Annotated in this window: 49 protein-coding genes and 2 pseudogenes (1 of these 51 running past the window's edge); 36 read left to right on the top strand and 15 right to left on the bottom strand. The window is 71.0% G+C overall.

The genetic code is table 11. The features are described from left to right. Positions 1-310, top strand: the end of a protein-coding gene (locus C6Y14_RS11570; protein WP_107016514.1) for a COG1470 family protein. It extends 800 nt beyond the left edge of the window; only the last 310 of its 1,110 coding nucleotides appear in the window; the start codon falls outside the window, past its left edge; the stop codon is at positions 308-310. 1 nt (position 311) lies between these two features. Here the strand turns inward: C6Y14_RS11570 and C6Y14_RS11565 are convergent, their stop codons facing one another. Next, on the bottom strand, positions 312-1,814 hold the full coding sequence (locus C6Y14_RS11565) for a helix-turn-helix transcriptional regulator (RefSeq protein WP_107016928.1): 1,503 nt from the start codon (positions 1,812-1,814) through the stop codon (positions 312-314). Between the two features lie 270 nt (positions 1,815-2,084). On the opposite strand from C6Y14_RS11565, the gene C6Y14_RS11560 reads away from it, so the two are divergent. Both C6Y14_RS11560 and C6Y14_RS11555 read left to right on the top strand, forming a co-directional pair. Next, positions 2,085-2,750 carry a cutinase family protein gene (locus C6Y14_RS11560; RefSeq protein WP_107016513.1) on the top strand — a complete coding sequence of 222 codons (666 nt, stop codon included), beginning with the start codon at positions 2,085-2,087 and terminating at the stop codon, positions 2,748-2,750. Between the two features lie 125 nt (positions 2,751-2,875). Further along, positions 2,876-3,232: a hypothetical protein gene (locus tag C6Y14_RS11555; RefSeq protein ID WP_107016512.1), complete on the top strand. Its 357-nt coding sequence runs from the start codon at positions 2,876-2,878 to the stop codon at positions 3,230-3,232. A 113-nt stretch (positions 3,233-3,345) separates the two neighbouring features. On the opposite strand, the gene C6Y14_RS11550 is transcribed toward C6Y14_RS11555, so the two are convergent. After that, the gene (locus C6Y14_RS11550) at positions 3,346-4,251 is read right to left on the bottom strand and encodes an AraC family transcriptional regulator (RefSeq protein WP_213084349.1); all 906 of its coding nucleotides are present in this window, start codon (positions 4,249-4,251) and stop codon (positions 3,346-3,348) included. 287 nt (positions 4,252-4,538) lie between these two features. Between C6Y14_RS11550 and C6Y14_RS11545 the strand changes: the two genes are divergently transcribed. Continuing rightward, entirely contained in the window at positions 4,539-5,810 is a 1,272-nt protein-coding gene (locus C6Y14_RS11545; protein ID WP_225891019.1) for a TolB family protein, read from the top strand. Here the strand turns inward: C6Y14_RS11545 and C6Y14_RS11540 are convergent. Then, positions 5,785-6,234: an ATP-binding protein gene (locus C6Y14_RS11540; protein ID WP_107016510.1), complete on the bottom strand. Its 450-nt coding sequence runs from the start codon at positions 6,232-6,234 to the stop codon at positions 5,785-5,787. The genes C6Y14_RS11545 and C6Y14_RS11540 overlap by 26 nt on opposite strands. A 125-nt stretch (positions 6,235-6,359) precedes the next feature. Here C6Y14_RS11540 and C6Y14_RS11535 point away from each other — a divergent pair, with 125 nt between their 5' ends. Both C6Y14_RS11535 and C6Y14_RS11530 read left to right on the top strand, forming a co-directional pair. Continuing rightward, the gene (locus tag C6Y14_RS11535) at positions 6,360-7,187 is read left to right on the top strand and encodes a helix-turn-helix domain-containing protein (protein ID WP_107016509.1); all 828 of its coding nucleotides are present in this window, start codon (positions 6,360-6,362) and stop codon (positions 7,185-7,187) included. After that, the gene (locus C6Y14_RS11530; RefSeq protein WP_107016508.1) at positions 7,184-7,384 is read left to right on the top strand and encodes a DUF397 domain-containing protein; all 201 of its coding nucleotides are present in this window, start codon (positions 7,184-7,186) and stop codon (positions 7,382-7,384) included. The genes C6Y14_RS11535 and C6Y14_RS11530 overlap by 4 nt, the downstream gene beginning before the upstream one ends. Here C6Y14_RS11530 and C6Y14_RS11525 read toward each other — a convergent pair. Then, a complete protein-coding gene (locus C6Y14_RS11525; protein ID WP_107016926.1) occupies positions 7,359-7,865 on the bottom strand; it encodes a hypothetical protein in 507 nt (168 codons plus the stop codon). The two genes, C6Y14_RS11530 and C6Y14_RS11525, sit on opposite strands and share 26 nt — an antisense overlap. Continuing rightward, positions 7,862-9,607, bottom strand: coding sequence for a PHP domain-containing protein (locus C6Y14_RS11520; protein WP_107016507.1), 1,746 nt, complete (start codon positions 9,605-9,607; stop codon positions 7,862-7,864). Before C6Y14_RS11520 ends, C6Y14_RS11525 begins: the two co-directional genes overlap by 4 nt. Positions 9,608-9,832: 225 nt before the next feature. Between C6Y14_RS11520 and C6Y14_RS11515 the strand changes: the two genes are divergently transcribed. From C6Y14_RS11515 to C6Y14_RS11500, 4 genes are all read left to right on the top strand, one after another. Beyond that, positions 9,833-11,173, top strand: coding sequence for a jacalin-like lectin (locus C6Y14_RS11515; RefSeq protein ID WP_107016506.1), 1,341 nt, complete (start codon positions 9,833-9,835; stop codon positions 11,171-11,173). A gap of 471 nt (positions 11,174-11,644) precedes the next feature. Further along, a complete protein-coding gene (locus C6Y14_RS11510; protein ID WP_107016505.1) occupies positions 11,645-12,271 on the top strand; it encodes a TetR/AcrR family transcriptional regulator in 627 nt (208 codons plus the stop codon). Between the two features lie 51 nt (positions 12,272-12,322). Further along, entirely contained in the window at positions 12,323-13,726 is a 1,404-nt protein-coding gene (locus tag C6Y14_RS11505) for a prenyltransferase/squalene oxidase repeat-containing protein (RefSeq protein ID WP_107016504.1), read from the top strand. 16 nt (positions 13,727-13,742) lie between these two features. Then, entirely contained in the window at positions 13,743-14,468 is a 726-nt protein-coding gene (locus C6Y14_RS11500; RefSeq protein WP_107016503.1) for a hypothetical protein, read from the top strand. Between the two features lie 35 nt (positions 14,469-14,503). Here the strand turns inward: C6Y14_RS11500 and C6Y14_RS11495 are convergent. From C6Y14_RS11495 to C6Y14_RS11480, 4 genes and pseudogenes are all read right to left on the bottom strand, one after another. Continuing rightward, a pseudogene (locus C6Y14_RS11495) lies at positions 14,504-14,932 on the bottom strand (NUDIX hydrolase); the annotation flags it as partial. Positions 14,933-14,993: 61 nt separating this feature from the next. Beyond that, positions 14,994-15,926, bottom strand: a complete 933-nt coding sequence (locus C6Y14_RS11490) for an isocitrate lyase/PEP mutase family protein (protein WP_107016501.1) — start codon at positions 15,924-15,926, stop codon at positions 14,994-14,996. A gap of 154 nt (positions 15,927-16,080) precedes the next feature. After that, entirely contained in the window at positions 16,081-17,139 is a 1,059-nt protein-coding gene (locus C6Y14_RS11485; RefSeq protein ID WP_107016500.1) for a rhamnogalacturonan acetylesterase, read from the bottom strand. A gap of 6 nt (positions 17,140-17,145) precedes the next feature. Next, positions 17,146-18,558 (bottom strand): RICIN domain-containing protein, encoded by a 1,413-nt coding sequence (locus C6Y14_RS11480; protein WP_107016499.1) that lies wholly within the window; start codon positions 18,556-18,558, stop codon positions 17,146-17,148. 260 nt (positions 18,559-18,818) lie between these two features. Here C6Y14_RS11480 and C6Y14_RS11475 point away from each other — a divergent pair, with 260 nt between their 5' ends. The 4 genes from C6Y14_RS11475 (at position 18,819) to C6Y14_RS11460 (ending at position 25,680) form a co-directional block, all read left to right on the top strand. Next, positions 18,819-19,583, top strand: a complete 765-nt coding sequence (locus C6Y14_RS11475; RefSeq protein ID WP_107016498.1) for a maleylpyruvate isomerase family mycothiol-dependent enzyme — start codon at positions 18,819-18,821, stop codon at positions 19,581-19,583. Between the two features lie 165 nt (positions 19,584-19,748). Continuing rightward, positions 19,749-20,696 carry a homocysteine S-methyltransferase gene (mmuM, locus tag C6Y14_RS11470; RefSeq protein WP_107016497.1) on the top strand — a complete coding sequence of 316 codons (948 nt, stop codon included), beginning with the start codon at positions 19,749-19,751 and terminating at the stop codon, positions 20,694-20,696. 356 nt (positions 20,697-21,052) lie between these two features. Beyond that, entirely contained in the window at positions 21,053-23,893 is a 2,841-nt protein-coding gene (locus tag C6Y14_RS11465; RefSeq protein WP_107016496.1) for a PQQ-dependent sugar dehydrogenase, read from the top strand. A gap of 17 nt (positions 23,894-23,910) precedes the next feature. Continuing rightward, positions 23,911-25,680, top strand: coding sequence for a ThuA domain-containing protein (locus C6Y14_RS11460; RefSeq protein WP_107016495.1), 1,770 nt, complete (start codon positions 23,911-23,913; stop codon positions 25,678-25,680). 93 nt (positions 25,681-25,773) lie between these two features. Here C6Y14_RS11460 and C6Y14_RS11455 read toward each other — a convergent pair whose 3' ends face one another. Then, entirely contained in the window at positions 25,774-26,040 is a 267-nt protein-coding gene (locus C6Y14_RS11455) for a helix-turn-helix domain-containing protein (protein ID WP_107016494.1), read from the bottom strand. 95 nt (positions 26,041-26,135) lie between these two features. On the opposite strand from C6Y14_RS11455, the gene map reads away from it, so the two are divergent. After that, a complete protein-coding gene (gene map, locus C6Y14_RS11450) occupies positions 26,136-27,008 on the top strand; it encodes a type I methionyl aminopeptidase (protein WP_107016493.1) in 873 nt (290 codons plus the stop codon). Between the two features lie 231 nt (positions 27,009-27,239). Here map and C6Y14_RS11445 read toward each other — a convergent pair whose 3' ends face one another. Continuing rightward, positions 27,240-28,838: a carboxylesterase/lipase family protein gene (locus C6Y14_RS11445; protein WP_107016492.1), complete on the bottom strand. Its 1,599-nt coding sequence runs from the start codon at positions 28,836-28,838 to the stop codon at positions 27,240-27,242. Between the two features lie 421 nt (positions 28,839-29,259). On the opposite strand from C6Y14_RS11445, the gene C6Y14_RS11440 reads away from it, so the two are divergent. Then, complete coding sequence (locus C6Y14_RS11440) at positions 29,260-30,288, top strand: LacI family DNA-binding transcriptional regulator (protein ID WP_107016491.1); 1,029 nt, start codon at positions 29,260-29,262, stop codon at positions 30,286-30,288. A gap of 433 nt (positions 30,289-30,721) precedes the next feature. On the opposite strand, the gene C6Y14_RS11435 is transcribed toward C6Y14_RS11440, so the two are convergent. Next, positions 30,722-31,444: a helix-turn-helix domain-containing protein gene (locus C6Y14_RS11435; RefSeq protein ID WP_107016490.1), complete on the bottom strand. Its 723-nt coding sequence runs from the start codon at positions 31,442-31,444 to the stop codon at positions 30,722-30,724. Positions 31,445-31,695: 251 nt separating this feature from the next. Here C6Y14_RS11435 and C6Y14_RS11430 point away from each other — a divergent pair, with 251 nt between their 5' ends. From C6Y14_RS11430 to C6Y14_RS11415, 4 genes are all read left to right on the top strand, one after another. Further along, complete coding sequence (locus tag C6Y14_RS11430) at positions 31,696-32,367, top strand: DUF4097 family beta strand repeat-containing protein (protein ID WP_107016925.1); 672 nt, start codon at positions 31,696-31,698, stop codon at positions 32,365-32,367. Positions 32,368-32,528: 161 nt separating this feature from the next. Further along, positions 32,529-33,512, top strand: a complete 984-nt coding sequence (locus C6Y14_RS11425; protein WP_107016489.1) for an ATP-binding cassette domain-containing protein — start codon at positions 32,529-32,531, stop codon at positions 33,510-33,512. Continuing rightward, positions 33,509-34,300, top strand: coding sequence for an ABC transporter permease (locus C6Y14_RS11420; RefSeq protein ID WP_107016488.1), 792 nt, complete (start codon positions 33,509-33,511; stop codon positions 34,298-34,300). The genes C6Y14_RS11425 and C6Y14_RS11420 overlap by 4 nt, the downstream gene beginning before the upstream one ends. 140 nt (positions 34,301-34,440) lie before the next feature. After that, a complete protein-coding gene (locus tag C6Y14_RS11415; RefSeq protein ID WP_107016487.1) occupies positions 34,441-34,848 on the top strand; it encodes a VOC family protein in 408 nt (135 codons plus the stop codon). A gap of 90 nt (positions 34,849-34,938) precedes the next feature. Here C6Y14_RS11415 and C6Y14_RS11410 read toward each other — a convergent pair whose 3' ends face one another. Both C6Y14_RS11410 and C6Y14_RS11405 read right to left on the bottom strand, forming a co-directional pair. Continuing rightward, positions 34,939-35,589 carry a helix-turn-helix domain-containing protein gene (locus tag C6Y14_RS11410; protein WP_225891054.1) on the bottom strand — a complete coding sequence of 217 codons (651 nt, stop codon included), beginning with the start codon at positions 35,587-35,589 and terminating at the stop codon, positions 34,939-34,941. Between the two features lie 128 nt (positions 35,590-35,717). Next, the gene (locus tag C6Y14_RS11405; protein WP_107016485.1) at positions 35,718-36,677 is read right to left on the bottom strand and encodes an AraC family transcriptional regulator; all 960 of its coding nucleotides are present in this window, start codon (positions 36,675-36,677) and stop codon (positions 35,718-35,720) included. An 80-nt stretch (positions 36,678-36,757) separates the two neighbouring features. Here C6Y14_RS11405 and C6Y14_RS11400 point away from each other — a divergent pair, with 80 nt between their 5' ends. Next, entirely contained in the window at positions 36,758-37,594 is an 837-nt protein-coding gene (locus tag C6Y14_RS11400; protein WP_107016484.1) for an NmrA family NAD(P)-binding protein, read from the top strand. 106 nt (positions 37,595-37,700) lie between these two features. Here the strand turns inward: C6Y14_RS11400 and C6Y14_RS11395 are convergent, their stop codons facing one another. Then, on the bottom strand, positions 37,701-38,864 hold the full coding sequence (locus C6Y14_RS11395; protein WP_107016483.1) for a YihY/virulence factor BrkB family protein: 1,164 nt from the start codon (positions 38,862-38,864) through the stop codon (positions 37,701-37,703). Positions 38,865-39,655: 791 nt separating this feature from the next. Between C6Y14_RS11395 and C6Y14_RS11390 the strand changes: the two genes are divergently transcribed. The 15 genes and pseudogenes from C6Y14_RS11390 to C6Y14_RS11325 form a co-directional block, all read left to right on the top strand. Further along, positions 39,656-42,151, top strand: a complete 2,496-nt coding sequence (locus C6Y14_RS11390) for a Pls/PosA family non-ribosomal peptide synthetase (protein ID WP_404828767.1) — start codon at positions 39,656-39,658, stop codon at positions 42,149-42,151. A 53-nt stretch (positions 42,152-42,204) separates the two neighbouring features. Beyond that, positions 42,205-44,601 carry a non-ribosomal peptide synthetase gene (locus tag C6Y14_RS11385; RefSeq protein WP_107016482.1) on the top strand — a complete coding sequence of 799 codons (2,397 nt, stop codon included), beginning with the start codon at positions 42,205-42,207 and terminating at the stop codon, positions 44,599-44,601. Positions 44,602-44,705: 104 nt separating this feature from the next. Further along, a complete protein-coding gene (locus C6Y14_RS11380; RefSeq protein WP_107016923.1) occupies positions 44,706-45,707 on the top strand; it encodes a TauD/TfdA family dioxygenase in 1,002 nt (333 codons plus the stop codon). After that, entirely contained in the window at positions 45,704-46,813 is a 1,110-nt protein-coding gene (sbnB, locus tag C6Y14_RS11375) for a 2,3-diaminopropionate biosynthesis protein SbnB (RefSeq protein ID WP_107016481.1), read from the top strand. The genes C6Y14_RS11380 and sbnB overlap by 4 nt, the downstream gene beginning before the upstream one ends. Positions 46,814-46,884: 71 nt before the next feature. Next, positions 46,885-47,871, top strand: a complete 987-nt coding sequence (gene sbnA / locus C6Y14_RS11370) for a 2,3-diaminopropionate biosynthesis protein SbnA (RefSeq protein WP_107016480.1) — start codon at positions 46,885-46,887, stop codon at positions 47,869-47,871. An 80-nt stretch (positions 47,872-47,951) separates the two neighbouring features. Beyond that, on the top strand, positions 47,952-49,646 hold the full coding sequence (locus tag C6Y14_RS11365; protein ID WP_107016479.1) for an acyl-CoA dehydrogenase family protein: 1,695 nt from the start codon (positions 47,952-47,954) through the stop codon (positions 49,644-49,646). A 272-nt stretch (positions 49,647-49,918) separates the two neighbouring features. Continuing rightward, on the top strand, positions 49,919-51,250 hold the full coding sequence (locus C6Y14_RS11360) for a GAF domain-containing protein (RefSeq protein WP_107016922.1): 1,332 nt from the start codon (positions 49,919-49,921) through the stop codon (positions 51,248-51,250). Between the two features lie 174 nt (positions 51,251-51,424). After that, positions 51,425-52,831: a hypothetical protein gene (locus C6Y14_RS11355; protein ID WP_107016478.1), complete on the top strand. Its 1,407-nt coding sequence runs from the start codon at positions 51,425-51,427 to the stop codon at positions 52,829-52,831. A 65-nt stretch (positions 52,832-52,896) separates the two neighbouring features. Then, the gene (locus C6Y14_RS11350) at positions 52,897-53,466 is read left to right on the top strand and encodes a GNAT family N-acetyltransferase (RefSeq protein WP_107016477.1); all 570 of its coding nucleotides are present in this window, start codon (positions 52,897-52,899) and stop codon (positions 53,464-53,466) included. A gap of 127 nt (positions 53,467-53,593) precedes the next feature. Continuing rightward, positions 53,594-53,677 (top strand): putative leader peptide, encoded by an 84-nt coding sequence (locus tag C6Y14_RS45830; RefSeq protein ID WP_349817346.1) that lies wholly within the window; start codon positions 53,594-53,596, stop codon positions 53,675-53,677. 147 nt (positions 53,678-53,824) lie between these two features. Beyond that, complete coding sequence (locus C6Y14_RS11345) at positions 53,825-55,522, top strand: nitrite/sulfite reductase (protein ID WP_107016476.1); 1,698 nt, start codon at positions 53,825-53,827, stop codon at positions 55,520-55,522. Beyond that, complete coding sequence (locus C6Y14_RS11340) at positions 55,519-55,698, top strand: hypothetical protein (RefSeq protein ID WP_107016475.1); 180 nt, start codon at positions 55,519-55,521, stop codon at positions 55,696-55,698. Before C6Y14_RS11345 ends, C6Y14_RS11340 begins: the two co-directional genes overlap by 4 nt. Further along, on the top strand, positions 55,695-56,432 hold the full coding sequence (locus C6Y14_RS11335) for a phosphoadenylyl-sulfate reductase (RefSeq protein ID WP_225891018.1): 738 nt from the start codon (positions 55,695-55,697) through the stop codon (positions 56,430-56,432). The genes C6Y14_RS11340 and C6Y14_RS11335 overlap by 4 nt, the downstream gene beginning before the upstream one ends. A 47-nt stretch (positions 56,433-56,479) precedes the next feature. After that, entirely contained in the window at positions 56,480-57,031 is a 552-nt protein-coding gene (cysC, locus tag C6Y14_RS11330; protein ID WP_107016920.1) for an adenylyl-sulfate kinase, read from the top strand. Further along, positions 57,028-57,164: pseudogene (locus C6Y14_RS11325) on the top strand (sulfate adenylyltransferase subunit CysD); the annotation flags it as partial. The gene cysC and the pseudogene C6Y14_RS11325, both read left to right, overlap by 4 nt.

Genomic DNA, 57,164 nt, shown 5'->3' with positions numbered 1-57,164 from the left:
CCCGGTCCACGACGTGACCCCCGCCCTCCGCCTCACCGCGAAGGCGACGGTGACCCCGGCCCTGACCGACGCGGCGGGCTCGACGACCTCGCTCAAGCCCGTGGAGGCCACGACGACGGGCTGGGCGGTGCCCTGGACCCTCATCCTGCTGATCGTCATCCTGCTGACCGCGGCCGCGGGCGCGTACGTCCTGCGCCGCCGCACCCGCGCCCGCCGCAAGCAGCGCGAGGACGCGCGGGTGCGCGACGCGGTGGAACAGGCGCTGCAGGACCGCACCCGTGACACTCAGGACGCCCGCGCCACGCGCTGACTCAGAAGTGTCCCGGTCGTTCCGCACCGAGAAGTCGGGTGAGGGCGCCCCGGGATCGGACTCCGAGCTGGCTGAAGACGTTCCGCAGGTGGTACTCGACCGTGCGCGTGCTGATCGAGAGCTTCTGAGCCACTTCGCGGTTGGTCGCGCCCTCCGCCACGGAGCGGGCTATGCGCAGCTGCTGGGGGGTGAGCAGGCCGAGGGAGCCGGTTTCGGGTGCGGTGGTGAGCGTGTCCCCCGCCGCGCGCAGTTCCGCGCGGGCGTGCTCGGCCCACACGTCCGCCCCGCACTGCTCGAATCCCACTACCGCGGCGCGCAGTTGGGGCCGCGCTTCCACGGGACGGCGCCTGCGGCGCAGCCACATCCCGTAGGCGAGCTGGGTCCGGCCGTGCTCGTAGGGACCGTTGGCCTTCTCGTGTTCCGCCAGTGCCTCGGTGAACAGTTCCTCGGTCCGCCCGTCGCTCGACACGAGTGCACGGCACCGCGCCAGCAACGCCGGTGCCTGCGGATCGGCCCCCATGGCCGCCCACACGGCGTACTGGTCGATCAGGCCCGCCGCGTCGACGTCGTGGCCCGCGAGCACGGCGGACTCGACATAGCAGGGGACCACCATCACCCAGAGGCCGAAGTGCCCCTGCCGTGGGCCGTCCTGGACGAGGGGTGCCAGGCGGGCGGCGGCATGTTCGGCGTCGCCGTGCCCGAGGTCGGCGCGGGCCTGCGCCCATTCGGCGAGTGTGCTCGTCTGGCTGAGTCCGTGCGCGTGAGCGGTGCGCAGCGCCGCCTGGGCGTGCGTGGCGACGGTGGCCGGCCCGCCCGCGATCGAGGCGGCCAGCGCGAGCACGGCCGACAGACCGGCCACCACGTTGCGTTGGCCGCCTTCGCCGGCCGCTTCCAGACCGGCCTCGGCGTGCACACGGGCCTGGTGGTAGCTGCCTTCCCGCAGTTCGGCGTAGGCGAGGTGCTCAAGGACGCGGGGTACGAGTGCCGTCGATCCCGCGGCGCGGGCGGTGGCCAGCGCGATGCCGAGCACCTGGCGTGCCGTCGCGAGGTCGCCCAGCATGAGGGCGATCGTGCCGGCCGACATCAGGCCGGTTGCCTCGGACCGGGATGTCAGGACGTCGAGCACGGGACGGAGCAGCGCGTTCGCACGGCGGAAGTCCCCGTTCACCACGCAGCTCATGCCGTCGCGGTAGTCGCGCCAGAGGGCGTCGGCCGGGTCACGGCCGGCCGCTTCGTGCGGTGCGGCGGTTCGGGGAGCTTCGGGGTGCGCGGCGCTCCGGGGACCGGCGGGGTCGCACAGTGCGTCGAGGGCTCTGCGGTATCCGTCGCGGTCGCCGCCCGCCCAGGCCGCGAGCGTGGCGTGTACGCAAGCCGTACGTGACCGGGCCGGGTCGGTCGTGCGCGAGGCGGTGGCGGCGAGGAGGAGCAGGTTGTAGGCGTCGGTGACCGGACCGTCGTGCAGCAGCTGGAGGCCTTGCGTCAACTCGACGCTTGCACCGCTCATGTGCATCACCGTTCCCTGTGGCCCCACTGTTCCCTGTGGCCCCACTGTGCCGAGCGTAACGAGCGACGGAGGTGCTCGGGCGCGATTCCCCCTATTGCCGACCGGCCGTCAGCAGGGTCCCACCGGTGGGCGACCGGTGGGCGACCGGTGATTCCACCGATGCGTACGGGGCGCGGGGCTTTCTACGTTGCTGGTGCGCTCGACGAACGGATCAGTGGAGACGGACCCGTGGAGAGCGCTCGTACCACTGCTCAGGAAAGAGGTACCGCCATGTCTCATCGCGCATCACGTCGCAAGCTGACGATCGTGTCCGTCGGCGTCGCCGGCGCTCTCGGCGCCGCAGGACTCACGCTGCTGCCCTCGATGGCCTCCGCCGCCCCGTGCTCCGACGTCGAGGTGGTGTTCGCCCGCGGCAGCGGCGAGGCCCCCGGGCTCGGCATCGTGGGAGCGCCGCTGGTGAGGAACATCAAGAGCGGACTGCCGGGCACGTCGGTCACCTCGCACGCCGTCGACTACGCGGCGAACTTCTCGCAGACCAGCGCGGGGCCCGGCGCCTCCGACATGACGGACCACGTCAGGTCCACCGCGGCGAACTGCCCCGACACCGCGTTCGTCCTCGGCGGCTACTCGCAGGGTGCCAGCGTCACCGACATCGCCCTCGGCATCCGTACGACGCTGGGCACCGGCCGGACCATCCCCACCGATCTCGCGCCCCGGGTGAAGGCCGTGGTGGTCTTCGGCAACCCGCTTCAGCTGTCGGGCAGGACGATCAACACGGCGAGCGGGCTCTACGGCGCGAAGGCGAAGGAGTTCTGCAACACCGGCGACCCGGTGTGCGGCAACGGGCGCAGCACGGCGGCGCATCTCAGGTACCACGTCAACGGCAGTGTGCAGACGGGGGCGCGTTTCGCCGTCGACAGGATCGAAGCGGGCTGAGCCGCGTCCGGCGTCACCGCGGCGGTCCGCTCCTGACATCTGTCAGGTACGCGCTGCACGGGTCCCTCATACGGTGAGTGACGAACCCAACCACTTACGTCTGACCACTTACGAGGGGACTCTTCATGCGCAGGATCGCCAGGGCCGCGGCGGCCGTGTCACTCGCACTCGGTGTGCTGACCACCGTCGGTTCGACCACCGCCAGCGCCGCCACGGAGCACGGGTGTCAGGACGGGTACGTCTGCATCTACCCGGGCGCCGGATGGAACAACGATCAGCCGTCGCACGTCTACTACGACTACGGGTCCCACAACCTGAGCGGCATGTTCGGCACGTACCGCATCTTCAACAACCAGACCGGTGGGGCGACCATGAGCACCTGTACCGGTTACAACGGCACGGGCTGCGAGGGGAACCTGCCGAGCGGCTGGTTCATCGACAAGAACATGACGCCGATCAACTCGATCACGCTCCAGCCGTAGGTCTGGTGGCGTAGGACGCGTGGCGTAGGACGCGTACCGCGTCACGCGGGAACCACGGGTCGGGCCTCCACGGGGGAAGGCCCGGCCCGCTCCGCGTTCCCGCCGTGCAGCCCTCACCTGTCCAGGCGCAGTTCGCGGGCCGTCCGGCCGTAGTGGGACCTGAGGCCGCGGGCCAGGTGGCGCGGGTCGTGGATACCCCAGCGGGCGGCCACCGCGGCCGTCGTACGGCTGTCGTGGGCCGGATCGAGGAGGTCGCGCCGCACACGGGAGAGGCGCTCGGCGCGCAGCCAGGCCGCGAACGGGGTCCCGGAGCGGGTGAACAGCCGGTGGAGCTGGCGGCCCGAGATCCCGTGGGCCGCCGCGACCGACTCGACGCACAGGGACGGGTCGGAGATGTTCGCGAGGGCGTAGACGCGGATGCGGTCGACCAGTTCGGTGGCCGTGTCCGCGCGGCCGGGCGCCGTCTCGGTGAAGGCGGCGATCAGGAGCGACACCAGGGCGTCACCCACATGGGCCTGTGCGGGACCGGCCAGTTCATCGAGGTGGGTGCCAAGTCCCCGCAGAAACCCGGAGAACACGGCCTGCGCACCGCTGCCGGCGGGCAGCCGGCAGGCCGCGCGGGCAGCCACCAACCCTGCGTGCGGGCCCAGTTCGGTGCGCGAGATGCCGACGGCCAGCACGTCACACCCGTCGGGGACGGCCATGCGGTACGGCCGTGTCATGTCGAGGACCACGAAGTCGCCCCGGTGAGCATGGGACCGGGTGTCGCCCTGGCCCACCGCGGCGGGCTCCGAGGACCCGTGCAGGGTGATCTTCAGCAGTTCGGGATCCGTGGACGAGATGGCCCGGGTCGACCGCCGGACCAGATGCGCCGAGCCCCGGATCCGCGCCACCGCGGCCCGCCCGACCGCCGCCGCGTCGATGTCGGCCCGGAACGCGCTCGCGTGCCCCACGGCATCCGGAGCCGCGACAGCCGTCACGGCCAGCGGAGCGAGCACCGTGGACGCGGCGGTCTGCAACTCACCGACACTTGCCTGGTGTACGTGTAAAGCGCCACCGTTCATGGGGCCGCTCCCTGCTAGCCGGGCATGTACCGGTATATCGACCGGTCGCACCCGGAAGTCACTTGGTACACGGGGCGCGAAGAGGCGACGCCCCCGGCAGGAAGTGGAGACTTCTCACGCCCCCTCCCCCTTACCTTCTTCTCGGGGGAGCGACGTCGGCTGGAACCCTCACCACAGTTCCAGCCGACTGCTCGCCATCGGAGCGGACGTGGCTTGTCAGTGGGCACAACTACGCTGCCGCCGTGACGGATCTTGAGAACGTGGCACAGGTACGTGGTGGCGACGGGCGCTGTGTGGAGCGGCTGGTGTGCCACCCACGGCTTCCCCTGATCGCTGGTCTGGACTCGGGACGTCCGGCGGTCCACATCTGGGACGGCGGGGCCGGGGAACTGCGCGAACTCGGTTCTGTCGGCGCCGGGTCGGAGGCCTACGACGATGCCTTCGGCTGGAACCGGCACAAGCGGACACCCGCCATGGCATGGCATCCGGTCCAGCCGCTGCTCATGGTGGCGAATGAGGACGGCGTGGTGCGGTGGACCCCCGCCGGGCTCTTCGATCTGGAAGGTCCGCCACCGACCGCCGACTGTCGCAGTCTGGCATTCAGCCCGGACGGCCGGACGCTGTGGGCCTCACCGTCGTCGGGCGGGGACGACGACGCGTGGGAGCGTTCCGACGCCATCGACCTCGCTTCGGGAACCGTCACCACCGGCCCTCGGTGGGACACCGGGGTCGCTGAGCATCCCGGCGGCGGCCTGGTGGTGACGCTCTCCAGCGACCAGGGCGCGACGCACGGCCTCTTCGCTCGGGTCGACCAGGAGACCACGCCCGCGGCGATGCGCGTGCTGCGCCGGGCGCTGATCCTGGACGCCGACGGCTATGAGACACCGGTCTTCAGCTCGGACGGACGCCATTTCGCGGTGCGGGGCAACGCGTACGGCAACTCGCTGGCGGTCTTCGAGTTCCCGTCGCTGCGCCGTGTGCTGTCGACGACCCTCGGCGAACCCAGCCCCGGCTACCCGTACCCGCCGGAGTGGCTCGCCCAGCAGCGCGCCTGGTCGCCGCACAACACCGCGTTCGGAAGCCGGCCAGGCGTGCTCTGGGTCGGTACGCCGGCCGGGACGCTCGTCGAGATCGACCTCGAAGCACAACATGCCGTCGAGCACGATGTGCTGAGCGGGTCGCGAGTGTCCGCGCTGAGCACGACGTCCGCAGGGGAACTGGTCGTCGCCGGCAGCGGAGGCGAACTCGCCCTCCTGACCGTTCGCTCCGGCACGCTCAAGTCCCCTGACAAGCGCGGCGATACGGCGACCTCCGCGGTGACCGCGGTGACCGCGTTCCTGGAGGCCACTTCCGAGGTTCCCGACGACGGCGACCCGGAGCCGCACCTCGTCGTCACCGACGGAGCCCGCGACTGGGAACCGGACGATCTGGCGACCGTGGCCACCGCGTCCGAAACGGATCCGACGTGGCTGCGCCTCCGAGCAGCGATCAACTCCGTGGACCCGGCACCTTGATCTCCGCCCACACGCTTTTGTACGCCCCTCCCGTGCAGAGGGCCGTCCCCCACCGCTCGGCCAGCGCGTCGACCAGGAGGAGTCCGCGTCCGCCCTCGTCCTCCTCACCGGGACCGGGTGACTCCCGCAGTACGGGGAGTCGTTCGGTCAGGCCGTCGGCCACTTCCACCCGTACGGTGTCCTCGCCGGCCCGCATCAGCAGCCGTACGCGGAAATCGCGGCCCTTGACCCGGCCGTGCGTCACCGCGTTGGCCGCCAGCTCCGCGACTACCAGGGTGACGGATTCGCTCGCCTCACTGTCGTAGGCGAACCCCCATACGTCCATCCGGTTCGCGACCAGTCTCCGCGCGAGCCGGGCCCCTCGCGGGGTGCAGCTGAAGAGCTGGGTGAACGTACGTACGGTGACGGGGACTTGGACCCCCATGTGTCCTTGCATGGGTCAAAGGTCCCGGGCGGCGGGGCCGTCGACCAGCACCGACACTCGTACGGTGCACCCCGTACGAGTTCACTCTGTGGACAGTCGGAGTGACTTTCCGTGACCATGAGCTCATGACCAACAGCACGGCGAACGAGCCCGAACCGTCGGACAGTTTGAAGACGTTCGGTCTGGTCCACAAGGCTTTCCGCAAGCGGGCGGGGCTCACACAGGAGGAGTTCGCACCGCTGGTGCGGTACCAGCCGGGGACGGTGGCGTCGATCGAGCAGGGGAGACGGCTGCCGCCGAGGGTGTACGTCGAGCGCGCGGAGGAGGTGTTGGATGCGTTCGGAGTGCTCCGGGCGGCGGCGAAGTATGCGACCAGGCAGCCGGGCCTGGCTTCTTGGTTCCGCAGATGGGCAGACCTGGAGGAGCAGGCCATCAGCCTCTACACGTTCGAGAATCGGCTGGTGCCGGGGCTTCTTCAGACGGAGGAGTACTCACGCACCCTGTTCAACGAGCGGCTGCCGGTACTGACCGATGCGCAGATCGAGGCTCAGCTCATCGCTCGGGCGGAACGCCAGCGCCTGCTCACCGAGCTGCCCAACACCGTGTTCAGCTTCATCATCGAAGAGCACATCATCCAGCGGGGTACTGGAGGGCCGGAAGCTACTCGCGCACTGATCGACCACGTCCTGGCTGTCACGGAACTGCGCAATGTGGAACTCCAGTTGATGCCCGCGTCCCGGCGCATCCACGCTGGCTTGAACGGCCCGCTCCAGTTGCTGGAGACCAGCGACAACGAATGGTTCGGCTACTGCGAAGGCCAGGAAAGCGGTCAGTTCGTGGCCAGTCCGAAAACGATCAGTGTTCTGCACATGCGCTATGCGAAACTGCGATCACAGGCTCTCACCCCAGACGAATCCCGGAGCCTGTTGGAGCGGATGCGAGGAGCGCTATGAGCACCACCGGGCTGACCTGGTTCAAGAGCAGCTACAGCGGAGACAGCTCAGGCGACTGCGTCGAGGTCGCCGTCTGCCCCTCCGCCACCATCCACGTTCGTGACTCCAAGAACTCCCGCGGGCCGCAGCTCGCCCTCTCCCCCAGCGCCTGGGCGGGATTCATCCTCGACCTCAGTGGTCCGCGCAGCACGGCGTAGGGTTCGGGACCTCGAACGGGACCAGTACCCCGCCCACGGCCGGCTGCAGGGTCAGGACCAGCTCGCCGTCCTGCCACTGCGGGCGTACGTGGTCCCGCGTCACCACCTGCTGTGAAGGCGGCGGCTGGCCGGGGGCGCCCAACACCACCACCCTGCCGATCGCGGAGCGAGCCAACAGCTCCGCGATTGTCAGCGTGCCGGTCAGCTGCGTCGAGCCCGGGTAGACGACGGCCCGGCCCACCTCGTCGGGCGCGCCGGTCGTCACCTCGTAACCCTTGGCCGACAGGAGTCGCGCGGTGTCCTCCGTCGGCGTCGTGAACGACAGGACCACCCTCGGGCGTTCACCGCGTACCAGGTGCGTGCAGCCGAACAAGCCCTCTGGGGGGCCGAGTTCGGCTGCCAGCTCCAGCAGTAGGTGGTCGGCCGCGCGCAGCTCGCGTACGTCGGCGTCGATCGTGCTGGTGTGAGACGGACGGTTCACGCGGGGAGGACCCACACCGGGTTCGAGTAGAACCACAGGTCCTTCCACGGGTCCGCGTCGCCGACTACGTCGATCGCGGGGCCCGCGGGGTCGACGGCCGCACCGCGCGCGCCGACGGCGGACCGGTTGCCGTCCGAGCCGCGCAGGCGCAGGTACAGCGGGCGGTCGACGCGGCCGAGGGAGTACGTGATCCGGACCGCGCCGGTCGTCTTGTTGACCTCGTACGACTTGACGACCTTGGTGGTCGGCGCGACGAGCGTGTCCTTGTCGGCGGCGGGACCGGTCACGTCACCCTGGATGACGTCGACGCGGGCCAACTTCGGGATGAATCCCGCCCAGTTCGCGTCCTGGGCGAGCGCGATGTCGACCGTCAGCGTGACGTTCGTACCCTTCTTGACGTGCAGCGCGCCGCCGAGCGTCGTCCAGCGGCTGCCGCCGGAGACCCGGACGTCGAGGCCGCTGATGAGCTGACCGTGGTCGACCCAGACCCGTCCGGCGCGGATGCCGTCCATCACTGCGGCGTACGAGAAGTCCTCGGCGCCGACGTGGGTCCTGCTGTACTGGCCGGGCCAGTAGTCGCCCTGCGTCACGTCGATCTGGCCGTTGTACACCGGGTCGCCGTAGCGGCCGTCCGTGTTGAAGTCGCCGCCACCGCGTGCCGCCGTGTGCGCGTACACCTGGTGGGAGTCGGAGTTGGCGCTGATCCACCAGGCCTTGCCCTCGGCGAGCAGGCTGTCCCACAGGCCTCCGACCGTGGCGGTCATCCAGTCGAAGCCGCCCCAGGTGCGGTAGCTCTCCGCCGGGTAGCCGGGGAAGGAGTTGGCACTCGGGTTGTTGTCGTAGATGCCGCGCGCGCGGCCCATGCCGAGCGGGGCGGGGAGGCCGGCGGCCTGGTGGCCAGGGGCGCCCTCGAAGCCGACGGCTATCTGGTGGCGCGCGGAGGTCGCGTCGCGCCAGGCGCGGATCTCGTGCGGGGAGTCGACACCGCGGCGCGCCGGGTGGTTGGCGAGCATCAGCGCGTCCTTGACCTTGCGGCGCTGGACCTGCTCACCGAGGAACGCGAGACCGGCGACGGCGAGCGCCTCGTTGGCGGGCGTCGAGTCGGACGCGTTCTTCACGCTACCGTCGTAGTCGGTCTCGAACTGCTTGAGGACGGACACCTCGTTCTTGCCGGGGTGCACGAAGACCGTGCCGTGCTCGGCGCCGGGGATGTTCCATTCGAGGCCCTGGAAGACGAGGGTGTCCTCGTAGGCGGCACGGGCGGCCTTGATGTCCGGGTTGACCTTGTCGACGCCGATCTTGGCGTGCGCGACGCTGCCGTGGTCGGTGATGACCAGCCAGTCCATGCCGTGTCTGGCGCCCTGCCGGACCTGGTCGGCGACGCGGTACTTGCCGTCGCTGCTGTACTGCGTGTGAATGTGGTGGTCGCCGGCCAGCCAGAGGAAGCCGTTGCCCTTACGGCCACCGGACGACGAAGGCCGGGCGCCGGTCGCGGTCTGTGCGGCGGCCGTTCCGCCGGCCGCCGCGCCGAACGCTCCCACCGTGGCCAGACCCGCGCCGAGCAGGCCCGCGCGGCGGAGCATGGAACGGCGCGACTGCTGCTCGGGGGTCAGGGCCTCGTCGGGTACGGAGGTGTCGAAGGCGGCGGGGAGCGGCGCACTGCCGTGGTCGTGGCTGTGCCCATGGTCGTGGTCGTGACCGTGGTGGTGATGCCCGTGCCCGTGACTGTGTCCGTGCCCCATGTCGGCCTCCTGTGTCCGGCGCCGCCGCCGGTGCGGTCGCGCGCTATGGAGACTCGATGCGAAACATGAACGCTGGTCGACGTGGGGGTGAGCTGCGGGCGACTCCGGCACGGCAGCTCGCCTCTGCTGACACTGTTCCCCCAACTGCCCCTGTAGAGCAGACTAGTTGACTTCTCCGTTCCGCTGTATCCCCGTTTTCTCTGTTGCCTGGAGGCATCCCCCACCATGAGAAGACTCATCGGCACGTTGATGGCAGGCGCGCTGGCCGTCGCCGGGCTCACCACGGCCGCCTCGGCCGCCGCCTCACCCGCACAAGCGGCTGCCGCGGCCCCCTCCTCCGGCACCTTCAACGTCCTTACGTACAACGTCGCGGGCCTGCCCGAAGGGCTCAGCTCCGGCAATCCGGAGGTGAACACCCCGCTGCTGGCGCCGCGGCTGGGCGCGTACGACATCGTGAACGTCCAGGAGGACTTCAACTACCACGCGGCGCTGTACGCGGGTGACAACCACCCGTACCGCACGGCGACCAGCGGTGGCGTGCCCTTCGGTGACGGCCTGAACACCCTCTCGGACTACGCCTTCGAGGACTTCGAACGGGTGCGGTGGGGGGCCTGCACGGGCACCAACTGCCTGACACCGAAAGGGTTCTCGCTGGCACGGGTGCGGCTCGCGGAAGGCGTCTTCGTCGACGTCTACAACGTACACACGAACGCGGACGACACGGACGACGCCCTCGCCGCGCGGCGCGCCAACATCGAGCAGCTCTCGGACTTCGTCCAAGCCAACTCCGCGGGTAACGCGGTCGTCGTCATGGGCGACACCAACACCCGTTACACCCGCTCGGGCGACAACATCCGTACGCTCGCGAGCGAGAACGGGCTGACCGACGCGTGGGTCCAGCTCGTGCGGGGCGGGAGCGCGCCCGCGCAGGGCAGTGACGCGATCGTCTGCCCGACCGTGGCGCCGACCAACTCCTGCGAGGTGGTCGACAAGGTGCTCTACCGGGGCAGCGGCCTCGTGAACCTCTCCGCGAGCCGTTACAACAACGAGTGGGCGAAGTTCCTGGACTCGGCCGGGGGGAACCTCTCCGACCACTTCCCGCACACGGTCGACTTCTCGTGGACGCTTGCCTCAAAACTCCGGGCGAGCGACTTCTTCGGGGGGCCGCATGGCACGGCGTTCAACGACGCGGACGACCTCGCGGGCGCGACCTCGCCCCGGACGCTCACCCTCCGCGGCGGCTCCCGCCTGGACTCCGTGTCGCTCACCCTCGACGGCGGTACGTCGCTGACGCACGGGGGGTCTGGCGGTACGGCCGCGTCCCTCACCCTGGCCGGCGGCGAGCATCTGACCTCGGTGAAGCTCACGCAGGGGCAGAAGGACGGTCGGACGCGGATCTTCTCGGCGGCGTTCACGACGGACAAGTCCCGGACGTTGTCGGCCGGATCGGCCACGTCGGACTCGGTGACGTTCACGGCTCCGGCCGGGTGGCAGATCGTGGGCTTCACGGGTCGGGCGGGCACGGAGATCGACAAACTGGGAGTCCTGTACGCCCCGATCGGCTGACGCCCCGGCGGGGCTGAGCTCAAGGATTGCGCAGTTCCCCGCGCCCCTGGGTGCGTGGGGGCGAGCCTTACCGATTGCGCAGTTCCCCGCGCCCCCAAAGACCAAAAGACTGCGCCGTTCCCCGCGCCCCTAAAAACCAAAGGACTGCGCCGTTCCCCGCGCCCCTGGGTGGGACGGGCCGCAGCCCCTCCCCGAGGGGCTCGGGGGCGCGGGGAACTGCGCACAGGGGGCGAGAGGGCGCAGCCCTCCGCCCGTCAGGGGCGCGGGGAACTGCGCACAGGGGGCGAGGGGGCGCAGCCCTCCGCCCGTCAGGGGCGCGGGGAACTGCGCAGCGGGGGTTCGGGGGCGGAGCCCCCATGTGGTGACGGGGTGGGTAGGGGCGGCGGGGGCGGAGACGGGGTGGGGCCAGGGAGAGTCGCGTGCTCGCTATTGTTGAGGGGCCGTCCCCCACCCCAGGAAGGAGCCCCAAGAATGGCCCGTGCCGGCCTCACCACCGACCGGGTCGTCACCGCGGCAGCAGACCTCGCAGACGAGGCAGGCTACGACCACGTCACCCTCTCCGCCCTGGCGAGAAGGTTCGGCGTCAAGGACGCAAGCCTGTACTCCCACGTCAAGAACCTGCACGACCTCCGCACCCGCATGGCCCTCCTCGCAGGCGGCGAGATGATCGACCGTATCGCCGACGCCGTGGCAGGACGAGCCGGCAGGGACGCCCTGGCCGCTTTCGCCGGCGCCTACCGCCAGTACGCCCTGCAGCACCCCGGCCGATACGCCGCCACCCAGATCCGTATCGATCAGGGCCTCGCGGCCACCTCCCCCGCCTTCGTCCGCACCGCCGAGGTCACGCACGGAATGCTGCGTGCGTACGGCCTCGAAGAGCCCGACCTCACCGACGCGGTGCGCCTGTTGCGCAGCACGTTCCACGGCTACTGCGCCCTGGAGGCGACCGGAGCCTTCGGCGCCTCCAGGGACGTACGGACGTCATGGGACCGGGTGGTGGAGGCCCTGCACGTCACGCTGGAGCACTGGCCCCGCGAACAGGCGGCTTCTCCCCCGGCGCCCGGCGGAGCGACCCCACACGTCCCGCCCACCACTTAGACTTGAAGCTTCGCAGGTGCCACGTGCCGCCTCGGGGGGAGGAAGCGGACCTTGTCCCAACCGCAGCTCCGGCGCGGCCCGTTGAGACCGGATCCCGAGCCGCACATACCGCACGGGCCGCGGCCCGCCCGGCTCGTCCGCCGGCTGGGCGGGGTCGGCGCCGCCGCCGCGGGCTACGCGGTGTTCCAGTCCCTGGTGGGTGTCCTGCCGGACAACATCGGTGGCCAGACGGCCCGTTACAGCATCGCCGTCGTCAGCGGGCTCGGCACTGCTCTCGCGGCCTGGCTGTCGGCGGCACTGCTCCGGGCCAGGAGTGAGGGCAACTCACCCGCCGCAACAGGCCAGTTGGCGGCGTCGGGGTCGTCACCCTCCGGCCCCGGACCGCTGCCCGACCTCTTCTCCGCAGCGTACGGCACGCTCGCCGAGCAGATCTGCGTGGTCGACGACCCCGTACGCGGACGTCTCACCGGCTGGCCGCACTCCCTCGGCGAGAGCGGCCCCGGCCGGCCCACCTCCATGGGGACCGCGTACGGCCTGCACATCATGCTCGACCTGGGGATGCCGGAGGGGCGGGTCGGCGCGGGCGACCTGATCGACACGTTGTGGCGGCTGCGCCTGCCGGACGGCGGCTGGTCGGCGCGTACGCAGGGCTCCCGGGCCCGCCCGGAGGTGACCGCCCTGGTGCTGGGCGCGCTGGCGCGGGCCGGCGCCTCCCAGGAGCGGCTCGCCGAGGAGGTGGCGCACTGCGAGGCGCGGTTCACCCACGAACTCGACAGCACAGGGCGGGAGTTGACGCACGTCCTGACGACCGTGCTGCGCGGCCTGTTGCGTGCGGCGCCCGACTCCGCGGTGCTGCCCCTGCTGCGCGACGCCCTCGTCGAGGGTGCGGTCACCGATCCGCGCCGCCGGCACCACCGCTGCTGGGGTTACCGGCTCGCGCCCCTGCACGGGGCGCCGTCCGCGCTGCACACGGCGCAGGCGGTGGTCGCCCTGGACCGCGCGGCCCGTGTCCTCGGCGGTGAGAGCGTCAACGCGTGCGCCGCCCGCGAGGACGGTGTGCGCTGGCTGCTGGCCTGCCCGGACGCCGCGCACGACGCCTGCCTGGACCTGGCCAACCTCCGCGAGGACGTACGCAGGCCGCGCATCGACGACCCGACCCGCCACGAGGTACTGAACGTACGGCACTTCACGGCCTCCTGGATCGTCCGCGCGCTCCTCACCCCGGGCGCGCGCGACGTGGCACGCGCGGACGGCATGGAGGAGGAGTGGCGCGAGCGGCTGAACGGCGCGGCGAGCGCCGTGTACGCCGGGCAGAGCGACGGCATATGGACGTGGGTGCGCGACGACACCAACGAGCTGCGCCGCCCCATGTGGATGACCTATCAAGGCCTATCGGCACTGCGGGCGCATGCCGTATGGATGTATCAACCGTTGATCCACCAAGCGAATGGCTGAGCCGGGAGGAACGTGCATGGGTGGCCGACAGGTCCTGGCGGCACGGCAACTGCTGACGGAGACGCTGGACGGCGAACTGCCGGAGCACGAGCGGCTGCCGGCGGCCCGCTCGGTGGTTGCCGAACTCGGCTCTCCCGAGCGCCTGTTGGAGCTGATCGCCGAACTCGCCTCCGGTGAGGGCGATCCGCACGGCTGCGCCCGGCTCTCGTACCGCCATGTCCTCGGTTTCGACAAGCTCCTGCTCATCGACGACGGTCCGCGCCACATGCTGCGCGCCCATCTGTGGCATCCGGGGCGCGGCGCGATCGGCAAGGAGGACATCCACAACCACCGTTCCCCGCTCGCGTCTTCCGTCGTACGGGGGCGACTGGCGATGGAGCTGTACGCGCCCCGCGGTGACGGCGGGGTGGAGGCGGACCGCTATCTGGAGTCCCTGGCGGACGGTTCGGCGGACTGGCTGCTGGAGCCCACGGGCCCGGCCCGGCTGCAGCTGACCCAGGTCGCGGAGTACGCGGCGGGCAGCACGTACGCCCTGCCCGCGCACACCCTGCACCGGGCGTGGTGCGACACGTCGGAACCGACGGTGACGCTCTTCCTGGAGACGGGGAACGGACGGCGGCGGCACACCGACGTGTTCACGGCGGCGGGGCCCCACCCGGGGACCGTACCGAAGGTGCCGCTGGATGTGGACGACTACCTGAGCGAGCTCGACGCCCTGGCGGAGCTGCTGCGAAGTTCGTGAGGTTCCGCGGGGTCCGGAGCCGTGAGGTGCAGGAAGTTCGTGAGGGCCTGACGCACGATGTCGACGTTGTAGTCGTCGATGTCGACGGTGTGCAGTTCGTCCGGGCGCAGCCAGCGGTGTTCCTGGTCCGGCTCGGGGAGGGTGATGTGCCGGGAGAGCGGCCTGACCAGGAAGTTGTCCTGACAGTTCTTGATCTCCTGCCCGCGGTACACGCTCGTGAAGGACGATTCGCCGACCTTCCGGACGACCTCACCGAGCAGCCCGGTCTCCTCCTTGAGCTCCCGCAGCACACCGTCCTCGGGGCTTTCGCCGGGCTCCAGCTTTCCGCAGGGGACGCCCCACACCCGGGGCAGGAACCGCTCGGTCTCACTGCGGCGCACCAGCAGGACGAGGCCCTTGCGCATCACGACGGCCGCGGCCAGTCGCTTCCCGCCCGTGTTGCCCGTACTACCGGGGATGTCCATGATTCCTGGGTCCCTCGCCGGTCGGAGTCCACAGAGTTGCATACCCACGAAAGCATCAACGCTACCAGGAAGCACCCTCGGACGGGGCGGCTCCGGGCCGATCGGGTACGGGTCCCGGCCGATCGGGGACGGGTCCCGGCCGACCGGCGCCGTGCGGCAGCAGCACCAGCGCCTGCACCTCGTCGTACGTCGGCGCGGGCCCCTCGACGGGCAGCCCCGCCCTGATCAGCGCGGCTGTCTCCACGGCCGCTCCCAGGGCCCGCCGGTAGAGGAGAGACCCGAGGCTGACACGGCGAACCCCCAGCTCGGCGAGGGCCGGAAGGGGCGGCCCCTTGGGCGAGTAGAGGATGTTGAGGGGTACGTCGAGGGCTTTGACCAGCCAGGCGATCCGGGCGGGGTCGCTGAGACCGGGCACGAACACACCGTCGGCGCCCGCCAGTTGATAAGCGTCGAGGCGCCGGACCGTCTCGCGTCCGAGTCCGAGTCCGAGTCCGAACCCGGAACCGCTTCCGTCGCCGTCGCCCCCGCCATCGCCCCCGCCGTCGCCCAGCCAGTGAGTGTCCGTGCGGGCGTTGACGAACAGCCCCGGCACGGCGGCCTTCACCGCGGTGATCTTCTCCGCGTGGAGCTCGGCAGGGACCAGGGTTCCGTCGGCGCGGCCGTCCTCCAGATTGATGCCGACCGCCCCGACGGCGGCGAGCTCGCGGGCGATCTCGGCGACCTCGGCCGGGTCGTCGCTGAACCCGCCCTCGGCGTCGACCGAGAGCAGGAAGGGTCCCTGGCCCAGCGCCAGGGCCAGTGCCAGGGACGCGTCCCGGGTCGCCGCCGAACCGTCGCGCAGGCCCGCGGCGGCGGCGACGCCGAGACTGGTCGTACCGATCGCCGCGAAGCCCTGCGCGGCCAGGGCCGCCGCCGAGGCGTGGTCCCAGGCGTTGGGGAGGAGCAGCGGGGTGCCGGCGTCGGGGTGATGAAGTGCGGCGAAGGTGGAGGCCATGACGCAACGCTAGGCCGGAAAAGCTTCGGCCCCGGCCGAACCGTCCCGACCGCCGCGCACGGCCTCGGAGGCCGGGCGTGTACATCCGTGGGGCGACCCACGGATGTACACCTGAGACGCCCCGGTTCCGGTCGGAACGCCCCAGGCGTCAAGCTCACCTCACAAGACGCTCGGGCACCAGGCCTTGGGCAAGGAGTTCGTCGCGGACGAGTCCGGCGTACGCCGTCGCGCCCCGTGCCGAGGTGTGGGTGTTGTCGCGCTTCTCGTCGTACAGGTACAGCGCCTTGGAGCCCTCGACGCCCAGCGACTCCACCAGGGCCTTTGTCCTGGTCGTGAGGTCGATGAGGGGGACGTCGTGGGCCGCGGCGACCGAGCGGGTGACGGCCGGGTGGTCCACTCCGAGGCCGTTCACCAGCAGGGCTGTGCCGTTGTTCAGTGTGCCGTCGCTGTTGAACCAGCGACGGACGACGGGAGTGACCAGAACCGGACGGCCACCCTTTTCCCGTACGCCCGCGACGAGCGTTTCGAGATTCGCGCGGTACGTCGGCTCGTCCGTCTGCTTGTCGTTGTGGGCGAGCTGGATGAGAACCAGGTCGCCCTTGCGGATGAGCGGCCGGACGGTCGCGAAGAGCCGTGGATCGGCCAGGTAGGTGACCGTGCTCTCCCCGGAATCGGCGTAGTTGGCGACGGAGATGCCCTTGCGGAGGTACTGCGGAAGCTGCTGGCCCCAGCCGGAGTAGGGGTCGCCGGGCTGGTCGCAGACCGTGGAGTCGCCGACGAGGAAGATCTGCCGGGTGTGCCGGCCGGCCGCCGGGGTGACGCGGATGCCGGCGAGCGCGGGCGCCGAGCCGCCGACGGCCAGGTCGAGGCCTGCGGTGCCGTCGGGTCCGGTGGGCTCGCCCTCGGGGGTACGGACGTTCACGGTGAAGCTGCGGGTCACGGGCTCGCCCGCCTCGGTGGGCGTCTCGGCGAGCAGGCTGCGCCGGGTCTCACCGCTGATGCCCGTACTGGCCGCGGCCTCGCCGCCGAGTCGCACCCGTACGTCGTACGTGCCGGGCGGCACATCGAAGTGGCAGACGCCGGCGGTGCAGTTCTCCAGCCCCGGCCCCGGCCCTGTTCCCGGCTGCTGCGTCCGCGCATGCGCCGGGGTGACGGACAGGGCCGCGGCGAAGGTCAGCGCGGCCAGCAGGGTGATCGGCAAGCGTCTCGCCATGGTCCCTCAACTCCCTCGGGTCCACTGCTGGTTGGTCGCGCCGTTGCAGGTGTACGTGATGAGTGCGGCGGAGTCGGCGGTGGATCCGCCGTTCACGTCCAGGCACTCGCCGGTGGCGCGGGACTTGATGGTCACGTAGGAGCCGGTGGTGGTGAGCGACCACTGCTGGGCGGTCGACGAACTGCCGCAGTTCTCCTGCGTGACGGTGCTCGCGTTCTCCTGCACGCACAGGGAGCTGCCCCGCACGGCCAGCTGGTAGTAACCGCTGCCGACCGACTTGAACCAGAACTTCTGGTTGGTACCGCCGTTGCAGGTGTACTGCTTGATCTGGGCACCCGCCCACAGCGACTGACTGGTCACGTCGGCGCACTTGGCGGAGTGGCGGGCGATCAGCGAGTTGTACGTGGCACTCGCCCCGGTGACCGTCCCGGTGGCCGTGTCGACGGTGACCTCCGGCGACCAGGCCATGGACATCGTGGTCGAACTGGGGAAGGTCAACGGCAGCCAGACGTAACGGGAGTCGTTGACCGTACCGCCGAAGGAGTTGCCCCAGCGGTCACCCATGTAGAGGTAGGAGGTGCCCGAACTCCCCTGCACGGGCAGGACGAAGGCGGTCTGCGAGTTGTACGTCGTCGAGTCGCCGACGTTCGCCATCGCGGTCCAGGGGCCCGCGATCGAGGTCGCCGTGGCGTACTGCTGCTGGTTCGCACTCCAGCCCGTCGCCCCCGAAGTCAGCATGAAGTAGACGCCGTTGCGCTTGAAGAGGGCCGGTGCCTCACGGTGGCCTCCGTGCCAGGGGTCGGCGACGAGAGCGGCGATACCGGTGTAGTCGGCGGTCAGCCGGTAGATCTGCAGGTCGTAGTTCTCGCGGGCGGCCGAGACCATGTATCCCGCGCCGTCCGTGTCGACGAACACCGTGATGTCACGGGACATGTGCGTGCCGAGCGGCCGGAAACTGCCCTGCCAGGTGTAGTTGCCGTCCACCGTGTCCGACACGGCTACCGCGGCGCGGGCCTCGCCGTAGTCGACGCCGTTCTCCTTGTGCATCCACATCACGAACTTGCCGGTGGAGGCGTTGTACATGACCTTGGGCCGCTCGATGTTCGCGGTCGCCAGCTCCGGGTCGCTCGCCTCGGTCAGGACGTGGTTGCGGAACTCCCAGTTCTTCAGGTCGGTGGAGCGGTAGGCGTCCACGTAGCGGAAGGTGTTGTCGGAGTTCCGGTTCTCCCCGAACCAGTAGTAGTACGAGCCGACCTTGACGACTCCGCCGCCGTGGGCGTGCACCGGGCTGCCGTTGGTGTCGGTGAACTGCGTGCCGTTCGCGACGGTCTGCGCGGCGGCCTGGGCCGGGCCCGCGGTGGCGAGGGCACCGGCGAGGGCCAGACAGAGGGCGAGGAGTACGGCGTACAGGCGTCTCATCTCAAGCACGCTCCTTCAGGAGGATGGCGGTCTCGGGGTGGGGGGACACAAAAGCGAACAGAAATGTTCGGCATTTCGCACAACATCTGCCATCCCGAACGCCGAAAAGGTAAGGGCGTGTTACGGGGAGGTCAACGGGTCGGGAGCGATCCGGAAGAACCTCAGCCGGAATCGGCCTCGGCCCGGTAACGGCCGGGCGCGGCCACACGCGGAACCGCGCGGCCAACGCCACTGTCAGTGGCGGGTGATAGGAAACGGGGATGACCCAGACACTCTCGTTCGAAGACCTGTTGGCCTTGATCGAGGACCGCTCCGCCGCCCTGCGCGACAGCGTCGCCGGTTCTCCCGATCTGGATGTCCGCGTGCCCAGCTGCCCCGACTGGTCGCTGCGCGAACTCGTCGAGCACGTGATCGAGGTGCACCGGTTCTGGGCGGCGGCGGTCGCGGCCGGGCCCAGCGAGAAGCCTCCGGCCGTGGCGCCGGACGCCACCGGGTCGGATGACGCGCTGCCGACCGACCTGTTGGCGCGTTCGGCCGCGGCCACCGAGGAGCTGATCGTGGCCCTGCGAGCCGCGGGTTCCGCGGTGGGCTGCTGGACGTGGTGGGGCGACTCCGACGTGGTCGAGAACAGCGGTTCCGTGGCGCGCCATCAGGTCCAGGAGGCCGCTGTGCATGCCTTCGACGCCCAGCTGGCCACGGGAACTCCCCTGCCCGTCCCGGCGGTCGTGGCGCTCGACGGCATAGCCGAGTTCATCGGCGTGAGCCACGGCACCGCCGGTCCCTGGCCGCACGCGCCTGCCCGGATCGGCCTGCACGCTTCCGAGGGCGAGTCGTGGCTCCTCGACCTGACGGAGTCGGGGTCACGCCTCGTCACCGACGACGGACGGGACGCGGACGCCGCACTCCACGGCTCCGCGAGCGAACTACTGCTCACCCTGCACGGCCGCCTCCCCCTGGACCCCGCACGAGCCGAGGGCGACCGCCCGACCCTGCAGAACTTCCTGACCTGGCCTGACCTGAGTTGACGCCGGACGCACACGGATCGCGCATCCCACCCCACGCGGAACCGCCGCCGTCCCGGCTGCCGGTGACGCCGTCCGTCGGGTGGTGGGCAAACGCCTTGCCTCCGACCCGTCGCAACGGCACCGCGAAGACCCTGCGTACAGCTGCGTTTCGGTTAGCGTCGGCGTATGACCAGCAACAGCTCTCCCGGTGCAGCGGCCCGTTCCCTGGCCGACGTCCTCACCTCCGGCGCCGGCACCGTCGTTCTCGACGGTGGGCTGTCCAATCAGCTGCGGGCCGCCGGGCACGATCTGAGTGACGAGCTGTGGTCGGCCCGGCTGCTCGTCGAGCAGCCCGAGGCGATCGTTGAGGCGCATCTCGCCTACTTCGAGGCCGGTGCGAATGTTGCGATCACTTCCAGTTACCAGGCGACCTTCGAGGGCTTCGCGCGGCGCGGTATCTCCCGGGAGCGTGCGGCCCGGCTCCTGGGGCTGAGCGTCGGGCTCGCGCGGGAGGCCGCCCGGCAGGCCGGGACGAAGGGTGTGCGCGGGCCGCTGTGGGTGGCGGCGTCCGTGGGGCCGTACGGGGCGATGCTCGCGGACGGGTCCGAGTACCGGGGGCGGTACGGGCTGAACGTGGATGAGCTGGAGCGTTTCCACCGGTCCCGGGTGGAGGTGCTGGCCGGGGCCCGCCCCGATGTCCTGGCCCTGGAGACCGTGCCCGACGTCGACGAGGCGCGGGCCCTGGTGCGGGCGGTGCGTGGGCTCGGTGTGCCCGCGTGGCTGTCGTACAGCGTCGCCGGGGGGCGGACGCGGGCCGGGCAGTCGCTGGAGGAGGCGTTCGCGGTGGCCGCCGACGCCGACGAGGTGATCGGGGTCGGCGTCAACTGCTGCGCCCCCGAGGAGGTGGACGCGGCGGTGGCGACGGCCGTGCGGATCACCGGGAAACCGGTCGTCGTCTATCCGAACAGCGGGGAGACGTGGGACGCGGGGGTGCGGGCCTGGAGCGGGCGCTCCACGTTCGCGCCGGAGCGGGTTGTGGGCTGGGAGCGTGCGGGGGCGCGACTGGTCGGCGGGTGTTGTCGGGTGGGCCCGGAAGCGATTTCGCGGATCGCGGCCGTGGTGGGCCCTGCATAGGCAGGGGCCCACCTAGGTAGGGCTCCGCCCGGGGGCGGGTGGACCTGTCGTCGCGGGTCTGCGGGCCCGTGGGGGCCGGTCGCGCAGTTCCCCGCGCCCCTATCGGGGCCCGGCCGGACGTCTGCACCGCCCCGCGGTCCTTTCGGGTCGGGGCACTTTGTCCTCGGTGGGGAAAAAGTGTTGGGAAGTTGTGCTCGATGGGTTACGGGCGTCGACAAAGGTCGCTAACTTCCTTGAAATGAACCGGTCATAGCGCTCGCTGCGACCGGTCACGACGGCGCGACGGCGCGCGCCTGTGCACCGCTTGGCAGTCCGCTCAGGGCTGTCGTCATCCCACCCCACCATGGGAGACCTCTGTGCGCACGAAACCGCTCGGACACAGACGTGTCCGTCACCTGCTGACCGCCGCGGCCGTAGCCGTCGGCTGTCTGCTGCCCATCTCCCCCGCCGCCGCGGACCCGGCCGGCGGGTCGAAAGCCGCCGCCGTCGAGTTCCAGCAGGTCACGCTCGCCAAGGGCGTGGCCGAGACGGGCGAGCCGATGACCCTGGCGGTGCTGCCGGACCGCTCGGTCCTGCACACCTCCCGGGACGGCACGCTCCGTCTGACGAACGCGGCCGGAACCACCTCCGTCGCGGGCAAGTTGAATGTCTACAGCCATGACGAGGAGGGGCTCCAGGGCGTTGCCGTGGACCCCGGGTTCACCTCCAACCGGCTGGTCTATCTCTACTACGCGCCCACGCTCAGCACGCCCGCCGGTGACGCCCCCTCCGACGGCAGTGCCGCCGACTTCGCCCCCTTCGACGGGGTCAACCGGCTGTCGCGGTTCGTCCTGAAGACCGACGGCACCCTCGATCTCGCCAGCGAGAAGAAGATCCTCGACGTGCCCGCCTCGCGCGGTCTGTGCTGCCACGTGGGCGGCGACATCGACTTCGACGCGGCGGGAAACCTGTATCTGTCCACCGGCGACGACACCAACCCGTTCGCCTCGGACAGCTACACCCCCATCGACGAACGCCCCACCCGCAACCCCGCGTTCGACGCCCAGCGCTCCGCGGGGAACACCAACGACCTGCGCGGCAAGGTCCTGCGGATCAAGGTCAACGCGGACGGGTCGTATTCCATACCCAGCGGCAACCTCTTCCCCTCCGGGACCGCGAAGACCCGGCCCGAGATCTACGCGATGGGCTTCCGCAACCCCTTCCGGATGAGCGTCGACAAGGCCACCGGCATCGTCTACCTCGGCGACTACGGCCCCGACGCGGGCACCGCCAGTCCCACCCGCGGCCCCGGCGGGCAGGTGGAGTTCAACCGGATCACCAAGGCGGGCAACTTCGGCTGGCCGTACTGCACCGGCAAGAACGACGCCTACATCGACTACAACTTCGCCACCGGTGCCTCCGGCTCCGCCTTCAACTGTGCGGCGCCCACGAACAGTTCGCCGAACAACACCGGTCTCACCAGCCTGCCCGCGGCCCAGCCCGCCTGGATCCCGTACGACGGCGGTTCCGTCCCGGAGTTCGGCAACGGCTCGGAGTCCCCGATGGGCGGCCCGGTCTACCGCTACGACGCGAACTCCACCTCCGAGGTGAAGTTCCCGCAGGAGTACGACGGGGACTTCTTCGCCGGTGAGTTCGGCCGCCGCTGGATCAAGCGCATCGAGGCGAGCGGCGACGGCACCGTGCAGTCCATCAACTCCGTCCCCTGGACCGGCACCCAGGTGATGGACATGGCCTTCGGCCCCGACGGCGCCCTGTACGTCCTCGACTACGGCACCGGCTACTTCAACGGCGACGCGAACTCCGCGCTGTACCGCATCGAGCACGTCACGGGCGGCCTCGCCCCGACCGCGCAGGCGAAGGCGAACGTCACCTCGGGCAAGTCACCGCTGGCCGTCGCGTTCTCCTCGGCCGGCAGCACCGACCCGGACGGCGACGCCCTGAGCTACGCCTGGAACTTCGGCGACGGCTCCACCTCGACCGCCGCCAACCCCTCCCACACCTACACGACCAACGGGCAGTTCACCGCCACGCTGACGGTCACGGACAGCACCGGCAAGTCCGGCAGCGCCTCCGTGCAGATCACGGTGGGCAACACCGCGCCCACGGTGAAACTCGATCTGCCCCTGGACGGCAGTATTCACGACTTCGGTGACGCCATCCCGTTCAAGGTGACGGTGACCGATCCCGAGGACGGCACGATCGACTGCGCCAAGGTGAAGGTCACCTTCATCGTCGGACACGACAGCCACGGGCATCCGCAGACCTCGGCCACCGGCTGCACCGGCACGCTGCAGACCCTGGCGGACGGCGAGCACGATCCCAACGCCAACATCTTCGGCGTGCTCGACGCCGAGTACACCGACAAGGGCGCCGGTGGCCAGCCCGCGCTGACCGCGCACGACCAGCACGTCATCCAGCCCAGCCACCGCCAGGGCGAGCACTACGGCGACTCCTCGGGCGTCGACGTCGTCTCCCACACCCCCGCGCACGGCGGCAAGACCGTCGGCAACATCGAGAACAACGACTGGATCTCCTTCAAGCCGTACGCCCTCGGCAACGCGACGCGGTTCACCGCCCGGGTCTCCTCGGCGGGCGCGGGCGGCACCATCGAGGTCCGCGCCGGTTCCACGACCGGCACGCTGCTCGGCACGGCGACCGTGCCGGTGACCGGCGGCTGGGAGACCTTCCAGGACGTGACGGCCGCGCTGAGCAACCAGCCGACCGGCTCCACCTCCCTGTACCTCGTCTTCAAGGGTGGCAGCGGCGCGCTCTTCGACGTGGACGAGTTCTCCTTCACCACCTCGGGCGGCGCAGCCCGCACGGGTGAGGTGAAGGGCGTGAACGGCAAGTGCCTGGACATCGACAACGCCCAGACCGCCGACGGTACGAAGGTGCAGATCTGGACCTGCAACGGGTCCGCCGCCCAGAAATGGACCGTCGGAACCGACGGCACGCTGAAGGCGCTCGGCAAGTGCCTGGACATCAGCGGCGGAGGCAACGCCGACGGTACGAAGATCCAGCTCTGGACGTGCAACGGCTCCGGCGCCCAGACCTGGGCCGCCCAGTCCGACGGCACCGTCCGCAACCCCCAGTCCGGCAAGTGCCTCGACGCGTCCGGCGGCACCTGGAACGACGGAACCGCCGTCCACCTGTGGACCTGCCACACCAACGCCAACCAAAAGTGGACCCTGCCGTAGGAGGGAGGAGACCGACCATGCGTACTTCTGTGCACACCTGCCTGAAAGCTGTCCTCGGCCTGTTCGTCGGTGCCGCGCTCTGTCTGACCCCGCAGGCCGCCGCGCTGCCCGGCGCGGTGAGCCCGTCCGTCACCGCCGAAGCACCGCCCCTCGCGGCGGCCGACCCCGCGTACAAGATCCTCGTGTTCTCCAAGACGGCGGGCTTCCGCCACGACTCGATCGACGAGGGCATCGCCGCCCTGCGCGGCCTCGGCGGCGCGAACAACTTCACCGTGGACGCGACCGAGGACGCCGCGGCCTTCACGACCGGCAACCTCGCCCAGTACAAGAGCGTCGTCTTCCTGTCGACGACGGGCGACGTGCTGAACGCCGCCCAGCAGACGGCCTTCGAGGGTTACGTGCAGGGCGGCGGCGGTTACGTCGGCATCCACGCCGCCGCCGACACCGAGTACGACTGGCCCTTCTACGAGGGGCTGGCGGGCGCGCTCTTCCACTCGCATCCGGCGATCCAGTCCGCCACGGTCAAGGTGGAGGACCGGGCGCACGACGCCACCGCCCACCTGGGCAGCACCTGGCAGCGCACGGACGAGTGGTACAACTACCGCACCAATCCCCGTACCACCGCCCGTGTCCTGGCCTCGCTCGACGAGTCCAGCTACTCGGGCGGGAACATGTCCGGGGACCATCCGATCGCCTGGTGCAAGGACTACCAGGGCGGCCGGTCCTTCTACACCGGCGGCGGACACACCGCCGAGTCGTACGACGATCCCGCGTTCCGGCGCCACCTCCTCGGCGGTGTCCGCTGGGCCTCCGGGATGACCGACGCGGACTGCCGCCCGGAGACCGGCTACACGTCCCTGTTCAACGGCTCGTCCACCACCGGCTGGAAGCAGGCGGGACCGGGGCAGTTCAGCCTCGCGGACGGCACCCTCACCTCCGTGGGCGGTATGGGGCTGTTCTGGTACAACGCCCAGGAGTTCACCGGGGACTACTCCCTCAAGCTCGACTGGAAGATGGCCGGGGACGACAACTCCGGGATCTTCATCGGCTTCCCGGCCTCCGACGACCCGTGGTCCGCGGTGAACAACGGCTACGAGATCCAGATCGACGCCACCGACTCGGCGGACCGCACGACGGGTTCCGTGTACGGCTACAAGTCCGCCGACCTCGCAGCCCGGGACGCGGCGCTGAATCCGCCGGGCGAGTGGAACACTTACGAACTGCGGGTCACCGGTGAGCGGCTGGAGATCTTCCTCAACGGGCGGAAGATCAACGACTTCACCAACACCGATCCCGTACGGAGTCTGCGGCAGGGGCACATCGGGCTGCAGAACCACGGTGACGGCGACGACGTGTCCTTCCGCAACATCCGCGTCAAGCGCGCCGGCGGGCAGGAACCCGGCCCCCGTACGGGCGAGGTGAAGGGCGTCAACGGCAAGTGCCTGGACATCGACAACGCCCAGACCGCCGACGGCACCAAGGTCCAGATCTGGACCTGCAACTCATCCGCCGCCCAGAAATGGACCGTCGGAACCGACGGCACGCTGAAGGCGCTCGGCAAGTGCCTCGACGTCAGCGGCGGAGGCAACGCCGACGGTACGAAGATCCAGCTCTGGACGTGCAACGGCTCCGGCGCCCAGACCTGGGCCGCACAGTCCGACGGCACCGTCCGCAACCCGCAGTCCGGCAAGTGCATGGACGCCTCGGGCGGCACCTGGAACGACGGAACCGCGGTGCATCTGTGGACCTGCCACACCAACGCCAACCAGAAATGGACCCTGCCCTGACCGGATCTCCTGACCGGACCTGACACGCCCCGGTCCACCTGAAGTCTTCGCCCCGCTCACCGCTGTGAGCGGGGCGAAGGCGTGTCCACGGGATCAGGAGGCCGCGCTGAGAGCGGGGTCCGTGCGCCAGATGCTGGCGAGCTCCGGCAGCGGTACACCCAGCACCTCGCTGAGCCGGACGATCGTGCCGAACGCGGGCGTCGGCATACGGCCGGTCTCGATCTTGCGGAGCGTTTCGGGCGAGATCTCCGCCGCCGCGGCGACTTCGGCGGGACTGCGGCCGGCCCGGGCGGAGCGCAAGGCCGCCCCGAGACGACGGCCCGCCTCGATCTGTTCTGGGGCGAGCGGATGGCGGACCATCCGCACATGCTAGAGGCGGTGGCGTCCGGCGGGCAACCATCCCACCCTCTGGTATAAATATACCGGTCGGCCGCCCCGGGGAAACGAGGAACGCAGTGATCGAGCACAAATCTCCCGCAGACATCGAGCGCATGCACGTCACCGGACAGTTCCTCGGTCAGGTGCTGGGCGAACTCGGTGACCTCGCGGCGGTCGGGGTGAACCTGATGGATCTGGAGCACCACGCCCGCCGCCGGATCAAGGAGCGCGGCGCGGAGTCCTGCTACTGGGACTACGAGCCCTCCTTCGGCAAGGGCCCGTTCCGCAACGTGGTGTGCCTCTCGGTCAACGACGCCGTGCTGCACGGGCTGCCGCACAGCTACAAGCTGCGCGACGGGGATCTGCTGACCATGGACATGGCTGTCATGGTCGACGGCTGGGCCGCCGACTCGGCGCTGTCCGTCGTCGTCGGCACCCCGGCCGCGGAGGACCTGCGGCTGATCGAGGCCACCGAGGTCGCCCTGGAGGCCGCGATCGAGGTCGCGCTGCCGGGCAACCGGCTCGGGGACATCTCGGCGGCCATCGGCGGGGTCGCCAAGGAGTACGGGTACCCGGTGAACCTCGAATTCGGCGGTCACGGCATCGGCCGCACGATGCACGAGGAACTGCACATCCCCAACGACGGCCGCCCCGGCCGCGGCTGGAAGCTGCGTCCCGGACTGACGATCGCGATCGAGCCCTGGTTCGCCGCGGGCACCGACAAGATCGTGTACGACCCCGACGGCTGGACGATCCGCTCCGCCGACGGCTCGCGCACCGCCCACTCCGAGCACACGGTCGCCATCACGGAGAGCGGCCCGCTCGTCCTGACCCGGCGCCCGGAAAGCACCAAGCGCCCCACGGGCAGCACGAGCAACACGAGCAGCAAGGGCAACAAGGGCAACAAGGGCCGGGAAGCTCAGCGACAGTCGGCGACGACCGAGCGCTGACGCAGTCCCCGGGCCGGCCCCGGTCGGGACCTGGGCGGGCCGGGACCTGGGCGGGCGGAGTCGGGACCTGGGCGGGCCGGGTGGCTTGCGTATAGCGCATGGCTGGGCCGCCATGCGTGGCCTGCACGGCTCGCGTGGGCTGCACGGCTCGCGTGGCCTGCGCCGCTGGCGTGGCTCGGGCGGCTCGGGCGGCTCGCGTGGCTCGGGCGGTTTCGGGTGCGGAGGTCGCCGTCAGATCCTGCGCGTGGCGCCCGGCCTGCGGAGCCGGCTCACCACCGTCCTCGGCACCGCGCCCGGCGCGGGGGACGCCGGGTTGCGGGCGGTTCCGGTGGGAGCAGGGGACCCTGCCTCCCACAGGGCCATCTCCCGGTCCCGGAGCCCCCGTACGATCTCGGGCCCGCCCGACCCGAAGACCCGTACGGGATGAGTGTCGTCCCAGACGGGCCAGCCCGGGTCGCCCGTGACGGCGAACCGCACCCAGGCCGAGTGCATCTCGTCGGCGAGGGTCTGCGGCGCCCCGGGACCCGCGAGCATCGCCGCCTCGGGTACGCCGGTCGTGTCGAAGACGAAGCCCAGCTCCAGGGCGTGGCAGGCACCGAGGCCGGGTACGTTCGACGGCCAGGCGAACTCGTACACGTGCGAGCGCGCCCGGTGGGTGTCCGCGAGCCGGTGCAGCGGCACGCGCAGAAGGAAGTCCGTGACCAGCTGCCCCACCAGATCGGCCGTGCTCGCCCCGGGCCGGGCCAGCCGGTAACCGCGCGGCACCTCGGGACCGCAGCGGCAGCGGGCCCTCGCGGCGGTCAGGGCGACCGGGCCGAGCCGGTCGAGGCGTTCGACGAGTCCGGTCGGCGCGAGCCACAGCCGGTACTCCTCGCTGGTCCAGCCGACGAGCAGTTCCACGTCCTTGGCCACATCGCCCTCGATCAGCGCCTCCAGCGGATCGCGTGGCACCAGATCACCGTCCACGACGATGCCGAACGCGGGCCCGCCGACGACCGGGCTCGCCCGGCGGCCGGCCTCCGCCTGCGCCGCGGCCAGGGCGCCGCGGTCGGCGACGGCGAACGCCCGCGCGGTCGCCGGGATCCTCAGCCTGGCCGCCATACGCCGCACCAGGCGCCGCACCTTGTCCCGTTCCGTCACCTCGGGCGCCCCGCTCTGCAGCACAGCGCGCCGGAACAGCCCCTGGGCGCGAGGGCTCGCCAGCAGTGCGCCGATGCTGATCGCCCCGGCGGACTCGCCGAAGACGGTCACCCGGTCCGGGTCGCCGCCGAACTCCGTGATCGAGTCCCGTACCCACTCCAGCGCGGCGAGCTGGTCACGCAGGCCCGGGTTCGCGGGAGCATCCGGGAAGAGACCGAACCCCTCCACGCCCAGGCGGTAGTTGAAGGAGACGAACACCACGCCGTCCCGGGCGAAGGACCGGCCGTCGTACACCGGGATCGCGGACGAGCCCCGGGTCAGCGCTCCGCCGTGGATCCACACCATGACCGGCAGGCGGGCGCCGGGACCCGGCTCCGGGGTCCACACGTTCAGGTTCAGGCAGTCGTCGCCCGGTACGACCGGATCGGCGAGCAGCTTCGCGAAGGCCTCGGAGTACGGCGGCTTGGGCGGCGTCGGCCCGAAGGCGCCCGCGTCGCGCACGCCGGTCCAGGGCTCGGGCGGGACGGGCGGCCGGAAGCGGCGGGGGCCGAAGGGCGGGGCCGCGTAGGGGATGCCCCGGAAGACGGCCAGGCCGTTCTCGTAACGGCCGCGCACCGGCCCGTAAGGGGTGCCGACCACGGGGTCATCCGCCGCGCCGGGATCCTCGGTCACCGCAGGTACCTCAGCCATCCGAACCCCTCCTCACTGCAACGACCTGCCGCCGCGGACCGCGCTGCACTGCTTCACCGCTTCACCGCTTCACCGCTTCACCGCTTCACCGCGATCCCGCGATCCCGCGATCCCGCGATCCCGCGATCCCGCGATCAGGGTCAGCGCATCACAGAACCCCCGTGTTCCGCAGCCCCGGGGTGCCGAAGCCGGACGTGTCGCCCGCCCCGGACCGCCCGGGGAACCGACCCTGAGATCGCCCGGGGAACCGCGCACGACCAGCATGTCCGGCATTTCGAGACTTTCGGCTCCGGGGAATTCCACCGAGTACCCGCTCTTCCACGGTGAGTTCGGGCGGCCTTACTGTAGGGACCGCTTTAGGAAGCGCTTTCTACCCGAAACTTTCGCGGGCCCTCGGGACGGGGCCGGAGAGGTGGGCTCCATGGTGCGTACCGGGAGCGTGGCGGGGCCGACCCTCGCGGTCGTCGCCCGCGAGGCAGGAGTGTCCGTGCCCACGGCCTCGAAAGTGGTCAACGGCCGTGAGGACGTCGCGCCGGAAACCCGCCGCCGGGTCACGGAGGCACTCGACCGGCTCGGTTACGTGCGCAGACCCCGGTTCGACGCGGCGAAGTCGCCGGGGCTCGTCGACCTCGTCGTGCACTCGCTGGAGAGCTCCTGGGCCGGGGCGATCCTGCACGGCGTGGAGGAGGCCGCGCAGGACGCGGGACTTGAGGTGGTGGTCTCGGCGGGGCTGACCCGGACGCGGGGGGACCGTCCGGAACGGGGCTGGCTGGACAAGCTCGCGAGCCGGGGCTCGTCCGGGGTGCTGTTCCAGCTCTCCGAACTGACCGTCTCCCAGTACGCCTGGCTGGAGCAGCACCGGATTCCGTTCGTGCTGATCGATCCGGCGCTCGAACCCCCTGCGGGCGTCGTGTCGGTCGGCGGGGCCAACTGGCACGGCGGGGTGCTCGCCACCGAGCATCTGCTCTCGCTCGGCCACGAACGGGTCGCCGTCATCGCGGGGCATCGCCGCAAGACGTGCGCCGGGGCGCGGGTCGCGGGGTACCGGTCGGCGCTCGCGGCGGCGGGGGTGCGGCACCGGGGCGAGTATCTGCGGTACGGCGGGTTCGACGAAGGCTCCGCGTACCGCAGGATGCTGGAGCTGCTCGATCTGCCGGAGCCGCCGACGGGCGTTTTCGTCTGCTCCGACCTGATGGCGCTGGGCGCGTATCGCGCGCTCGCGGAGCGGGGGTTGTCCGTACCGGACGATGTGAGCGTGGTGGGGTTCGACGATCTGCCCGAAGCGCGGTGGGCGTCGCCCGCCCTGACCACTGTCCGGCAGCCGGTCTCCGAGATGGCGGGGGTTGCGCTGCGGCTGCTGGTGCGGTTGATGGCTGGGGAGCAGCCTGAGGGGACTCGGACGGAGTTGTCGACGCGGTTGGTTGTGCGGGCGAGTACGCGGGGGCGGTGATTTTTTGGGGGCGGGCGCCCGTGGGGAGTGTGCGGGTGCGTCGTGGCTGGCCGCGCAGTTCCCCGCGCCCCTCAAGGGCACTGGCGGGCGCCGTGCGGCAGGTGCGGGTGCGTCGTGGCTGAGCGCGCAGTTCCCCGCGCCCCTCAAAGACTCCGGCGGGCGCCGCATGACACGTGCGGGAGCGTCGTGGCTGAGCGCGCCGTTCCCCGCGCCCCTCAAAGACACCGGCGGGCGTCGCATGACACGTGCGGGAGCGTCGTGGCTGAGCGCGCCGTTCCCCGCGCCCCTTTAGGGCGCTGGCCCGCACGGGGCTTTTAGGGGCGCGGGGAACTGCGCGGCCAGCCACGACGTGCCCGCGCGTCACAGACAACCCCTCGTGCCGATCCTCGCGGTGCCTGAAGGTGGCGGCGGCCGTCGGGAAAAGTCCAGGTCTCTAGCGCGGCGGCTCCGGCTTCGCGTACAGGACCTCGCGTGCCTGTTCCGCCGCGCGGGTCATCCCCTCGCCCACGAAGTCGACGAAGCGGGCGATGCCTTCGAGGCGGGCGGCGGCCGGGGAGTCGGCGCCGAGGACGCTGACACCCTGCCGTGCGGTCTCGGCGAGCTGGGCGTGGGACTTGGCGGCGGCGATCATCCCCGTGTACCAGACGTCGTTGTCGACGACATAGCTCTCGCGGCGGCGCTCGTCCCGCTCCCGCCGGATGAGGCCCTGGCTCTCCAGGAGCGTGACGGCCTTGGAGATGGACGCGGGGCTGACCTGGAGATGCTGGACGAGTTCGGACGCGGTGAGGCTGCCCGCGTCGGTGGTGTAGAGGTGCGCCAGCACCCGGGACGTCATCTTGGGCAGGCCCGACTGCATGAGGAGGGTGGTGAACACCTCCACGTACGCGCGTACGGCTTCGGCGTCACGGCCGTGGGCCTGCGGAGGTGCCGCCTGCCCCTTGGGCGCGGCCTCCCTGCGCCGGTGGGCGCGGTGTTCGGTGGCGCGGTGTGCCAGGTCCGCGCGGTAGGCGAGGGGGCCGCCGTTGCGCATGACCTCGCGGGTGATCGTCGAGGTCGGGCGGTCGAGGCGTCGGGCGATCTCCGCGTACGCGAGATCGTCGGCCAGCCCCAGCGCGATCTGCTGGCGTTCCTGCTGAGTGAGCCTGCCTCCCGGCATCGCGGTCTCCTTCATGGTCCTAGGTCGTACCCGGCGCGTCGAGCATAGCGTTCACTTTAAGCACATTGCAACGACGATGAGGTTCATTGTTGCGTTAGATGCTCATCCAGCGCAACGAATTACAGCGCTTTACCTGCAATTATCACATCCAAGTGCAACAGACTTGTTGCCGCATCCATGAACGCAACGTAGCTTTTCCAATGTCGGAAACGCCGAACGGGCGAACGGACAACCACACCGAGGAGAGCACGATGCAGAAGTTCGACACCACCAACCAGGTCTCCGCCGTCCTCGACATCCCCGCGGGACGCATCCGGTTCATCGCCGCTGACCGGGCCGACACCACGGTCGAGGTCCTGCCCGCGAACGCCTCGAACAGCCGGGACGTGAAAGCCGCCGAGCAGATCAAGGTCACCTACGACGACGGCGTCCTGCGCATCGAGGCCGCACCGGCGAAGAACCGGATCCTCGGCAACTCCGGGTCCGTCGAGGTGACCGTCCAGCTCCCCGCCGGCTCCCACGTCGAGGCGAAGACGGCCGCCGGCGAGTTCCGGGGCGTCGGACGGCTGGGCGACGTCGCCTTCGAGGGCGCGCAGGGCTCGGTCAAGCTCGACGAGACCGCGGAGGCCCGCCTCACCCTGCTCGCCGGTGACATCTCGGTCGGCCGTCTCGGCGGCCCGGCGGAGATCAGCGTCCAGAAGGGCGACATCCGCATCACCGAGGCCGTGCGCGGCACGGTCGTGCTGCGCACGGAGTCCGGGGAGGTGTCGGTCGGCGCCGCCCGCGGAGTCTCCGCCTCCCTGGACGCCGGTACCGCCTTCGGCCGCATCGACAACGCGCTCAAGAACTCCGACGGCGCCGCCGCCGCTCTGAACATCCGCGCGACCACGTCGTACGGCGACATCACCGCCCGCAGCCTCTGACTCGCGGCCCACGCAGCCCGCACAGCCCGCACAGCACATACGGCCCTTACGGCCCTTACGGCCCTTACGGCCCTTACGGCCCTTACGGCCCTTACGGCCCTTACGGCCCACGATTCTTACCCCGCAGTCCCCGATCCGCAGTTCTCGAAGGAGCATTCCTCATGACCGATCCGGCCATCGCGGCGAACGGGCTGCGCAAGTCCTACGGCGACAAGGTCGTGCTCGACGGCATCGACCTGGTCGTCCCGGAAGGAACGATCTTCTCCCTGCTCGGCCCGAACGGGGCCGGCAAGACCACCGCCGTCAACATCCTCTCCACGCTCGTCTCCCCCGACCCCGCCTCCGGCGCGATCCGCGTCGGCGGTCACGACCTCGGCGCCGACCCGCAGGCGGTCCGCGCAGCGATCGGCGTCACCGGCCAGTTCTCCGCCGTGGACGGCCTGATCACCGGCGAGGAGAACATGCTCCTCATGGCCGACCTGCACCACCTGCCGAAGAAGGAGGGCCGCAGGACCGCCGCCGAGCTCCTGGACCGCTTCGACCTCACGGAGGCCGCCAGGAAGCCCGCGTCCACCTACTCCGGCGGTATGAAACGCCGCCTCGACATCGCCATGACCCTGGTCGGCAGCCCGCGGATCATCTTCCTCGACGAACCCACCACCGGCCTCGACCCCCGCTCCCGCCACAACATGTGGCAGATCATCCGCGAACTCGTCACGGACGGCGTCACCGTCTTCCTCACCACCCAGTACCTCGAAGAAGCCGACCAGCTCGCCGACCGCATCGCCGTCCTCAACAACGGCCGCATCGCAGCCGAGGGCAGCGCCGAGGAACTCAAGCGCCTCATCCCCGGCGGACACGTCCGGCTCCGCTTCACCGACCCGCACACCTACCGCTCCGCCGCCGCCGCGCTCCACGACACCGCCCGCGACGACGAAGCACTCGCCCTGCAGATCCCCAGCGACGGCAGCCAGCGCGAACTGCGCTCCATCCTCGACCGGCTCGACACCGCCGGCATCGAAGCCGACGAACTCACCGTGCACACCCCCGACCTCGACGACGTCTTCTTCGCCCTCACCGGCAGCACCGCCGTCCCCAGCCAGACCGCCGACCAGGTCCACCAGACCAAGGAGAACGTCCGATGAGTACCCTCTCCCTCGCCGTCCGCGACTCGTCCACCATGCTGCGCCGCAACCTGCTGCACGCCCGTCGCTACCCGTCGCTCACCCTGAACCTGCTGCTCACCCCGGTCATGCTGCTCCTGCTCTTCGTCTACATCTTCGGCGACGTGATGAGCGCGGGGATCGGGGACGGCGGCGCCGACCGCTCCGAGTACATCGCGTACATCGTCCCGGGCATCCTGATGATGACCATCGGCAGCACCGTGATCGGGGCCGCGGTGTCCGTCGCCACCGACATGAACGAGGGCATCATCGCCCGCTTCCGCACCATGGCGATCCACCGCGGATCGGTGTTCATCGGGCACGTCGTCGGCAGCGTCCTGCAAGTGCTCGCCAGTCTGGTCCTCGTCGGGGCCGTGGGTGTGGCCATCGGCTTCCGGTCCACCGACGCCACGTTCATCGAGTGGCTGGCGGCGTTCGGGCTGCTGGCCCTGTTCTCCCTGGCGCTGACCTGGATCGCGGTCGGGATGGGCATGGCCAGCCCGAACGCCGAGGCGGCCGGCAACATGGCCATGCCGCTGATCCTGCTCCCGCTCATCTCCAGCGCGTTCATCCCGGCCGACACCATGCCGGGCTGGTTCCGGCCGATCGCCGAGTACCAGCCCTTCACCCCGGCCATCGAGACCCTCCGCGGGCTGCTGCTCGGCACCGAGATCGGGTACAACGGCTGGCTGGCCGTGGCCTGGTGCCTGGGCCTGGCGGCGCTCGGCTACTGGTGGTCGGCCTCGCAGTTCAACCGCGACGCGAAGTAAGCGCCATGGCAACGCGGGCCGGCCCCCGCACCTCGTTCCGCCCAGGGCGGCGTACCCCGACAAGGCGTCGGAGTGCGCCGCCTTGCCCGTACGTCCGATTCCTTCAAGACCCGCGCCCCCACGATCCCTACGGTGGTCCCATGACTCCACGAACCACTCCACGATTCGACCTCATCGGCCTCGTCGTCTCCGACATGGCCGCGTCGCTCGCCTTCTACCGCCGTCTCGGTCTCACCTTCCCCGAGGGCGCCGAGAGCTTGCCGCACGTCGAGGCGGAACTGCCCGGCGGTCTGCGCTTCGCACTCGACACGGAGGACACGATCCGCTCGTTCCACCCCGACTGGCGACCACCGACAGGCGGAGGCCGGGTGGCCCTGGCCTTCCTGTGCGACAGCCCCGCGGACGTGGACGCCACGTACGAGGCGCTGCTGGCCGCGGGCCACACATCGGAACTGAAGCCGTTCGACGCGCCTTGGGGCATGCGTTACGCGGTCGTCCATGACCCGGACGGCAACGGGGTGGACCTCTTCGCCCACCTGGGCCGGTAGCGGCCCCTCTTCTGGGGGTGCAGCCCCCGGAGCCTGCGGGGGGTACGTGCGGGTCCGGTGGGGGCTGGTCGCGCAGTTCCCCGCGCCCCTTCAGAGGCGCAGCAGCACCCCCAACGGCGCCCCCGCCAACTCCCTCACCTCCCGCGCCAGATGAGCCTGGTCCGCGAACCCCGCAACCACCGCCACCTCCGCCGCGGCGCCCCCACCCCGCACCATCGACAACGCCCGCTGCAAGCGAAGAACACGAGCGAGCATCTTCGGCCCGTACCCGAACGCGACCAGCGCCCGCCGGTGCAACTGCCGCTCGCTCCAGCCCACTTCCTCGGCCGTCGAGGCGACAGCCGCCCCCGCGGACAGCGCCGCCACGACGGCCCGCAGCCGCGGATCGGGCGCCCCGGTCCCGGCCGCCCGCTCCAGGGCGACCGCCTCCAGCGCGACGGCCGGATCGGCCGCCGCGTCGACCCGCTCGGTCAGCCGCCGCACCTCGCTCCCGTCCCACAGATCCGCGAGGTCGACACGCAGGTCCCGCAGTTCATGGGCGGGTACGCCGAGATAGGAGGGCGCGGTGCCGGGAAAGAACCGGACTCCCGCGTACCGCCTCGGACCGCCCGGTTCGTCGCTCACGTACGCCCGCGTGTCGGGTCCCGCGACGAACAGCCGGCCCTCGGTCCACAGCAGGTCCATGCAGCCGTCGGGCAGGACCGGCGCCGCGTCGCCCGGCACGGCGGCACGGGTCCACACGACCGCGCCGGCGAGTCGCGACGCCCGCTCCCGGTACGGCGACGGCGCCGGTGACGGCTCGCGATGCCGTTCGGCGTACGGCTCGGCAGACGGCTCGACGTACGGCTCGGCAGACGGCTCGGACACGGTCAGAAGGCTACGCCGACCGCCGGCCGGGCCGCCCGCGTCCGGTGTTCCTGCGGGCTGACCCCGTACACCCGTTTGAAGGCGCTGGACAGGGCGAACGCGCTGCCGTAGCCGACCTGGCGGGCGATGGCCTCCAGGGTGTCGCCGGTGTCGCGCAGCCGGTCGGCGGCGAGGGCGAGACGCCAGCCGGTCAGGTACGTCATCGGGGGCTCGCCGACGAGTTCGCTGAAGCGGCGGGCGAGGGCGGCCCGCGAGACACCGGCCTTCGTGGCGAGGGAGGCGACCGTCCAGGGGTGCGCCGGGTCGTCCTGGACGAGCCGCAGCACCCGGCCGACGACCGGGTCGGCCAGGGCCCGGTACCAGGCGGGCGCCTCGGCCTCCGGGCGGGAGAACCAGGCCCGCAGCGCGGCGATGACCAGCAGGTCGAGCAGCCGGTCTAGGACGACCTCCTGGCCGGGCTCGTCGCGGACGATCTCCTCCATGAGCAGCGGGGTCAGTGGACACTCCCACACGTCGGAGGTGAGCGTGAGCACCGGTGGCAGCGCGTCGAGGAGGCGCCCGCTGACCTCGCCCTGCACCGGGTACGTACCGATCAGCATCACCATGGAACCGTCGAGGCGCTGCCCCCAGGTGCGGACGCCGAGGTCCATGTGGCCGCGCATCGAGCGCCCGTCGGGGTAGGTGCACTCCTGTCCCGGCAGGATCACCGCGATGGGCGGGGTCGCGGGGTCGTCGGCGCAGGTGTACGGGTCGGGGCCGCGCGCGATGGCGAGGTCGCCGGCCCGCAGCAGCACGGGCTCGCCCCGGTCGGGGGTGATCCAGGACTCGCCGCGGATCATCAGCATGACGGTGAGCGGGGCGCGGTCCTCGATCCGCAGGGACCAGGGGGGTTCGAAGCACGCCCGGATCATGAAGGCGCCACGCGCGCGTGGACCCTCCAGAAGCCCTGCGAGTGCGTCCATGGCCCCAGAGTAGACGCGCTCTTATGGGAACGAGAGGTTCAGCGATGTTCCCTTTCGGCGTCCGGTCGTTGACTGGGCGCATGACGGAAAACACGCGCAACGGGACGGTGTTGGTGACGGGCGCCTCGGGGAAGACCGGGCGTCAGGTGGCGGAGGCGGCGAAGGCCGCGGGGTTCGGCGTACGGGCCGCGTCGCGCGGTGGTGACGTGCGCTTCGACTGGTACGACCCCTCGACGTGGGACGAGGCGCTGCGCGGGGCCGACGCGGCGTATCTGGCGTACGCGCCGGACGTCGGTGCGCCGGGCGCGGCCGGGAACGTCGCCGCGTTCGCCCGGCGGGCCCAGGATCTCGGTGTGCGCCGACTGGTGCTGCTGTCGGCGCGGGGGGAGCGTCAGGCGGAGCCGACCGAGCGGGCGCTGCGCGAGTCGGGGGCCGCGTGGACCGTGGTGCAGGCCGACTGGTTCTTCCAGAACTTCAGCGAGGGCCTGCTGCTGGACGGCGTACGCGGCGGTGAGTTCGTCTTCCCGGCGGGCGAGGTGCCGGTGCCGTTCGTCGACGCGCGCGATCTCGCGGAGGTCGTGGTGAAGGCCCTGTCCGACTCGTCGTACGCGGGGCGGACGCTGGAGATCACGGGGCCGCGGCTGCTGTCGTTCCGGGAGGCCATGGCGGAGATCTCCACCGCGGCGGGCCGGGAGATCCGGTACGTGCCGGTGCCGACGAAGGAGTACGGGCAGATCCTGGCCGGGTTCGGGCTGCCGGCCGAGGAGGTCGCGTTCATGGAGGAGGTCTTCGACGGGCTGCTCGACGGTCACAACGCGAGGACCACGGACGGCGTGCGGCAGGTCCTGGGGCGTGCGCCGCGCGACTTCGCGGACTTCGCGCGGGAGCACGCGGCGGACGGTGTGTGGAAGGTCTGACGCCTTGCGCCCCCGGATGCTCTCTGACGCCCCGCCGCGGTCACCGCGGCGGGGCTGCCGCGTCACTGCGGCGGAGGTGGCTCGACACACCGGCGGAGGCGTGTCGTCACAGCGGCGGTGGCGTGTCGTCGCTGTTCTTGGGGGTGGACTTGGCGTGGGTGCGCAGCCGGGAGGTCACGTCCTCGGGGGGCAGGAAGCGGGACCAGCGCTCCGGGAACTCGGAGGGCATGTCCGGGTCGTCGGGGTCGTCGTAGCCGTCCTCGGCCTGCGCGGCGCGGGCCGCCGCCGCGCGGGCCACGAGGTCGGCGGCCTGCTCGGCGCGCAGCCGTTCGTTGACGGCGCGGGCGGCGGCGGTGGCCGCGGCGGGCCAGACGCGGTCGATGGCCGCGTTGACGGCGGCGCCCACGAGGACGGCGAAGGCGGCGACACCGATCCACAGGAGGACGGCGACGGGCGCGGCCAGGGAGCCGTAGATCGTGGGGCCCTCGACGGTGTTCGTGAGGTAGATGCGCAGCAGGAGGCTGCCCAGCACCCACATGGTGAGCGCCACGAGGGCGCCGGGCACGTCCTCGATCCACGGTGAGCGCACCGGTACGGACACGTGGTAGAGCGTGGTCAGGAAGACGATGGACAGGACGATGACGACGGGCCAGTAGAGCACCTGTACGACGGTCGTCGACCACGGCACGACGTTCACCACGGCGTCGGGGCCCGCGACCATCAGCGGCAGGGCGACCGAGCCGATCAGCAGGGCCACGAGGAAGAGCAGGAAGGCCATCAGGCGGGTCCTGACGATGCCGCGCACCCCGTCGAGGCCGTACATGACGGTGATGGTGTCGATGAAGACGTTCACCGCGCGGGAGCCGGACCACAGGGCGAACAGGAAGCCCAGGGAGATGACGTCGGGCCGGCCGCCCTCCATCACGTCGTGCAGGAGCGGCTCGGCGATCTGTGCGACGCCCTTGTCCGTCAGGACCGTGCGGGACGCCTCCAGGAGGCTGGTCTCCACGCTGGCGATGGTGTCGGCGCCGGTCCAGTCGTCGACGTAGCCCAGCAGGCCGATCATGCTCAGCAGCAGCGGCGGCACGGACAGCAGCGTGAAGAACGCCGCCTCCGCCGCGAGTCCGAGGATCCGGTACTCGATGCACGAGTTGACGGTGTCCTTGAGCAGCAGCCAGGCGGTCCTGCGCTTCGAGACGTTCCGATAGAGGGCACGCGCCCGGTGGAGACGACCGGACGTCCTCTGAGGGGGTTCACTTGCTGGCTGCACGCCCTAAAGGTATCCGCCGCGCGGGGTCGCACTCATCCCCCGGTGCCGTGATGGGAGCGGGTGTGGCGGGAGCGGCGTACGCGGCCCGGTGGCAGGACCGCACTGATCCGGTTCCGTCATACGACGGAAAAGCGGCGGCAATTCCGCGGTAATCGTAAAGAGAAATCGAACCCTTTTTCTGTCATGCCCGCGTGGCCGAATTGCATGCGCTGCAGAAGTGGAATGCGCAACAACGTATGCACTGTGCACCGGCGAGTTCCCCGGTGGCACGGTCGGACGAGATCATTCAGGTCGGTCGCCGTTGAAGCATCGAACAGCGAGAAAGCGCCATAGGCCGAAACGCCCTTGACCCGTTCATGAGCACGCCGAAACAATTCGGATTGCATTGCGCTGGGCACGTGGGGACGGCTCAGTGGCACCACGACACGGGGGACTCAGAAGGGCCCGGACGAGGGGACGAGGGCCCGACACAGCCGCGTTACCCGTGATCCGCGTGGGAACCACGCGGATCATGCCGTGCTGCACTGCGCCTTTTCCACGCGGCCACTTCACACACTTCCCGAACATCCTCTTCTCGCCTGCCCTGACACAACACAGCGCGCACGAGAAACAAGTCTATCTTCCGGCACACCGGAGTCACACAGGAATCACCGTGGTTCACCAGAACATCTTTCGTCACCAATTCAGGTGCGCGATGAAACTGCGGGCGCGAATCCTTCGTATTCCCATCCGAGGTGCCAAACACTTCCGAACGGTCCACAAGTACGAGCAATCACCAGCAAGGAGATCAAGTGGTGGGAAATCCCACTGAGGTCGCGACCGCCGCTCCGGCGCGGTCCGTGACCACCCGCGACCCGGTGAACGGGATCGAACCTGTCCTCGCGGAGGTGCTCGCCGGTGTCGTACGCGCCGAGCAGGTCCCGGTCGACAGTCACTTCTTCGACGACCTCGGTGCCAACTCCCTGGTGATGGCACACTTCTGCGCCCGGGTCAGGAAGCACCCCGACCTGCCGGCCGTGTCCATGCGCGACGTGTACGGCCACCCGACGATCCGGGGTCTGGCGGCGGCGCTCTCCGCGGTCCCGGCCGAGGAGCCCGCGCCGCCGGCGGAACCGGCCGCGCCGCCCCCGGTGGGCAGCAGCGCACGGTACGCCCTGTGCGGGGCCCTGCAGTTCCTCGTCTTCGCGGCGTACTGCCTGCTCTCCGGGCTCGTCACCGCACAGGGGTACGACTGGGTGTCGGCCGGGGACGGCGTCGTGGACGTCTACCTGCGGTCGGCGCTGTTCGGGGGCGGCGTCTTCGTCGGCCTGTGCACGCTGCCGGTGGTGGCCAAGTGGGTGCTGGTCGGCCGCTGGAAGGAGACCGAGTTCCCCCTCTGGAGCCTGGCCTATCTGCGCTTCTGGACCGTCAAGGTGCTGCTGCACGCGAACCCGATGGTCCTGTTCGCCGGCAACCCGCTGTACGTGCTCTACCTGCGGGCCCTGGGCGCGCGGATCGGAAAGAACGTCACGATCCTCTCGCACGCGGTCCCGGTCTGCACCGACCTGTTCACGGTCGGCGCGAACACGGTGATCCGCAAGGACTCGCACTTCCTCTGCTACCAGGCGCACGCCGGGCGCATCCGCACCGGCCGGGTCACGCTGGGCCAGGACGTGTTCGTCGGCGAGAACACCGTCCTCGACATCGGCACCGCCATGGGCGACGGCTCCCAGCTCGGCCACGCGTCGGCGCTGTACGGGGGCGCCGCGGTGCCCGCCGGTCAGCACTGGCACGGCTCGCCGGCCCAGCGCACGGACGTGGACTACGTACGGGTCGCCCCCGCGGAGTGCGGCACCGCGCGCCGGGTGGGCTACGGCCTGGCCACCGTCCTGCAGACGCTACTGGTCACCATGCCGCTTCTGATCGGGGGCACGTACCTGCTGCTGCAGGTGGCACCCTCGCTGGACGTGCTGCTGAACCTGGAGACGCAGAACATCACGTCCGGACGCTTCTACGCCGAGGCGTTCGCCCTGTCCGTCGCTCTCTTCGTGGGCTTCATCGTGATCGGCTTCGCCGTCGTGACCGTGATCCCGCGGCTGCTGAACACGTTCCTGGAGCCGGACCGCGTCTACCCGCTCTACGGCTTCCACTACTCGGTGCAGCGCTCCGTCGCGCGGCTGACCAACGTCAAGTTCTTCAAGTGGCTGTGCGGGGACAGCTCGTACATCGTCCACTACCTGCGGGCCATCGGGTACGACCTCTCGCACGTCGAGCAGACCGGCTCCAACTTCGGCACGGGGGTCGCGCACGAGACGCCGTTCCTGGCCACCGTCGGGCGCGGCACAATGGTCGCCGACGGATTGTCGATCATGAACGCCGAGTACTCGGGCACGTCGTTCCGGGTCTCACGCGCGACGATCGGGCCGAACAGCTTCCTGGGCAACCACATCGCCTACCCGGTCGGGGGCCGCACGGGCGAGAACGTCCTGCTCGCGACGAAGGTCATGGTCCCGCTCGACGGGGAGGTCCGCGAAGGCGTCGGCCTGCTGGGCTCGCCGCCCTTCGAGATCCCGCGGACCGTGGAACGCGACACCCGCTTCGACCACCTGCGCGAGGGCGACGAGCTGCACCGCCGCCTCGCCGCGAAGAACCGCCACAACCTGCACACCATGGGCCTGTTCCTGTTCCTGCGCTGGTTCGACTGGTTCGTCCTCACGGTCCTCGGCTTCGCCGCCTTCGACCTGTACGGGGAGTACGGCACCGTCGGCGGGCTGCTGATCGGGGCGTCCCTGCTCGTCGGCGCCGCTTTCACCACCGTCTACTACGCGCTGGTGGAGCGGGTCATCCTGCGGTTCCGTCCGCTGGAGCCGCGGCTGCACTCCATCTACGACCCGCTCTTCTGGCAGCACGAGCGGCTGTGGAAGGTCCCGGACACGCACTTCGCCCTCTACAACGGCACGCCGTTCAAGAGCCTGCTCTGGCGGCTCCTCGGGGTCCGGATCGGCCGCCGGGTCTTCGACGACGGGGCCTACATCACCGAGCGCACGCTCACCGCCATCGGGGACGACTGCACCCTCGGCGCACACAGCAAGATCCAGTCGCACTCGCAGGAGGACGGCACCTTCAAGTCCGACCACATCGAGATCGGCGACGGCGTCACGCTCGGCGTCGGCGCGCTCGTCCACTACGGCGCGTCTGTGGGGGACGCCGCCGTGCTGGCCGCCGACTCCTTCCTGATGAAGGGCGAGGAGGTACCGCCGGGGGCGCACTGGGGCGGGAACCCGGCGGCCGAACAGCGACGCGCCTGACCACAGCGCGAATAGAAGCACGGCACGTGAAGGAACACAGGGGGGAACAGAGAATGGAAACGATCCCGAGGTGGACGCTCACCCCGGTCCCGGGCACGGCGGAGTACGAGGTTCCGCTGCCCTCAGGCCTGGTGACGGAGCCGTCCGCGCTCCTGGCCGCACACGCCAAGGTCCTCGCGGCCCTGTCCGGTGAGCGCGAGGCCGTCATCGGCTACGTCCCCGCGAAGGGCGCGGCGCCGGTGCTCCGGCGGCTGACCGTCGGCCCCGGCACCTGGCGCGAGCTGCTGGCACAGGCGGACCTGGCGGTCCGCGAGGCCGCCCGTGAGCCGGCCGGGGAGCCGCCCGCGCGGGAGTCGGGCGGCGCCCCGGTCCCCTTCGCGGCCGTGCTCGACCCGCACGGCCACGACGACGGCACCGGGCGGACCGCGGACACCGATGACGCCGACACCGCGAACGCCGTGCTGCGGGTGAGCGTGGCGGGTCACGCCCTGCGGCTGCGGTACCGCACCGACGTCCTGGACGCCGAAGCCGCCGCGCGCATCGCCGGCTACCACCTGACCGCGCTCGGCCTGCCGGCCGCCGACCCGGACGCCGCGCACGACCGGCACGGCCTCCTGGACGAGGACGAACTCCGCTTCCAGCTCGACGGACTGGCCGGGCCGCACCGCGCACTGCCGGACCGCCGCGTCCACGAACTCTTCGAGGAGCGGGTGGCCGCCCATCCGGACGCCGTCGCCGCCGTCCAGGGCGACGAGGAGTGGACGTACCGCGAGCTGAACGCGCGGGCCAACCGGATCGGCCGGGCACTGCTCGCCCGCGGGCTGCGCCCCGAGGGGGTCGTCGCGGTCGTTATGGAACGCGATCTGGACTGGATGGCCGGGGTCCTCGCGGTCCTCAAGGCGGGCGGGGTCTATCTGCCCGTCGAGCCGCACTTCCCGGCCGGGCGCATCGAGAAGACGCTCAGGCGGGCCGGCTGCGAGCTCGTCCTGACCGAGGGCGGCAGCACCGCCACGCTGGACGCGGCCGACACCGGCGCCCAGGTCCTGCACGTCGAGGCGGCCTACGCGGAGGAGCACGCCGACGGCGACCTCGGGGTCCCGGTCGGCGCGGACCAGCTCGCGTACATCTACTTCACCTCCGGCTCCACCGGTGAGCCCAAGGGCGCGATGTGCGAGCACGCGGGCTTCGTCAACCACGTCCTCGCCAAGATCGACGACCTGGGGGTCGGCGAGGGACAGGTCGTCGCGCAGACGGCCCCGCAGTGCTTCGACATCTCGCTGTGGCAGCTGGTCTCCGCGCTGCTGGTCGGCGGGCGGACCCTGCTGGTCGCCCAGGAGGTGATCCTGGACGTCCCGCGGTTCGTGGACACCGTCACGGACGGTGGGGTCAATGTCCTCCAGGTCGTCCCGTCGTACCTCGAAGCCGTCCTCGCCGAACTGGAGCAGCGCCCGCGCGAACTGCCGGACCTGCACTGCGTGTCGGTCACCGGGGAGGCCGTCAAGAAGGAACTCGTCCAGCGCTGGTTCGCGGCCGAGCCGGGCATCCGGCTGGCCAACGCCTACGGGCTGACCGAGACCTCCGACGACACCAACCACGAGGTCATGGACCGGGTGCCGGACGAGGACCGGGTCCCGCTCGGCCGGCCGGTCGCCAACGTGCGCGTGTACGTCGTCGACGAACACCTGGCCCCCGTACCGCTCGGCGCGCCCGGCGAGATCGTCTTCTCCGGGGTGTGCGTCGGCCGCGGATACGTCAACGACCCCGACCGCACGAAGGCCGCGTTCGGGGACGACCCGTACCGGCCCGGCGAGCGGCTGTACCGCAGCGGGGACCACGGCCGGTGGCTGCCCGACGGGAAGCTGGAGTTCCTCGGCCGCCGGGACAGCCAGGTGAAGATCCGCGGCTTCCGCATCGAGATCGGCGAGATCGAGAACGCGCTGCTGCGGGTGGACGGCGTCCGGGACGGCGCGGTGGTGGTCGCGGGCGGCACCCGGCTGGTGGCGTTCTGCGCCGGTTCCGAACCGCTCGCGCCGGAAGCGGTGCTGGAGCGGCTGGCCGTGTCGCTCCCCGCGTACATGGTGCCGTCGGCCGTCCACCGGCGGGAGAGCCTGCCGCTGACCGCCAACGGCAAGATCGACCGCAAGACGCTGACCGCGCTCGCCGAGGATCTCGACTCCACCGCGAGCGGCGCGGGCGGCCAGGACGGCGAGCAGGCGCCGGGCACACCGGGCGAACTGCGTCTGGCGGCGGCCTGGGCGCAGGTGCTGGGCGTCCCGCAGGACCGGATCGGCCGCCTGGACCACTTCTTCGACCGCGGCGGGACCTCTCTCGCGGCGGTGAAGCTGGCGGTCGCGCTGGACCGGGCGATCACCCTCAAGGACGTCGCCCGTCACCCCGTCCTCGCCGACCTGGCCGGCCTGCTCGACGCCCCGGCCAGGGAGGCGTCGTGAGCCACGCCGGGAAACGAGCCCGGCGGCCGGCGCAGGAACCGGCCCACGACCACACGCACATCCGCGCGCGCTCCGCACCGCGCGAGACCGGAAGGAACCACACGATGTCCACGACTCCGACGCTCCTGCCCGACGTCGTCCTGCGTCCCGGCAGCCCCCCGATCCTGCGCGCCGACGTGGCCGGGGACACGGCGGGCTGGGCGGCCGTCCACCGCGACGCGCTGCGCGCCGTGGTCACCGAACACGGCAGCGTCCTGGTCCGCGGCCTGGGGCTGAGCGACCCGGACACGACCGGGGAGGTGTTCCGGCGCCTGGCCGGCGGCCTGATGCCCGACCGGGAGTCCTTCGCACCCCGGCGGACGTACGCGGACGGCGTGTACTCCTCCACCAAGTGGCCGCCCAACCAGCAGATGTGCATGCACCACGAGCTGAGTTACGCGGTCGAGTTCCCCGCGCTGATGCTGTTCGCGTGCCTCGACGCGCCGGCCGAGGGCGGCGCCACCGCCGTCGCCGACGCGCCCACCGTGCTCGACGCGCTGCCGGCCGGCCTCACCGAGCGGTTCGCCCGCGAGGGCTGGCTGCTCACGCGGACGTACAACGACGAGATCGGGGCGTCGGTCGGCGAGGCCTTCGGCACCGAGGACCGCGCCGCCGTCGAACGCTACTGCCGGGCCCACGCCATCGAGTTCGCCTGGCAGGCCGACGGCTCGCTGCACACCCGCCAGCGCCGCGCCGCGGTGCTCCGGCACCCCGTCACGGGACGGCCCTGCTGGTTCAACCAGATCGCCTTCCTCAACGAGTGGACGATGGACCCCGAGGTGCGGGAGTACCTGGTGGACGTCTACGGCCCCGACGGGCTGCCCTTCAACACCCGCCACGGCAACGGTGATCCGATCGGCGAGGACGTCGTCCGGGAGATCAACGCGGTGTACGAGGCCCACACCGTGCGCGAGCCGTGGCGCTCCGGCGACCTGATGATCGTCGACAACATCCGCACCGCGCACAGCAGGGAGCCCTTCGAGGGCCCGCGCGAGGTGCTCGCCGCACTGGCCGACCCGGTCCGGCTGACCGACTCCACACCGACGACCGAAGTGAGGACCGCATGAGCGGCACGGAACACGCGGCGCAGGCCGCCGAGGCGTCCGAGGTACCCCAGGCACCCGAGGCACCCGAGGCACCCGGGAGGACGCTCAGTGCTCCCCCGTTCTCCGTCATCTCCGGTTCTCAGGTCCAGCAGGCCCTGGAGGGGCGGGAGTCCGAGATCGCGGACCTCGTCGAGCGGGTGTACCGGCTGCACGGGGGCGGCGACTCGGTGAACCCGCCGTCGTACTTCCTGCGCTTCCCCGACCGCCCGTCGTCGCGGATCATCGCGCTGCCGGCGTCGATCGGCGGGGACATCGGGGTGGACGGCATCAAGTGGGTCTCCAGCTTCCCCGAGAACACGGCGTCCGGACTGCCCCGTGCCTCGGCCGTGCTGATCCTCAACGACCACGAGACGGGCTACCCGTTCGCCTGCCTGGAGGCGTCGATCATCAACGCCGCCCGGACGGCGTCCTCCGCCGCCCTCGCGGCCGACCGGCTCAGCCGCGGGCGCACCCGGCCGGTCCGGGTCGGCTTCATCGGCACCGGACTGATCGCCCGCCACATCCACACCCATCTCACCGCCACCGGCTGGTCGTTCGAGGAGACCGGGGTGTACGACCTGGCCGCGGACAGCGCGGCCGGATTCCACGGCTATCTGGAGCGGTCGGGCGCCAAGGGCCGCCTCACCGTGCACGACAGCGCCGAGTCGCTGATCCGCTCCAGCGATCTGGTGGTCTTCGCCACCGTCGCGGGCGCGCCGCACATCCACGACCTCGCGTGGTTCGACCACGCCCCGCTGGTGCTGCATGTGTCGCTGCGCGACCTGGCACCCGAGATCCTGCTCGCCTCGGCCAACTTCGTGGACGACATCGAGCACTGCCTGAAGGCGGAGACCTCTCCGCACCTGGCCGAACGCCTCAGCGGCGGCCGGGACTTCATCGACGGCACGTTGGACGACGTGCTGTCCGGGCGGGTGACCGTACCGGCCGACCGGACGGTCGTCTTCTCGCCCTTCGGCCTCGGGGTCCTGGACCTCGCGGTCGGCAAGTTCGTCCACGACGAGGTGGCCCGGCGGGGCGGGCCGCACGTCGTGGACGGCTTCTTCCACGAGCTGCGCCGGCACGGCTGACCGGCGGGCGCCGTGCCCCACGGGACGTGGGGCACGGCGCCGCACGAAAGCCGCATGAATGAGGGGGACTCATGCCTGTCATTTCCGATCCTTCGGAATTCAACGAGAACGAGCTCTACGTCGACCTGCGGGCGACGATGGGGCTGCCGCTCTTCCTGAAGTGCGAGGGGTTCAACTTCGCGGGGTCGATCAAGATGAAGGCGGCCACCGAGATGGTGGACGCCGCCGAACGCAGCGGCGCCCTGCGACCGGGGTCCGTCCTGGTCGAGTCGTCGTCCGGGAACCTGGGCGTGGCACTGAGCGTGATCGCCGCGAGCCGTGGCTACGGGTTCCGGTGCGTGACCGACGCACGCTGCAACCCGGCGACCCGGCGGATGATGGAAGCTCTGGGCAGCGTGGTCCACGTCATCGAGGAACCCGCGCTGCACGGCGGCTTCCTGGGCGCCCGGATCGCGTACGTACGGGCGCTGTGTGCCTCGGACGACCGGTACGTCTGGCTCAATCAGTACGCCAACGACAGCAACTGGCGGGCGCACTACCGCACCACGGCGCCGGCGATCGCGCGCCGCTTCCCGGATCTGGACGTGCTGTTCGTCGGGGCCGGTACGACCGGCACCCTGATGGGCTGCGCGCGCTGGTTCTGGCAGTGGCGGCGCCGGGTGCGGATCGTCGCGGTGGACACCGTCGGCTCGGTGACCTTCGGCGGGCCCGCGCGTCCGCGGATGATCCCGGGGCTCGGCATGGGCGTACGTCCGCCGATGCTCGACGAGTCGTACGTCGACGACGTGGTGCACGTGGAGGAGGCCGACACCGTCCGCGTCTGCCGCCGGCTGGCCGCCCGGGGGTTCCTGTTCGGCGGCTCCACCGGCACGGTGGTCAGCGGGGCGTCCACCTGGATGGACCTGCACGGGACACGGGACCTCACGTCGGTGGCGATCGCCCCCGACCTCGGCGAGCGCTACCTCGACACCGTCCACAGCCCGAGCTGGTCGGTGAACCCGCGCGGCGAGGACACCCTCGGCTCCGGCGACCTGGCCGCGCTGTCCCGTCCGGCCTGACCGGACGGCGGCGCTCCGGTGTACGGGGGGTGCGGCGGGAGTTTGGTGACGATCGCCGCACCGCGGGTAGGTTCGCAGTCATGGCAGCCCGCACCCACACCGTGACCAACCAGGCTCCGCCGCTGGTCGCGTACGACCTCTTCACCGCCGACCGGGCCCTCGTGGAGGCGGTCGGGCGGCATCTCGATCCCGCGCTCCTCGACGAGGCGCACAGCGAGCTGTCGGCCCTCGGGCGCACCTCCGGGTCCACGCAGGTACAGAAGTGGGGGGCGCTGGCCAACGAGAACCCGCCGAAGCTGCTCACCCACGACCGCTACGGCGAGCGCCTGGACGAGGTCGAGTTCCATCCGTCCTGGCACCGGCTGCTCGGCAAGGGCGTCTCGGCGGGTCTTACGGCGGCCTGGTCGCGGCCGGGCGGGCATGTGCGGCGCGCGGCCGGCTTCCTGGTCTGGAGCCAGGTCGAGGCGGGCAACGGGTGCCCGCTGTCGATGACCCACGCGGCGGTGCCCGCGCTGCGCACCGACCCGGCGCTGGCCGCCGAGTGGGAGCCCCGGCTCACGTCCACCGTCTACGACCAGGACCTGCGTCCGGCCGCGCAGAAGGCCGGTGCCCTGTTCGGGATGGGCATGACGGAGAAGCAGGGCGGCAGCGACGTCCGCGCGAACACGACGGCCGCCCGGCCGCTCGCCGAGGACGGGACGTACGAACTGACGGGCCACAAGTGGTTCTGCTCGGCGCCGATGTCGGACGGCTTCCTCGTCCTGGCGCAGGCGGGCCCTGCCGGCGAGCAGGTCGAACGGGGCGAACGGGGCGAACGGGGCGACCAGGACGGCCGGGACGCGCTCACCTGCTTCCTCGTGCCGCGCGTGCTGGCGGACGGCACCCGCAACGTCTTCCGGATCCAGCGGCTCAAGGACAAGCTGGGCAACCGGTCGAACGCCTCCGCGGAGGTCGAGTTCGACGGGACCTGGGCGCGCCGGGTCGGCGAGGAGGGGCGCGGGGTGCGCTCCATCATGGGCATGGTCGCCGCGACCCGCCTGGACTGCGTGCTCGGTTCGGCGGGCCTGATGCGGCAGGCCGTCGCGCAGGCCGTGCACCACTGCGAGCACCGCGAGGCGTTCGGCGGCAGGCTGGTCGACAAGCCTCTGATGCGCAACGTCCTGGCGGACCTGGCCCTGGAGTCGGAGGCGGCGACGACCCTCGCGCTGCGGCTCGCCGCCGCGTACGACGACGGCGGCGAACAGGAGCGGGCGTTCCTGCGGCTCGCGGTGCCGGCGGCCAAGTACTGGGTGACCAAGCGGTGCACGCCGGTCGTGGCGGAGGCCCTGGAGTGCCTGGGCGGCAACGGGTACGTGGAGGAGTCCGGCATGCCGCGGCTGCTGCGCGAGTCGCCGCTCAACTCCATCTGGGAGGGCGCCGGGAACGTGCAGGCGCTCGATGTGCTGCGGGCCCTGCAGCGGGAGCCGGCCGCCCTGAACGCGTACCTCCGGGAGGTCGGTCTGGCGCGCGGCGCCGATCACCGGCTGGACGGCGCGATCAAGAACCTGCTGACCGAACTCGCCGACCTGGACGGTGTCGAGGGGCGCGCGCGGCGGATCGTCGAGCGGATCGCCCTGGTGCTGCAGGGTTCGCTGCTGGTGCGTTTCGCGCCGCCGGAGGTCGCCGACGCGTTCTGCGCGTCCCGTCTCGGCGGGGACTGGGGATCGTCGCTGGGGACGCTGCCGCACACGCTCGACCTGGCCTCGGTGGTGGAGCGGGCGCGCCCCGTCTCCTGACCGGGCCCCGGCCGTTCCGGTCCGGCCTGGCACGGAGGTGGTGCTGCGCCGACACGGCACCACCCCCGTGCGTCGTAGAGTTTCGGCCGCGCACCGGGCGTCGCACCAGAGTTGCAGAGGGTTGCAACGTCTCCGCACCCTGCTCCTACCTTGCAAACCCTGCATGGAATCTCCGCTGTGTGTTCGGATTGTCGCGCTCGGTGACGGACACCCGTCGCCGGTACCGGACCGACAGCTGCCGGCTGTCCGCTCAGGCCCTTCGGGAGGACACGATGGCGCACTCGCCCATGAACGTGGCAGGGCTGGCCGCGGGGGACGCGGCGCGGGCGGCCCGCGTACTCGACGAGGTACGCGACGCCACCCTGTCCGGGCAGCCGGGACCCCTCGGCCCCCGGCCGGTCATCGGGGAGTCCTGGGGGCGCATGCTGCGCGACGGCGTCGACCCCGACCACGACTTCCGCGCCGGGCTGCTCGACCGCGACGAGATCGAGCGGCGGCGCCGGGAGTCCCCGCTGCGGCACGTCCTGCCGGTGCTGCGCGAGGGCCTGTTGTCGGTCGCGGACATCACCCGCCACATCATGGTCGTGGCGGACGCCGAGGGCCGGGTGCTGTGGCGCGAGGGCAGCCGTCCCGTGCTGCACAGGGCCGACGGTTTCGGTTTCGAACTCGGCGCGGACTGGGGCGAGAACGTCGTCGGCACGAACGGCATCGGCACCCCCGCGGTCGTCCGCCGGCCCGTCCAGGTCTTCGCCGCCGAGCACTTCGTCCGCACCCACGCCACCTGGACCTGCACGGGCGCACCGATCACCGACCCGCGCGACGGCCGGCTGATCGGGGTCGTGGACGTCAGCGGGCCCTGGGAGACGATGCACCCGTCGACCCTCGCGTGGGTCGGCTCGGTGGCCAAGCTCGCCGAGGCGCGGCTGCGGGAGCGGCATCTGGCCGCGCTGGACCGGCTGCGCTCGGTGGCCGCGCCGGTCCTCGCCCGGATCACCGGCCGCGCCCTCGCGGTCGACCGGGACGGCTGGACCGCCGCGGTCACGGGCATGCCGCACCTGGACCGGGTCGCACTGCCCGCCGCGCCCGCCGCAGACCGGATCTGGCTGCCGTCGCTCGGCCTGTGCTCGCTGGAGCCGCTGACCGGCGGCTGGCTGATCCGCGCCTCGGACGGACTCCGCGCGCCGGGCGGTGCCACCCGGATCGAGCTGGACGTCTCGCGGCCGCGCCGCTGGTCGGTGACCGTGGCGGACGGTACGGGCACCTGGACGCATGAACTGAGTCCGCGGCACACCGAGTTGCTGTATCTGCTGGCCCTGCACCGCACCGGCCGCAGCGCCGCCGCCCTGGCCGCCGACATGTTCGGCGACCAGGCCCGCACGGTGACGGTACGGGCCGAGATGTCGCGCGTACGCCGCTACTTGGGAGCCGTCCTGGAACACCGGCCGTACCGTTTCCGCGAGACGGCCGAGGTGCGGGTGCTCCTCCCCGACGACCCCGGCGACCTGCTTCCGTACTCGACGGCTCCGGGGGTGGTGCGGGCGCGCGTCGCGGGCAGCACGACCGGGCCGGTGGACGCGGGTTGCTCGCATCCCCTGCCGGAGTGACAACGGCATCCTCCTCCCCCGGGGGAGCCAGGGGCGCAATCCCGACCTATTACCGGGTATTCGACCTGGCTCGCCCCCCTCTGCCGTACCATCCAACGCACGGCCCCCCACATCCGTCTCCTCCGGCTCAACCGCCGAATCGCAGGAGGCAGTTGGCCGCCGACGGGAGGACCTATGACGTATCGAGGCAGACACCGCCGCCGGACCAAGGGGCGTGTCCTGCGGGCCACCCTGTCCGGGGCCGCCCTCGCCCTCACCGCCGCCGCCACCATCATCACCACCTCGCAGGCCGCCGGCAGCGACAACCCCGGCCCCCTGAAGCCGCTCACCTCCTCGGCCGAGATCGGCAAGCTGCAGCTGCACGAGAACCTGGTCGCCGAGTCGACGCTGGACACCCTGCAGAGCGGAATGGGTGGGTCCGTAGGGGTAGACGCCGTCCTGAAGAGCGCCAACCACCCGATGCGCAACAAGGCCGACTGCGCCGCGACCGAGTCGGCCGCCCTGCCCGTCGAGCCCACCGCGTCCCGCGCGTACTGCTGGGACAGCGGGGACGCCACGACACAGAAGTGGCTGCCGCAGTCCGTCACCACCTCCGGGGACGCCGACAACGACGGCAGGTGGGGTTCCGACCGGGTGATCCTGGCGGGCTGGACCCACAACGACCACAAGGCGGGCGAGCCCGACGCCGACAAGGGTCTGGCCCGGGTCGCCTTCATCGACGCGAACGACCCGAAGAACCTCAGGTACCGCTGGGTCCTGCTGGTCGCCCCGCTCTCCGGCGGCAAGGACTTCGGGGCCGTCCGCTCACACGTCGGCGGCATGGTCTGGTACCAGGACAAGCTGATCGTCACCGCGAAGAACGGCGCCGACCACGACAACGCCCTGTTCGTCTTCGACATGAACCGCATCCTGCGGGCCGACGTGAACAGTGCCGAGGTCGGCAAGGTCAGCGGCGGCTGGTCGGCGCGCGGCTACCAGTACGTACTGCCGGCCATCGGCTCGTACGACCTCACCGGCGGCGCCTGCAGTGCGAAGAACAACAACGCGCGCCCCTGTTTCGCGTCGGTCTCCCTGGACCGCACCTCGACGCCGGACAGCCTGGTCGCGAACGAGTGGTTCAGCTCCGGCGGCACCGAACCGGCGCGCGTCTGGCGCTACCATTACAGCACCGCGAGCGACCGCACGGGCCTGCTCGGCAGCGGCGCCGGCGGTGTCGTGAACGCCGACGAGGCGTACGAGACCGAGGCCGTCGGGCTGCAGGGCGTCCTCTCACACAAACCGGACGGGGCGGACAAGGCCGACTGGTACACCGGCTACGCCCCGGGCAGCCGCGACAAGCACGGCACGCTCTGGCGCCAGAACGAGAGCGCCGCGAAGGCCGCGCAGTGCGGCGACGGCGGCACGTCGTACGCCTGCTGGGGGCAGCACACCGAGTCCCTGTCGTACTGGCAGGAGACCGGTGAGCTGTGGACGCTCACCGAGTGGGCGGCGAACGAGGACAACGACTGGGAGGCGCCTGCGGTCCCGGAGCGGGTGCTGTACTCGGTCCCGCTGTCGGCGGTCGACGACTCGGTGCAGTGACCGGGGTCTGAGGGACGGGCAGCCCGCTTTGGAGGGGAGCCCGTCCCCGTGGTTCGCTGGCCCGCATGAGCATCGCTGTGACCACCTGGTCCCTGGAGCAGACCGCTCCGGCAGACCGGCTGCCCGCCGCCGCGCCCGACGGTGACGTCCGGATCGCCCGCGCCGAGGTGCCCTCCCCCGAGTTCAGCCGCTTCCTGTACGCCTCCGTAGGCGGCGACATCCGCTGGACGGACCGGCTCGGCTGGACGTACGCGCAGTGGCGGGAGGACCTGGAGCGGCCGGGCACGGAGACCTGGGTCGCCCACGACCGCGGGACGCCCGCCGGATACGTACAGCTGGAGGGGCAGGACGACGGCGTCGTGGAGATCGTCTACTTCGGCCTGATCCCGGCCTTCCGCGGCCGGCGCATCGGCGGACACCTCCTCTCGTACGGGGTCGCGCGGGCCTGGGACCTGGCCGACCGCTGGCCGGGGCGGGCGCCGACCAAGCGCGTCTGGTTGCATACATGCAGCAAGGACGGGGAGCACGCGATGGACAACTACCTGCGCCGCGGCTTCAAGCTCTTCGACACCAAGGTGGAGGAGGAGCCGGACGTGACCACCCCCGGGCCCTGGCCCGGAGCACAGGTCGGCTGACCTGGCGGGATGTGATCCGGACCCGATCTTGTGACCGTCATCCCCCTTGTCCCACATCCCGGGACAAGGGTGTCCGCATCCTGGACGAAGCTGGACTCTGTCCAGATCGCCGTGACACGCTTCCGTCATGTCTGGAACTGGGATTGCCTTGGTGAGTCGGCGGCACGTCGACCTCGGCCGCATGTCCAGCGCCATCTGTCCGGTCCGCTGACCCACGGCACCAGGGGCCGCGCCCCCGTGCCCAGCACCACCGACATTCCCCCTGTCTCGACTTGCGCAATGCCGCGCACGCATGCCCGTATGCACTCGTACGCGCAGGTCAGAGCCGCATCCGTCTGTCCCGAAGGACGTAGAAACCATGGCCGCCACTCCGCAGGATCCCGCTGCCGCAACGCCCCGCCGCAAGGTGAGCCGTCACCGCGGTGAGGGCCAGTGGGCCGTGGGTCACTACACCCCGCTCAACGGCAACGAGCAGTTCAAGAAGGACGACGACGGTCTCAACGTGCGGACGCGCATTGAGACGGTCTACTCCAAGCGGGGCTTCGACTCGATCGACCCCAACGATCTGCGCGGCCGTATGCGCTGGTGGGGGCTCTACACCCAGCGCAAGCCCGGCATCGACGGCGGCAAGACCGCGGTCCTGGAGCCGGAGGAGCTGGACGACAAGTACTTCATGCTGCGGGTACGGATCGACGGCGGACGCCTCACCACCCAGCAGCTGCGCGTCATCGGCGAGATCTCGCAGGAGTTCGCGCGCGGGACCGCTGACATCACCGACCGGCAGAACGTCCAGTACCACTGGATCCGCATCGAGGACGTCCCGGAGATCTGGGAGCGCCTGGAGGCCGTAGGTCTCTCCACGACCGAGGCCTGCGGTGACACGCCCCGCGTGATCCTCGGCTCGCCCGTCGCCGGTATCGCCGAGGACGAGATCATCGACGGCACGCCCGCCATCGAGGAGATCCACCGCCGGGTCATCGGCAACAAGGACTTCTCGAACCTGCCCCGCAAGTTCAAGACCGCGGTCTCCGGCTCGCCGCTCCTGGACGTGGCACACGAGATCAACGACGTCGCCTTCGTCGGCGTGAACCACCCCGAGCACGGCCCCGGCTTCGACCTCTGGGTCGGCGGCGGCCTCTCCACCAACCCGAAGATCGGCCAGCGCCTCGGGGCCTGGGTGCCGCTCGACGAGGTCGCCGACGTCCACATCGGCGTCCTGTCGATCTTCCGGGACTACGGCTACCGCCGCCTTCGTACGCGCGCCCGCCTGAAGTTCCTGGTCGCCGACTGGGGCGTCGAGAAGTTCCGCCAGGTCCTGGAGGACGAGTACCTGCAGCGCAAGCTCGTCGACGGCCCGGCCCCCGACCAGCCGCTCGCCCGCTGGCGCGACCACATCGGGGTGCACCGGCAGCAGGACGGCCGCTTCTACGTCGGCTTCGCGCCGCGCGTGGGCCGCGTCGACGGCACCACGCTCACGAAGATCGCCGAGCTGGCGGAGGCGCACGGCTCCGGCCGGCTGCGGACCACCGTCGAGCAGAAGATGATCGTGCTCGACGTCGAGCAGGAGCAGATCGACTCCCTGGTGGAGGGCCTGGAGGCACTCGACCTGAAGGTCAGGCCGTCCACCTTCCGGCGCGGCACGATGGCCTGCACCGGCATCGAGTACTGCAAGCTCGCCATCGTCGAGACCAAGGTCCGCGGCGCCACGCTGATCGACGAACTCGAACGCCGTATGCCCGAGTTCGACGAGCCCGTCACCATCAACATCAACGGCTGCCCGAACGCCTGCGCCCGTATCCAGGTCGCGGACATCGGTCTCAAGGGCCAGCTGATGCTCGACACCGAGGGCAACCAGGTCGAGGGCTACCAGGTCCACCTGGGCGGCGCGCTCGGCCTCGAAGCCGGCTTCGGCCGCAAGGTCCGCGGTCTGAAGGTCACCGCGGACGACCTGCCCGACTACGTCGAGCGGGTCCTCAAGCGCTTCGAGGAGGAGCGCGAGGACGGCGAGCGCTTCGCCGCGTGGGCCACCCGCGCCTCCGAGGAGGCCCTGTCATGAGCGAACGCGCGGCGCCCTTCTACTGCCCCTACTGCGGCGACGAGGATCTGCGTCCGAGCGAGCAGGGGCACGGCGCGTGGGAATGCGGAGCGTGCAATCGAGCCTTCCAGTTGAAGTTCCTCGGGTTGCTGACCCGTGGACTTCAGCGCAACGACGGTGGAGGGGACGAGATATGACGGCCGTTCAGACCGATACCGATACCACATCCGATGCCGGCAGCGACGCGGACGCCGGGTTGAAGGCGCTCGCCGAGCAGGCCGGCCGCGACCTGGAGGACGCCTCCGCGCTGGAGATCCTCCAGTGGGCCGTGCGGACGTTCGGCAAGCAGTTCTGCGTCACCTCCTCGATGGAGGACGCGGTGGTCGCCCACCTCGCGTCCCGCGCGAACCCCGGCGTCGACGTCGTGTTCCTCGACACCGGCTACCACTTCCCCGAGACCATCGGCACCCGGGACGCCGTCGAGGCCGTGATGGACGTCAACGTCATCACCCTCACCCCGCGCCAGACCGTCGCCGAGCAGGACGCCGAGTACGGGCCGAAACTGCACGACCGCAACCCCGACCTGTGCTGCGCGCTGCGGAAGGTCGCGCCGCTGGAGCAGGGCCTGACCAAGTACCGCGCCTGGGCCACGGGCCTGCGCCGCGACGAGTCCCCGACCCGGGCGAACACCCCCGTCGTCGGCTGGGACGAGAAGCGCCGCAAGGTCAAGATCTCGCCGATCGCCCGCTGGACGCAGGACGACGTGGACGCGTACGTGAGCGAGCACGGGGTCCTCACCAACCCGCTCCTCATGGACGGCTACCCGTCCGTCGGCTGCGCCCCCTGCACCCGCCGGGTCCTTGAGGGCGAGGACGCGCGCGCCGGCCGCTGGTCGGGCAGCAGCAAGACCGAGTGCGGACTGCACGGCTGACCATGACCGCGACGACCGCGACGACCGTGACCGGCTCGACGACCTCGATGAACCAGGAGAACCAAGTGACCGGAGCCACCGTCTGGCTCACGGGTCTGCCGAGCGCCGGCAAGACCACCATCGCGTACGAGCTGGCCACCCGGCTGCGCGAGGAGGGCCACCGCGTCGAGGTGCTCGACGGCGACGAGATCCGTACGTTCCTGACGGCGGGCCTCGGCTTCAGCCGCGAGGACCGGCACACGAACGTCCAGCGCATCGGCTTCCTCGCCGACCTGCTGTCCCGCAACGGCGTCAAGACGCTGGTGCCGGTCATCGCCCCGTACGCCGACAGCCGCGAGGCGGTGCGCAAGCGTCACCAGGCGAGCGGTGCCGCGTACCTGGAGGTGCATGTCGCGACGCCGGTCGAGGTGTGCAGCGAGCGGGACGTGAAGGGCCTGTACGCCAAGCAGGCGGCGGGCGAGATCTCCGGGCTCACCGGGGTCGACGACCCGTACGAGGCGCCCGAGTCGCCCGATCTGCGCATCGAGTCGCACACCCAGTCCGTGCAGGAGTCCGCGGCGGCGCTTCACGCGCTGCTCGCCGAGAGGGGTCTCGCATGACGACGACCGTTGCCGATGTCTCCGAGGAGGGGACCGACAGCCCGTACGCCCTGAGCCATCTGGACGCGTTGGAGTCCGAGGCGGTGCACATCTTCCGTGAGGTGGCGGGCGAGTTCGAGCGGCCGGTGGTGCT

Origin of the sequence: Streptomyces dioscori (assembly GCF_003024195.1) — a bacterium.
Lineage (GTDB): Bacteria > Actinomycetota > Actinomycetes > Streptomycetales > Streptomycetaceae > Streptomyces > Streptomyces dioscori.
This window is presented reverse-complemented; position numbering and strand designations above follow the sequence as displayed.

What these genes read in the sequence shown, in the direction of transcription:
- C6Y14_RS11565 (WP_107016928.1), bottom strand. Translation starts at nt 1,814, where the DNA reads ATGAGCGGTGCAAGCGTCGAGTTGACGCAAGGCCTCCAGCTGCTGCAC.
- C6Y14_RS11560 (WP_107016513.1), top strand. Translation starts at nt 2,085, where the DNA reads ATGTCTCATCGCGCATCACGTCGCAAGCTGACGATCGTGTCCGTCGGC.
- C6Y14_RS11555 (WP_107016512.1), top strand. Translation starts at nt 2,876, where the DNA reads ATGCGCAGGATCGCCAGGGCCGCGGCGGCCGTGTCACTCGCACTCGGT.
- C6Y14_RS11540 (WP_107016510.1), bottom strand. Translation starts at nt 6,234, where the DNA reads ATGGGGGTCCAAGTCCCCGTCACCGTACGTACGTTCACCCAGCTCTTC.
- C6Y14_RS11535 (WP_107016509.1), top strand. Translation starts at nt 6,360, where the DNA reads ATGACCAACAGCACGGCGAACGAGCCCGAACCGTCGGACAGTTTGAAG.
- C6Y14_RS11530 (WP_107016508.1), top strand. Translation starts at nt 7,184, where the DNA reads ATGAGCACCACCGGGCTGACCTGGTTCAAGAGCAGCTACAGCGGAGAC.
- C6Y14_RS11520 (WP_107016507.1), bottom strand. Translation starts at nt 9,607, where the DNA reads ATGGGGCACGGACACAGTCACGGGCACGGGCATCACCACCACGGTCAC.
- C6Y14_RS11515 (WP_107016506.1), top strand. Translation starts at nt 9,833, where the DNA reads ATGAGAAGACTCATCGGCACGTTGATGGCAGGCGCGCTGGCCGTCGCC.
- C6Y14_RS11510 (WP_107016505.1), top strand. Translation starts at nt 11,645, where the DNA reads ATGGCCCGTGCCGGCCTCACCACCGACCGGGTCGTCACCGCGGCAGCA.
- C6Y14_RS11500 (WP_107016503.1), top strand. Translation starts at nt 13,743, where the DNA reads ATGGGTGGCCGACAGGTCCTGGCGGCACGGCAACTGCTGACGGAGACG.
- C6Y14_RS11490 (WP_107016501.1), bottom strand. Translation starts at nt 15,926, where the DNA reads ATGGCCTCCACCTTCGCCGCACTTCATCACCCCGACGCCGGCACCCCG.
- C6Y14_RS11485 (WP_107016500.1), bottom strand. Translation starts at nt 17,139, where the DNA reads ATGGCGAGACGCTTGCCGATCACCCTGCTGGCCGCGCTGACCTTCGCC.
- C6Y14_RS11480 (WP_107016499.1), bottom strand. Translation starts at nt 18,558, where the DNA reads ATGAGACGCCTGTACGCCGTACTCCTCGCCCTCTGTCTGGCCCTCGCC.
- C6Y14_RS11475 (WP_107016498.1), top strand. Translation starts at nt 18,819, where the DNA reads ATGACCCAGACACTCTCGTTCGAAGACCTGTTGGCCTTGATCGAGGAC.
- mmuM (WP_107016497.1), top strand. Translation starts at nt 19,749, where the DNA reads ATGACCAGCAACAGCTCTCCCGGTGCAGCGGCCCGTTCCCTGGCCGAC.
- C6Y14_RS11460 (WP_107016495.1), top strand. Translation starts at nt 23,911, where the DNA reads ATGCGTACTTCTGTGCACACCTGCCTGAAAGCTGTCCTCGGCCTGTTC.
- C6Y14_RS11455 (WP_107016494.1), bottom strand. Translation starts at nt 26,040, where the DNA reads ATGGTCCGCCATCCGCTCGCCCCAGAACAGATCGAGGCGGGCCGTCGT.
- C6Y14_RS11445 (WP_107016492.1), bottom strand. Translation starts at nt 28,838, where the DNA reads ATGGCTGAGGTACCTGCGGTGACCGAGGATCCCGGCGCGGCGGATGAC.
- C6Y14_RS11440 (WP_107016491.1), top strand. Translation starts at nt 29,260, where the DNA reads ATGGTGCGTACCGGGAGCGTGGCGGGGCCGACCCTCGCGGTCGTCGCC.
- C6Y14_RS11435 (WP_107016490.1), bottom strand. Translation starts at nt 31,444, where the DNA reads ATGCCGGGAGGCAGGCTCACTCAGCAGGAACGCCAGCAGATCGCGCTG.
- C6Y14_RS11430 (WP_107016925.1), top strand. Translation starts at nt 31,696, where the DNA reads ATGCAGAAGTTCGACACCACCAACCAGGTCTCCGCCGTCCTCGACATC.
- C6Y14_RS11425 (WP_107016489.1), top strand. Translation starts at nt 32,529, where the DNA reads ATGACCGATCCGGCCATCGCGGCGAACGGGCTGCGCAAGTCCTACGGC.
- C6Y14_RS11420 (WP_107016488.1), top strand. Translation starts at nt 33,509, where the DNA reads ATGAGTACCCTCTCCCTCGCCGTCCGCGACTCGTCCACCATGCTGCGC.
- C6Y14_RS11415 (WP_107016487.1), top strand. Translation starts at nt 34,441, where the DNA reads ATGACTCCACGAACCACTCCACGATTCGACCTCATCGGCCTCGTCGTC.
- C6Y14_RS11405 (WP_107016485.1), bottom strand. Translation starts at nt 36,677, where the DNA reads ATGGACGCACTCGCAGGGCTTCTGGAGGGTCCACGCGCGCGTGGCGCC.
- C6Y14_RS11400 (WP_107016484.1), top strand. Translation starts at nt 36,758, where the DNA reads ATGACGGAAAACACGCGCAACGGGACGGTGTTGGTGACGGGCGCCTCG.
- C6Y14_RS11385 (WP_107016482.1), top strand. Translation starts at nt 42,205, where the DNA reads ATGGAAACGATCCCGAGGTGGACGCTCACCCCGGTCCCGGGCACGGCG.
- C6Y14_RS11380 (WP_107016923.1), top strand. Translation starts at nt 44,706, where the DNA reads ATGTCCACGACTCCGACGCTCCTGCCCGACGTCGTCCTGCGTCCCGGC.
- sbnB (WP_107016481.1), top strand. Translation starts at nt 45,704, where the DNA reads ATGAGCGGCACGGAACACGCGGCGCAGGCCGCCGAGGCGTCCGAGGTA.
- sbnA (WP_107016480.1), top strand. Translation starts at nt 46,885, where the DNA reads ATGCCTGTCATTTCCGATCCTTCGGAATTCAACGAGAACGAGCTCTAC.
- C6Y14_RS11365 (WP_107016479.1), top strand. Translation starts at nt 47,952, where the DNA reads ATGGCAGCCCGCACCCACACCGTGACCAACCAGGCTCCGCCGCTGGTC.
- C6Y14_RS11360 (WP_107016922.1), top strand. Translation starts at nt 49,919, where the DNA reads ATGGCGCACTCGCCCATGAACGTGGCAGGGCTGGCCGCGGGGGACGCG.
- C6Y14_RS11355 (WP_107016478.1), top strand. Translation starts at nt 51,425, where the DNA reads ATGACGTATCGAGGCAGACACCGCCGCCGGACCAAGGGGCGTGTCCTG.
- C6Y14_RS11350 (WP_107016477.1), top strand. Translation starts at nt 52,897, where the DNA reads ATGAGCATCGCTGTGACCACCTGGTCCCTGGAGCAGACCGCTCCGGCA.
- C6Y14_RS45830 (WP_349817346.1), top strand. Translation starts at nt 53,594, where the DNA reads ATGTCTGGAACTGGGATTGCCTTGGTGAGTCGGCGGCACGTCGACCTC.
- C6Y14_RS11345 (WP_107016476.1), top strand. Translation starts at nt 53,825, where the DNA reads ATGGCCGCCACTCCGCAGGATCCCGCTGCCGCAACGCCCCGCCGCAAG.
- C6Y14_RS11340 (WP_107016475.1), top strand. Translation starts at nt 55,519, where the DNA reads ATGAGCGAACGCGCGGCGCCCTTCTACTGCCCCTACTGCGGCGACGAG.
- C6Y14_RS11335 (WP_225891018.1), top strand. Translation starts at nt 55,695, where the DNA reads ATGACGGCCGTTCAGACCGATACCGATACCACATCCGATGCCGGCAGC.
- cysC (WP_107016920.1), top strand. Translation starts at nt 56,480, where the DNA reads ATGAACCAGGAGAACCAAGTGACCGGAGCCACCGTCTGGCTCACGGGT.